This is a genomic window from Pantoea sp. OXWO6B1, from assembly GCF_001641135.1.
Taxonomy (GTDB): Bacteria; Pseudomonadota; Gammaproteobacteria; order Enterobacterales; family Enterobacteriaceae; genus Pantoea; species Pantoea allii.
In genome coordinates this window covers 311,071-368,166 of the sequence record NZ_LWLR01000001.1, presented here as the reverse complement: position 1 = coordinate 368,166, position 57,096 = coordinate 311,071, and the positions used below count along the sequence as shown (strand labels likewise).

Sequence of the window (57,096 nt, the reverse complement as noted above, 5' to 3'; positions counted from 1 at the left end):
CCATCGCGGGGATCATCCACCGCAAGGTGATATCCCTCAGGTTGACTGGCACCGGCTTGATATGACGCAAACCGAGGCGGTTAAGCATTTTGCTGTTGGACTGAGCGGACCGCCTTTTGACGCCATTCTGATTAATGCCGGTATTTATGGCCCGGCCCATCAAAAGCTGTCGGAAAGCGACGACGCTGAACTGGCCCAGCTGTTTATGACCAATGCCGTGGCACCGATTCGGAGTGCGGAAATTCTGCTGCCGTTACTGAACCAACAAAACGGCGTACTCGCACTCACCTCCTCTCAACTTGCCAGCCTGAATGAGAATCGCAGCGCAGACGCGCCGCTTTATTCTGCCAGTAAAGCGGCCCTGAATATGCTCACTCGCTCGCTGGTCAGAACGGTGGATGCCCAGAACGGGACGTTAATCACCTTGCATCCCGGCTGGGTCAAAACAGATATGGGCGGCGATGCAGCACCACTGACGCCTGAAGAGAGTGCCAACGGCATCTTTACCCAGTTGACCACCCACCGTGGACATGGCGGCCATCACTATCTTGACTATGCAGGTAAAACGCTGCAGTGGTGATAGCACATCGCTCAGGCGTGACCGGCGGGCTGGCGCATGTCAGCCCGTTGTTATGCGAAATTTTGCAACATTTACGTCCCGGCATTACACTGCCTCTTTGATTCCATTGATTGAAGGTGCTTATGTCTCAGCCCTACCAGCGTGAACCGCTACCGCTGCCCGGCGGTCACAAGAAAGTTCTGTTGCACTCCTGCTGCGCGCCCTGTTCGGGAGAAGTTATGGAGGCCATGCTGGCATCCGGCATCGAGTACACCATTTACTTTTACAATCCGAATATTCATCCGCTTAAAGAGTACGAGCTGCGCAAAGAAGAAAACATTCGCTTTGCCGAAAAGTTTGGTGTGCCCTTTGTGGATGCGGACTACGATCGTGACGACTGGTTTAAACGCGCCAAAGGCATGGAGTGGGAACCCGAGCGAGGTGAGCGCTGTACCATGTGCTTCGATATGCGTTTTGAGCGCACGGCGCTGTACGCCCACGAAAATGGCTTCCCGGTGATAACCAGTTCCCTGGGGATTTCCCGCTGGAAGAACATGCAGCAAATTAATGACTGTGGCGTACGCGCTGCCGCCCACTATCCCGATCTGACCTACTGGGAATTTAACTGGCGTAAAGGCGGGGGATCGGCGCGCATGATTGAAATCAGTAAACGTGAGAGTTTTTATCAGCAAGAATATTGCGGATGTGTTTACTCCTTGCGTGATACAAATCGTCATCGTGTCGCCAGTGGCCGCGAGCGGATTCAGATTGGCGTACAGTACTATCAACCTGACGACAACGCGCGTTGACGGTTTTTGTTAAAGCAGGCGGGCTATATTGTCGAAACCGCGGGTTTCCTTTATTCCGCCAGATCCTTTCTTTTTTGCGCTGTTTTCCGCCCGACTACATAAGCTGCAAGGATGCGTATTCGCATCCTGATTGCTGTCGTCCAATAGCTGTCTTTTACGACATACGCTCGGCGTACAGCCCATCATCTGCTTAAATGAACGTGTAAATGACTGCTGGCTTTCGAAATGGTATTTCACCGCCAGACTGATGATGGGCGCGCGGCTGTATTTTAAATCATTAATACAGGCAATTAATTTCTTTCTGCGAATATAACGCGCCAGAGTTTCATTGTTGTAACGGGAAAATAATTTTTGCAGATACCATTTTGAATAACCGGCTTTTTCGGCAATATCATCGATGCTTAAACGCTGATCCAAGTTTTTATTAATCCATTCGGTAACAGAAATAATCACGCTCTCATTGTATTTATTCTCATTCATAACACCCCCTTAAATTTTGAAGGTGATTGTAAATTATCCTATGTTTCTCAAAACATTACGAACGTAAAGATTCTTAAGGAAGTGAATGGTTATTTCCTGCCATGTGGAGCTATAGGTAGAATAATTATATTAGGTAGCCGCATGTGTGCTTTTTGTTTCTGAGATGAGGAAGGGCGAGGCGTAATGTTATTGTATTATGAGCGTTGTGAGGGTGGTTAATTTATTGCCTTGCAGGACGGGAAGAACCCCTTCTGCGCTGGCGCAAGCACCGCCGCAGAAGGCCCGTCATTTAGCCTCTAGAGCAGCTTGTTTTCAGCCAGCTCAAGCGCAAAATAGCTGAAAATCAGATCTGCGCCAGCACGCTTAATCGCCCCCAGACTTTCCAGCACGACGTTGCGTTCATCAATGGCACCCGCCTGAGCGGCGAATTTGATCATCGCGTACTCACCGCTGACCTGATAGGCCGCCAGCGGCAGTTCAGTGCGATCACGAATATCGCGCAGAATATCCAGATAGGCACCCGCCGGTTTAACCATCAGCGAATCGGCACCTTCCGCGGCGTCAATCAGTGACTCGCGAATAGCCTCACGACGGTTCATCGGGTTCATCTGATAGGTTTTACGATCGCCTTTCAGCGCCGTGCCGGCTGCTTCACGGAAAGGGCCATAGAAAGATGACGCAAACTTGGTGGAATAGGACATGATTGCCGTTTGGGTAAAGCCTGCGGCATCCAGCGCCTGACGAATCGCTTTTACCTGACCATCCATTGCGGCAGAGGGCGCGATAAAATCTGCCCCCGCTGCGGCCGCGACAACGGCCTGTTTGCCCAGGTTGATCAGAGTGGCATCGTTATCGACGCCGTGATCACAGAGCACGCCACAGTGACCATGGCTGGTGTACTCACAAAAGCAGGTATCCGACATCACGATCATTTCAGGCACGGTGTCTTTGCAAATTTTCGACATGCGCGCCACCAGGCCGTTTTCGTTCCACGCATCGCTGCCGGTCGCATCGGTATGATGGGAAATCCCGAAGGTCATCACCGAGCGGATACCCGCCTTAGCAATACGTTCAATTTCATAGGCCAGACGTTTTTCCGGAATACGTCTTACGCCAGGCATCGCCTGAATGTCTTTATAGTCATCAATACCTTCCTCAACAAAAATGGGCAGCGCCAAATCGTTCAGGTTAAGGCTGGACTCCTGGAACATTGCTCGCAGTGACGCGCTGGCGCGCAATCTTCTGGGACGTTGGGTAAGGGAAAAATCAGACATTGTTACTCACCTGGCCAAATTAAATAAGACGGCTAGTCTACTCCGATTAGGGGCAGGCGATGAAGGTTTGTGTGCGGTGTGCCGAGACAGTGAATGTGTCTCCCGCCACAGGGGCGGGAGACGAGGAGGTTACTCGTTGATATCCGGGTGCTGCTGCACCAGGTTTTTACGCTTCGCTTCCAGTCGGGCGATTTCTTCGTCGATATCTTCGATTTTCTGCTCGATGTTATCGTGATGCTCCTGAAGAATTTCGCGCGCTTCTTCCATGTCAGAGGCGGCAGGTGTGGCACCTTTCAGGGGCTTGTTCGCCGTTTCTTTCATATAAAGACCGGTAATCAGGCCAATCACCGCGACCACCATCAGATAGTAGGCCGGCATGTAGAGGTTATTGGTGGTCTCAACCAGCCAGGCTACCGCGGTTGGTGTCAGACCGGCAACCAGTACCGAAATGTTAAAGGCGCTGGCCAGTGCACTGTAGCGGATATGGGTGGGGAACATGGCAGGCAGTGATGAGGCCATCACGCCGGTAAAGGCGTTAAGGATAACGGCCAGCAGCAGCAGTCCGGCGAAAATCAATCCCAGCACGCCACTGTTGATCATCATGAACGCGGGAATAGCGAAGATCATCAGGGCGATGCTGCCGATAATCACAAACGGACGGCGGCCAAAGCGGTCACTCAGCAGCCCCATGACCGGCTGGACAAACAGCATTCCTATCATGATGGCGATGATAATCAGAACGCCGTGATCTTCGGAGTAATGCAGGTTGTGCGACAGGTAGCTTGGCATGTAGGTCAGCAGCATGTAATAGGTCACGTTGGTTGCAATAACCAGACCGATACAGGCTAACAGGCTACGCCAGTGTTTGGTGGCGATCTCTTTGAAAGAGACTTTCGGGCCGTCACGCAGACCTTCGCGGTCGCCTTGCTCCAGCTTATCCACGTGCTGCTGGAACGTGGGGGTTTCTTCCAGGGCATGGCGCAAATACAGGCCAATAATCCCTAGCGGCAGCGCCAGGAAGAACGGAAGACGCCATCCCCATTCAAGGAAGTTTTGTTCACCGATAATGGTCGAGATCAACACGACAACGCCGGCACCCAGCACGAAGCCGGCGATCGAACCGAAGTCCAGCCAGCTTCCCATAAAGCCGCGCTTGCGGTCAGGCGAATACTCGGCGACGAAGATAGACGCGCCGGTGTATTCCCCGCCGACCGAGAAGCCCTGGGCCATTTTAGCCAGCAGCAGCAGAATCGGTGCCCAGATGCCAATGGAGGCATAGGAGGGAATCAGGCCGATACAGAAGGTACTGATCGACATAATGACGATGGTAATCGACAGTATTTTCTGACGACCGTACTTGTCACCCAGCATGCCGAAGAACAGGCCGCCTAAAGGACGAATCAGGAATGGAACGGAGAAGGTTGCCAGGGCGGCAATCATTTGAATCCCTGGCGAGACATCCGGGAAAAACACTTTACCCAAGGCATAAGCCACAAAGCCATAAACACCAAAATCGAACCACTCCATGGCGTTACCCAAAGAGGCGGCGGTAATGGCTTTACGTAAACGGGAATCATCAATGATGGTGACATCATCTATCCCAATTGGTTTTACACGCTTCCTACGCAATTTCATAGAATTACCCTGTAATGGAACATGAAAGTCCTCAACGGCGCGAACCGAAAATAGCGTTCAGACCGCTTCGTTGAGGAAATTTAAGCATAGCCGTAAAACAGCATTCTCTGTCGACTCACCAATACAACCAATACTGCCGTCATCTGGTTTATCGGCGGAAGAGTATAACGTTTTTGTGTGATATTTGTCATGTTTGAACTGAAAACGAGCAGTTTCACCTGCGGTTTGTAGCAGGAAACGACGCGAAAAAAAGTCAGGCTTCCCGCGCGTTTGCCTGGTAAATAAGCGCTTCGATGTTGAACGACAGTCACCGCCTGGCTTAAGTTATCAATAAATTTTAAGCATTTGTCGGGGTGGGGTTTGAAACTTGCCTAATGGAGCGCCTTCGGCAATACTCTTTCACCTTGATTTGGAGGAAGAATGTCAAGGAAAGCATCCATCACTTGCCAAAGCCCCTGGGTGGCGCAGATCGATAGTGTAGAAAGAAAATTAATGGATTCTTCTGAGGTGGGTCGCGCTCCCCGGCAGACTGACTCTGCCACTCACGTGCCGCTCCATTCAGGATGGCTAAGCTGCCGGGCTAAATACTGGTTTGATCGACTGTCGCAGTTGAGCGAGACGCTGCAAACGTCGACGGTCACGGGCAAGCAGTGCTCGGACTATGAGGTGTGCCAGCAGCTGTTACAGCAGTCGATGCCAACGCTGCAACGCCTGAATCAGCGTGCCGGGCGTGCGTCTGATGCTGCCTCTTGCGACCAACAGGAAGACGCGGTGGCGGTGGCATTGCGGGCGGCGAGTAAACAACGGGCGTCGCAGCGAAAATAAGCCAGTCAACGCCGTCGCCATCAGTCTGATTCTGCGTGTAGCGCCTGCGGCTCAGGGGTTATCCACCTCAACAGGCAGATGACCATACTGCGCCATCCACGCAATCGTCGCCGTATTATCCATGGGTCGGGCATAAAAATAGCCCTGGACGAAGTTGACGCCATGCTGCTGCAAATAGCGGAACTGCAATGCCGTTTCCACGCCTTCTCCCAGGACCTGCAGCTTCAGTTTATGACTCAGGCTGATAATGGCATCCAGCACCGGCGTTTCCTCCTCCAGCGACTCGATTGCGTTAATAAAACCCTGGTCGATTTTAAGATAGTCCAGTGCAAAGGTTTGCAGGTAGCTAAGTGAGCAATGACCTGTGCCAAAGTCATCAATCGCCACTTTCATCCCGGCCTGGCGCAACTGAGCCAGCTTAGTGGCGACCACGTTCCCTTCTTTAATCAGGCTGCGCTCCGTCAGTTCCAGAGTAATGTTAAACTCCGTTTTCGCCATCCTTTTAGCAAAGTTCAGCATGTCATTGACGAAGTCTGGGTGCTGCAGATGTTCGGCTGCCACATTAATCGCCAGATGAAAGCCTGGATTGGGCTTCCAGTGTTGCGTGTCCTCAACAATCAGATCCATCAGATGGTGCGTCACCGGGATAATCATCCCTTCCGCTTCGGCGGCGGTAATAAATGTGTCAGGGCGCACGCTGTCACCATTGGGCAGCGTCCAGCGCAGCAGTGCCTCTGCACCGGAGCAGCGTTGCAGTGTGCAGCTGTAGGTTGGTTGGTAATGCACGCTGAATTGCCGGGAGCGGATAGCGCGACGCATTTCATCTCCCCATGAAAAGCGCCTGCGTAACCAGGATGTCGTCAGAATCATAAACAGAACGGAAAAAATCGCCGCCATTGGCATAAACACGAAAAGCAACTGTGCCCACGTCTTGACCCGCTCGGCGCTTGGCGCAATCAGGGTGACACTAATGGGATAACGAGAGGAAGCCGCCTTGTATATCTGTGGTAAAAGCCAGTGGTTGCCTGGCATTTCGCTATTGCCTGACACTATTGGCGTGCCGTTATTAAAACGCATGGTGATTCTGTACTCATGGGTGCTGCCCAGGGCACTCATAAAATCAATCAGGTACTGTCCTTCCACCATCACCCAAAGTGCTTTGTCCGCAGAAATCTGGCGCACGAATATCACCGCAGGCCGATCCGGCACGCTGTAAGAACCGGTGAGGGATAAACTCCACCGGTCTTTGCCCGTCACCGGCGGCGTAGTACCAATCATGGCTTCAAGGGTCGCGGGTTTGTTGCCATAGGCGGAAGAGCAGCTGACCATATCGCTTTCCAGCCTGCCGATACCGCGAAAATAGGGATGAAGGGTGCCATTGATGCGCAGCGTATTCTCGACCTGATCGCATGATTGATCGTCATATTGACGAAGCGAAGCGATCATACTCCAGGCGTTATCGCTGATTTTTTCAGCCTGAGACAGCAAGGTCGCTGCCGTATTCACTTGTTGTTCTTTAACGGTCTTTCTGGCATCGATAGCAGTAAATAGCAAACCCAAAAGCAGGGGCAGAAGCCCTGCAAGGACGATGAGCGATCTGGCGTGATCGCGCTTTCTTTTTATTAGCGGCACCGTAAAAACCTCTGAATCGTTATGATGTTTTGCGAGGTGCTAAGGGTCACTGCAACATAGCACGCCAGTTCACGCCGCTGGTGAACGGTCGGAAATCCCTTATCATCCGATAAGGTCAATTATCGACCTTGTGGGCATTTAATTGACACAAAATTCATACTATTGGTGAAAGTTCAGCGATTAGTTTGATGGCTGCAGCAAAACGGTGATCACGTAAGGCGGAAGAACGGACGGCGACTGACCTGTAAACGGTCGCTGTGGGGCGGCAACACAGAGCGAAACCCAAACCCGGCGGGGTAAAATGCGCACTGTCTTTTTACGGCGGGAGGGCGGTTGCTGTCGGATAATCGGGTAAATAACGGGCGCGGATAAGGCGATAACCGTGAAATAAAAACGAGGTCAGACGGATGTGTGCCCCGACAGCCTGAACAGCGCGGGGCAACGACCTGTTAATCCTGAAAATAAATCTGCTTCAGTGCCACTTCCACGCCGCGCAGCTCTGCCAGCCCTTTAAGCCGCCCAATCGCGGAGTAGCCCGGGTTGGTGCGCTTGTGCAGATCGTCCAGCATCTGATGACCGTGATCGGGACGCATCGGAATGGCACGTTGCTCGCCCGACCGGCGACGACGCTGCTCCTCGGCAAGGATCACCTTGATGACGCCAACCATATCCACATCACCGGTCAGATGGCCCGCCTCGTGAAAGCTGTTGGGGTTCGCTTCTCGCTTTGTCGCCCGCAGGTGCACGAAGTTAATGCGATCGGCACAGGCTTCTGCCATTGCGACAAGGGCATTATCTTCACGGACGCCGTAGGAACCGGTACAGAAACAGAATCCGTTGTGCAGACTGTCTACCGTTTCTTTCAGCCACTGCATATCTTCTTGGGTAGAGACGATGCGCGGCAGGCCAAGGATTGGACGCGGTGGATCGTCAGGATGGACGGCCAGCTTAATGCCGACCTCTTCCGCTACGGGGACGATGGCCCGCAAAAAGGTGGCCATGTGTTCGCGCAGTTTGGCTTTGTCGATACCGTCATACTGGGCCAACTGAGCCTGAAACTGCTCAAGCGTGTAACCCTCTTCCGCGCCGGGTAAGCCAGCGATGATATTGCGCACCAGCGTGGCTTTTTCTTCTTCGCTCATCGCAGCAAACCGTTCTGCGGCAACTTTTTGCTCGGCGGGGCTGTAATCTTTTTCTGCACCGGGGCGTTGTAGCAAGTGCAGTTCAAAGGCGGCAAACGCATCGGCATCAAAGCGTAACGCTTTCGCACCGTCCGGCAGTGACCAGGCCAGATCGGTACGCGTCCAGTCCAGCACCGGCATAAAGTTGTAGCAGACGGTATCAATCCCGCACGCGGCCAGATTGCGAATCGACTGCTGATAGTTGGCGATATAGTGCTGATAATCGCCGCGTTGCGTCTTAATGGTTTCATGAACGGGAATGCTTTCAACGACAGACCAGGTGAGACCTTTTTCTGCCAGCAGCGCCTGACGTGCTTTGATTTCGGCGACAGGCCATACTTCGCCGTTCGGGATGTGGTGAAGTGCTGTGACAATCCCGGTTGCACCTGCCTGGCGAGCATCGTCGAGTGACACAGGGTCGTTTGGGCCGTACCAGCGCCATGTATGTTCCATTATTACTCCTTGGTGAACGTGTGGCCCAGTGGTCAGGCCGCTGGACCAAGAGTAAGATAGCGCGTAAATTAAGGCCGTGATCCGGATCGCAGCATAGTAAATACGTATCATCCAAAGCCTAAAAGCGTGTCGACAACAGGAGAGGGTTATGGCGCTACCGGTCTTAAAAACTGAGCGGCTTTATCGGCAGATTGCCAATGCCATTATTGACGGCATTAATCGTGGCGATTTCGTGCCGGGCGGGGCGCTGCCGCCGGAGCGGGAACTGGCTAAACAGCTTGGCGTCAGCCGGTCGTCGGTGCGCGAAGCGCTGATTGCGCTTGAGATGACGGGCTACGTCAACATTTACACCGGCACCGGGGTTTTTGTCGCTCAGACCTTACCCCAGCCCTCACCCGGCAAAGAAACAGAGAGTTTCAGCCTGCAGGACCTGCTACAGGCGCGCGAAGCCTATGAAAGTATGCTGGCCGGGCTGGCGGCGCGAAACGGCAGTGAAGCCCAGCGTCAGCAACTGCTGTCCCTCAGCGCAGCGCTGCAGGCATTTAATGAAAACGACGCGGCTTTTATTGAGCAGGACAAGGGGTTTCATCTGCTGATTAGCGAGATGAGCGGCAACGATCTGCTGCGGGAGATGATGGAAAATTTGTGGAACAAACGCGACAGCGCGCATGTCCGCCGACTGGAAAGTCACTATGCAGACAATACCTTTGCGGAGGAAATGAATGCCGACCATCAGCGTATCGCTGAGGCGATTGTTGCCGGGGATGAGCAGGCTGCACAGGCGGCGATGAGGCATCATCTGCAACATGTGCAGCAGCGTTTACTTGGTTAACAGTCGCGAAGGTTTGGGCCGGCCGGTGCCCAACATGATAGCCAGACGGCTGCCGCCCGGCGTGGTTTCCATCAGAATCTTGGTGATGCTGGTCAGGGGAACCGATAGCAACATCCCTACCGGGCCCAGCAGCCAGCCCCAGAATATCAACGACAAAAACACCACCAGCGTTGATAAACCCAGGCCGCGCCCCATAATGCGCGGCTCCAGCATATTGCCAAATACCATATGAATGGCAGTGAACAGCGCCGCCACCATCGCCGCGTCAAAGACGCTGTTGAGCAGCAGCGCCTGCAGGAAAGGCGGAATACCGGCGATAATCGGCCCGATATTGGGAATAAAGTTAAGAATAAAGGCCACAACGCCCCACAGTAACGCAAACTTCACGTCCAGCAGGTAGAGCGTCAGCCACACCGCTATCCCGGTGATCAGGCTGATCAACGTCTTCAGTGCCAGGTAGTGCGTCACACCTTTGAGTGCCTTGTGTAATCCGGCAATGCGAATTTTGGGGTTCACAAAGGAGTTACGCATTTTATAAGGCAAATGGTGCACCTCAAACAGCATGAAGACCACGGTGAGGACCAGTAAAACGGTATTGGTCATGGCACCGGAAAACCCACTCAGCGCCACGCTGGCCAGGTTCATGACGGTGTTAGGGTCAAAGCGTTGAACCAGGGAGTTAGTCGAGATATTAAGATGGATGCTGGCCGCCAGATGCTGAACCACCACCATTTTCTTTTCCAGGATGGTGCGCAGTTGAGGATAAAGATCGGAAAACTCACTCATGGAGCTGGCCAGCACGGCTCCCAGCAGCAGAATGATGATAAAAATCACCGTAATCACCAACCCGATCGCCATCCCGCGTCGCAGCCCGCGCCGCATCAGTATCGTCACGAGCGGATTCAGTACGATGGCAAAAAAGGCCGCCAGAAGTAGCGGCACCAGAATGTCTGAGGCGGCTCGTATCCCCGCAAGAATAATCACCAGCATCGCCAGTTTAATTAAGATGTTTTGTCCAATTTTTTCCTGCTGCAACGCGTTCATTCTTTATCTCTACGCATAAATAACTGATGAAAGTGTAGCTGAAGGAAAAGTAACCGTCTGATTCATTGAGGGAAACGGTAGATCAGGCGCTGCGGCTGGCTGGCTACGGGCACGCTAACCTGGCTTCACGCTTGCGCATAAAAGCGCGCTATCGGCGCTGAGTGAGGCACACCGCGTTATGACACTGACCTCTGCGCGCACAGCGACGCACCCACGACAACGCTGCCGTGGGTGCGCGATGCGGCGTTAAAGCGACTGCGCGGATTCACCCTGTTTTACCTCTTCACGCACAGCGGTTTCGCCACCCGGAATAAGAAGGTTCAGGACAATGGCCACAAGGCCGCCGCTGGTGGCTGCTGAACCAAACAGGTTCTCAATCATGGGCGGCAGATGGGAAAGCGATGCAGGAACGGATTCAATCCCCAGGCCGAAACTAAAAGCCAGCCCGACAATAAGCATCTCCCTGCGCGTCAGCGCGGTCTGGCTGAGGATGCGGATGCCTGCCGTGACCACACAGCCGAACATCACCATCGTTGCGCCACCCAGCACCGGCGTGGGGATCTGTCGCAGCGCCTCGCTAAAGGGGGGAAACAGCCCCAGCAGGATAAGCATCACACCGACATAGCGACCGACAAAACGACTTGCTACGCCGGTCATCTGGATCACGCCGTTATTTTGCGCAAATGTGGTATTGGGAAAGGCACTGAGCATCGCTGCAATCATACAGCTCAGCCCGTCAGCCAGAATGCCCCCTTTGAGACGGGCGCTGAAGGTCCGATCGGTAATCGACTTGCCGGAGATCAGGCTATTCGCGGTAAGGTCGCCCACTGCCTCAATAATACAGACCAGCGAGACCAGCACCACGGGGATGAAAATGGTGCTACTGAAGTGGAAGCCAAACGGAAACAGGGACGGTAAACGGAAGGTGCTGTCACCCAGACCCTGAATATGAAATTTGCCACTCAGCGCGGCGGCGATACAGCCCGTGACGATGCCCACTACGATGGAGGACAGTCGCAGCCAACGGTTGCTGGCGCAACTTAGCAGCACTATCACCCCCAGGGTTAACGCACCGAGTGCAAGGTTGCTGAGGCTGGCGAAATCCGGTGCCTTTTCACCGCCGCACCAGTTTATGACGCTGACCTTAATCAGGCTGATACCAATGAGCGCAATAACGCTGCCCGTCACCACCGGAGTAAAGACCCGCTTTAAGGTGTCGATAAAGCGGCTGACGATAACCGGAACCAGCGCCGCCACAAAGTTGACGCCAAACAGCATCGCCATAATGTCCTCTGGCTTGCCGCCTTGCGCTTTGACCCACAGGCCACCGGAGATGGCCACACCGAGAAAGGCGAAGCTGGTGCCCTGCATGCATATCATGCCCGCACCCACGCCCCAAACGCGGTTTGACTGCAGGAAGGTGCCGATGCCGGAGGCAAGCAACGACATGCTGATCAAATACGGCAGCCACGCGTCCAGACCCAGCGCCGTGCCGATCAGCAACGGGGGCGTAATGATGCCGACCAGGCCGGCCAGCACATGCTGTGATGCGCTAAAAAAAGCCTGAAGTGGCGGAATACGTTGGTCCAGACCGTAAAGCAGGCCGCTGTTTTTTTCGTCAGACACGGTTATCTCATCTCAGTGCGGGGAAGTTGTTCGATGTTGCATAAAGCAGGCCAGCTTTTTGACTTATCATGTCTGAATGCTTTTAACGTTAGTAAATCAACAGGATAGGGTGGTTCTGTCTGGTGCATTACGCCCGGATGCACATGAAACAGATGATTCCTGACTGGGCATGTAAGAAATTATGGGTTCATGAAATCGCCATTAAGACGTTTTTTTGCACCATGGAAGTGCGTCACGAGGCGATCCATAAGGAGCGCGATGGCATGCTGCACGCTTATCTCCTCACACCGATAAGGAAGAAATACGGCGCTAAAAGAAACTTTTATTTCGAATTGGTTAGATTTGAAATTTTAAAAGAGTGTTTTTTCGCTTCAGTCTGTCTGACCGCAACCGGCATCTTCGCTGAGAGATCGATAAAAAGCGTGACAGGTGGGCGTTTCGTTATCTGCAGCGTCGGCAGAGGTGACGCTGCGGCGAGCCAAAGAACAGCCTTTGCTGGCGGCTCATCGGGGATAAAATGAAGAAATGCGATCTGCTCCACTAAAAAGTAATTTTCCAAAAACATTTATTTGAAAAATTTGTTTCATTGTAATAGCTTCATAGCATGCTTTTGGCTTCATCTGCCCAGCCAGCATGCCACTTCTTGTGCTTTGCCTGCTGGAACCGTACACACCAAAGAGGCAACATCATGACTATCGTAGGAAATTTTATTGGCGGTAAAACCACGTTCAGTGCCAGCAACGAAACCATTCCTGTGTTCGATCCGGCGACCGGCAAGGTTATCCGTGAACTGACCCAAAGCAGCGCAGATGAAGTGGCCCAGGCGATTGACGTGGCACATGCTGCCTTTCCTGCCTGGTCAAAAACCTCACCGCTGCGTCGCGCCCGGGTGATGTTCAACTTTAAAGCCTTAATGGAACAACATCGTGATGAACTGGCGGCATTGATCGTGTCTGAGCACGGTAAAGTCTGGTCCGATGCGTTAGGCGAACTGACGCGCGGCATCGAGGTGATTGAGTTCGCCTGCGGCATTCCCCACCTGCTTAAAGGTGAGAACTCACCCAATGTGGGAGGCGGGGTAGACAGCTACTCGCTCATGCAGCCTGTGGGTGTGGTCGCCGGAATTACACCTTTCAATTTCCCTGCCATGGTGCCGCTGTGGATGTTCCCTATTGCGCTGGCCTGCGGTAACACGTTCATTCTTAAGCCACCGGCACTGGACCCGTCAGCCGCGGTACGCATGGCGGAGCTGCTGAAGGAAGCGGGCTTGCCGGACGGCGTTTTCAACGTTGTCCACAGTTCGAATGACAACGCAGAACAGCTCTACAAAGATTCCCGTATCGCGGCCGTCAGCTTTGTCGGCTCGTCGGGTGTGGCTGAGCACATTTATAAAACGGCCAGTGCGCATGGTAAACGCGTACAGGCATTTGGCGCGGCAAAAAACCACGCCATTGTGATGCCAGATGCGGATCTGGATGCCACGGTGAATGCCATCATGGGCGGTGCATTTGGCTCTGCGGGTGAGCGCTGTATGGCCCTGCCGGTGGTGGTGGCGGTAGGTGATGACACGGCGGATAAACTGATTTCGCGCCTGACGCCGCTGATTAAAGCATTACGCATCGGTCCCGGCATCAACAAGGGCAGCGACGAAAATGAAATGGGTCCTGTCGTCTCTGCCGCCCATCAGAAAAAAGTGCTGGGCTATATCGATAGTGGCGAGCAGGAAGGGGCAACGTTGGTCGTCGATGGGCGTAACCAAAAAGTCGCGGGTTTTGAGGACGGTTACTACGTCGGCGGCACGCTATTCGATAATGTCACGCCAGAGATGGTGATTTGGCGCGAAGAGATTTTTGGCCCGGTGCTGAGCATCATGCGCGCGGCGGATTACGACAGTGCGCTGAAACTGGTTAACAGTCACGAATTTGGTAACGGTAGCGCCATTTTTACCAGTAATGGCCACACTGCGCGTGAGTTTGTGCAGGATGTCGAAGCTGGCATGGTCGGCGTCAACGTGCCGGTTCCGGTGCCGATGGCGTTCCACAGTTTTGGTGGCTGGAAGCGGTCGGTATTCGGGGCGCTTAACGTCCACGGGCCAGATGGCGTGCGTTTTTATACGCGCATGAAAACGGCTACCGTACGTTGGCCGAGCGGTCAGCAAACGGTTTCTGAATTTAGTATGCCAACGTTAGGTTAAGTGGATGGGCCAGTTAGCCTGATCGTGGGCGCTGGCTAACAGCATGTTTACTCTGAAGGACGGCGGATAAGGAGACGGCGGATGTCATTACTCTCGAAGGTAAAACAGCCTGATAACCAGGGGCGCATACAGCAGGTGACGCCGGAAAGTGCGGGCTGGCGCTATGTAGGTTTCGAGTCTTACCTGTTGAAAAAAGGGCAAACGCTCAACCTCACTAGCGGCGATACTGAACTTTGTCTGGTGCTGGTCGCAGGCCTGGCTTCCGTCACCACGCGCCATGCGACCTTTCCGGGGCTTGGCAAGCGGATGTCGCCGTTTGAACGTATACCGCCTTATTCCGTGTACGTCCCGCATGATGATGCCGTGACGGTAACGGCTGACAGCGATCTGGAACTGGCCGTGTGTCAGGCTCCGGGCCAGGGCGACAAACTGCCCGCCCGCTTGATTGCGCCAGAAGATGTCGGCGTTGAACGGCGTGGCAAAGGACACAACCAGCGCCTGGTGCATAACATTCTGCCGGACAGTGAACCGGCAAACAGCTTGCTGGTGGTAGAGGTGTTTACCGACGAGGGCAACACCAGTTCCTATCCGAGTCACAAACACGATCAGGAAAACAGCGAGAACGAAACCTATCTCGAAGAAACCTATTACCACCGCTTTGAACCCGAACAGGGCTTTGCTATGCAGCGGGTTTACACGGACGATCGTTCGCTGGATGCGTGCATGGCCGTTTACAACCGGGATGTGGTCACGGTGCCGCGCGGTTACCATCCCGTGGCGACGATAGCGGGTTACAACAACTACTATCTTAATGTGATGGCAGGGCCGGTTCGCTTGTGGAAATTCAGTTGGGAAAGCGATCACGCCTGGATTAACAGCGATCACTATCCGGCGGGTTAATCACTGCGGATAGCAACGGGCAGCCTGCGGGCTGCCTTTTTTGTGACGCAAAAGGCTGTACGCGCGATGGCAGGATGCGCCCGGCTTTATTCAGGTGGGGTCAGTCGGTACAGCTATAGCAGGCAAGCCACGCCGTCGCAGACGGCGGCCTGTCAGGAGATTTGACCGGTCTGGGCGTTAGCCAATGCCAGGGACACTGCCAGCGTCTGCGCCAGGCACAGCGAGGCAACCTGAGAACGGAAGCCGTCGACCTGGGCTTCGCGTACCACAAAGCAGACGTCGCTAAACGCTGCAAGCGGGCTAACCTGGCTGTCGGTAATCGCAATTAAGCTGGCCCCCCGTTTCGCCCCCAGTTCCACCACTTCTACGGCTTCCCTGGCATAAGGTGAACAGCTGATGGCTATCACCACATCTTTCGGGGTCACAAGATTAAGCTGTTCAGTAAACATGCCGCCCAGTCCGTCAATCAGAAAAGCACGGCGTTCCAGATGGCGCAGGGCATAAACCAAATAGGAGGCGACGCTAAACGAACGGCGCAGGCCGATAACGTAAACGTTCTCGGCCTGATTCAGGAGTTCTACGGTTTTGTTTAACTGCTCAGGACTCACCTGCATCGCCAACTGCTGAAGTGCCTGACTGTTAACCATGGTGAACACATTCAGGATTTCGGCTGGGCTTTCGGGTGAGTTGGCGGCATCATCGGCCGCCGTCTGACGGAATAGCCGTGCACGCTCAGTATAGTTAACGGTTTCTTCCATCAGGTGCTGACGAAAAACTTGTTTCATTTCGTTGAACCCGCTAAAGCCAAACGCATTGGCAAAGCGAATCAGAGTAGAGGGCGGTACATCCGCCTGCTGTGCAATGGAGGCCACGGTATCAAAAGCAATACTGTTACTGTTATCAAGAATATAGCGAGCCACCTGCTTCAGCCGTTTGCTCAGCGTTTCATAACGGCGGCGAATTTCGTCCTGCAGCTGTGAAAGTTGGGAAGGATTATTGCTCATGAAGTCTGCTCATTTGTGTAACGCGTGGCTGGATAATGGACGATATGATATCAGATGGTTGGAAAATTTCATTTGTTTGTTTTATAGGCGGAATTTATTTCATTAGTTTATGAAATGACTCACAGATTCGTCGTCACTGGCGAAAGCGGCGGTTTCAGCTCTACCGACGTGAAAAGGCTGCGCCCGGAGACAACATTGGGCGCAGCCTGATAACCGTATAACGCGTTGCTCAGGCACCGATACCGGCTTACAGCCCGGTGTTCTCGCGAATATACTTTCTGGCTTTAACCGCGTACTCAAACGGATTGGCCAGCGCGGGGTCCTGCTCGGCCTCAACGACCATCCAGCCTTTATAGCCGTAGTCATCAAGAATTTTGAAAACCGGTTTGAAATCAATAACACCATCGCCCGGTACGGTAAACGTGCCCTTTTTTACCCCATCCAGAAATGACAGATGCTTGTCCCGTACTTCAGCAACAATCTCATCCCGCACATCTTTCAGATGAACGTGAAAAATGCGCGGCAGGTAGGTTTTCAGCACCGTCAGCATGACGTACTGTGAACCTTCGGAGTAGTAGATGTGGCCGGTGTCATAGAGCAAGCCCACCTCGTCATGGGTTAACGCCATAAAACGATCGATTTCGGCGGGCGTCTGAATGGCCGTACCCATATGATGATGCAGGCAGACACGCATACCTTTGGCGGCCGCGAGCGCGGCCAGCTCGTTATAACCTTCCGCCGTGCGCTGCCACTCATCGTCATTAAAGACAGGCTTATGGTCCAGCACCGCAAGCGTTGTGCCCTGAATACTTTTACTCTGTTCGGAACAGCCGATGACGCGGGCACCCATGTCATAGAGAAAATTCATGTGGGCCGTGAATCCCTCAAGGGTTTCAGCTTTATCACCCTGAGCAAAGAAAGTGCTGAACCAGGCGTTGCAGATCTGAATGCCGCGAATGTCGAGCATCGGTTTCAAAATGGCAGGATCGCGTGGGTATTTGCTGCCAACTTCACTGCCGGTAAAGCCTGCCAGCGCCATTTCACTCACGGTTTGCTGAAAGGTGTTTTCGCTGCCCAGCTCCGGCATATCGTCATTTGTCCAGCCAATGGGCGCTATCGCCAGCTTAACGTTATCGTTGTTCATCGGTTACCTGCTTATGGCGATAGGGATTAGTTGTAAAATGCCGGACGGGCGGGCATTTCAATAGGTTCAATGGCACCGCTCTTTTGTGCTTTGATACAGGCATCCGCAGCCACCGAGGCAGCAAAGCCATCCCAGGCAGAAGGACCGGTTAACTGGCCCGCTTTCACGTCATTGATAAACGCCTGCAGCTCGACGTCGTAAGCCTCAATAAAGCGGTCTTTCCAGTCGACTAAAATCGTGTTGGACAGTTTGGCCTGCTTACGCAGCTGCACCGATGAAGGCTCTGGCAGTCTGGCGATACCTTCCTCACCGACAACCTCACACTGGATATCGTAGCCATAGGCACAGTTCACAAAGATTTCTACGTCAATGCGCACGCCTTTCTGCGTTTCAAACAGGACGATTTGTGGATCTTTCAGATGCGAATGGGCTTTGGCGGTGACGCGTGGAAAAACCACCTGCACGCTTTTGTAATCGTCACTTGTCAGCCAGCGCAGGACGTCGAGTTCATGAATTAAGGTATTGGTGATGGCCATTTCGGTATTGTAATTTTCCGGCACCGTCGGGTTACGGTGCGCGCAATGCAGCATCAGCGGCTCGCCGATTTCACCGTCAGTAATCACTTTCTTCAGCGCACGGTAACCGGCATCGTAAGGTCGCATAAACCCGACCTGAACCAGCCGCGTGCCGTGTTGGATTTCTGCGTCTACCACCCGACGACAGCCTTCTGCGCTCATCGCCAGCGGCTTCTCACAAAACACCGGCTTACCGGCCGCAATGGCCGCCAGGGTAAATTCTTCATGGGTCGGGTCCCATGAGGTCACCAGCACCGCATCGACATTGGGTGAGTGAATCACGTCAAAGCCATCCTGGTGTACTTCTGCATCAATATTCAGTCGTTGCAGCGCAGCCTTAGCCCCTTCAACGTTGATATCGGATACCGCCACTACCTTTGCCCCTTGTAAGACATTGTTGCAGCGGCGAATGTGTTCCTGACCAATCGCACCTGTTCCAATCACACCAAGTTTCAACGTCATAATTACACCTGTAGGGTTAAATCGGAGATAAGACACATGAGCCGTTAAACGGCCCGGAAATCACGCTTTTTTGGCCTGCGCCAGATGCGTATGCCACATGCCGTGCTCGTTCTTGCCCGGCGGTTTATGCCCATCCGCTGCAACGGGTGAGGCGGAACGGAGAACGCGATCTGGAAAACTGAAATATCAGTGGATTATAAACAAATGCATTTTTCATAAAACACCATTACAGAAGAAATATTTCATTTTGCGAGTGGGATCAAATTTACATTCCTGAATCATCTGTGGCGAATCAGATAACAGGGGTAACTGGAATGTTTAGTAATAGTTACATATTTTTATGGCGTTTCATTTCATCCCCGCTGTCGCGTCACGAAAGCGAGCGCAAAGCCGCTCGCCTTGTGGCACGGGCATCGCGAGATAAGTTGCCTGGCTGTACGATCGGTCGTCAGGGAATAATAGATTTTTAACTGGTTCACATAATCGCATTGTAAGTTTCATTTTGAATTGAATTTGGAATATTTGTTCCTCATACTGCATTTATCGTTAACCAGACACCTTCAGACCTCGATCCCCAACCTGTCCGCAGTGTCTGCTCATCACAGAAGGAAACCAGAAGTATGAGTACACAACAGAAGCGTCTTGATGTGATTTGTATTGGACGCATCGCCGTCGACTTCTATGGTCAGCAAATTGGCGCACGGCTGGAGGACACTACGTCCTTCGCCAAATATCTTGGTGGTTCGTCGGGTAATGTCGCTTACGGCACGGCCATTCAGGGGTTGCGATCGGCCATGCTGGCGCGCGTTGGCGATGAGCATAATGGCCGGTTTTTACGTGAGAGCCTGCAACGTGTGGGCTGCAATACGGATGCGTTGATAACCGATAAAAAGCGCCTGACCGCACTGGTCATTCTCGGCATTAAAGATGAAGAGACCTTTCCCCTGATCTTTTATCGCGATAACTGCGCCGATATGGGGCTGGTGCCAGAGGACATTGATGAGGCCTTTATTGCTTCTTCACGCTCAGTGGCGGTCACCGGCACTCACTTATCGCATCCTCAAACGCGTGCCGCCGTGCTGAAAGCGTTGGATTTTGCCCGCAAAAACGGTCTGCGCACGGCGCTGGATATCGACTATCGCCCGGTGCTGTGGGGATTAACCTCGCTGGGTGATGGTGAAACACGTTTCATTGCCTCGTCCGAGGTGACGGCGCAACTGCAGGAGGTCGTCCATTACTTCGATCTTATCGTCGGCACCGAAGAAGAGTTTCATATTGCGGGCGGCAGCACTGACACGCTGACGGCACTCAGACAGGTGCGCGAGGTCAGCCGTGCCACGCTGGTCTGCAAACGGGGCGCAATGGGATGCGTTGTCTTTGAAAACGAGATTCCGGAAAGCTGGGATCAGGTTAAGCTGCACAGCGGCGTACGCGTCGAGGTGTTAAATGTGTTGGGGGCCGGAGACGCGTTTATGTCGGGTCTGCTGCGTGGCTGGCTAAACGATGAGGGCTGGGAGCAGGCCTGTCGTTATGCCAACGCCTGTGGTGCGTTGGTGGTTTCACGCCACGGTTGCGCCCCGGCGATGCCAACCCGAGAGGAACTGGACGATTTCCTGAGCCGTGAAAAGGCAGTAAAACGCCCGGATCTGGATAGCCAACTGACCCACCTGCACCGGGTAACGTCCCGGCAGCAAGCCTGGCCTGAGCTCAATATTTTCGCCTTTGACCATCGCAAGCAACTGGTCGATATGGCCCTGGCCGCGGGCGCTGACGTTAGCCGCATTTCGCAGCTCAAGCTTCTGCTGTTGCAGGCCGCAGAGCAGGCGGTAAAGCAGGCGGGCATAGAGACGAAAAGCGGGATTCTGGCCGATACAACCTTTGGTCAAAGGGCGCTTAACGCCATTACCGGCAAGAACAGATGGATCGGGCGGCCAATAGAGTTACCGGGATCGCGCCCCCTGCGTCTTGAACACGGCAATATCGGCACCCAGCTTATTAGCTGGCCGTTAGAGCACGTGGTGAAATGTCTGGTGTTCTATCATCCTCACGACAGTGCAGAACTGCGGGAAGAGCAGGATGCCCTGTTACTGGATGTCTGGAGAAGCTGCAACAAAAGCGGGCACGAACTGCTGCTTGAGGTGATTCTGCCAGACAGCCAGCCGGATCATAATGAAGCCTTTTATCTGATGCTGATGAGCCACTTTTATGGCCTGGGGATTAAGCCGGACTGGTGGAAATTACCCCCTCTGTCGACGGCAAGCTGGCAGGCCATTGGCACCCTGATTGAGGAGCAGGACCCTCACTGTCGCGGCATCCTGTTACTTGGGCTGGATGCGCCAGAAGAGAAGCTGAAAGCCGGTTTTGCCGAGGCTGCGCAAGCGCCATGGGTAAAAGGTTTCGCGGTGGGACGCACTATCTTTGCTCAGCCTTCACGCCAGTGGTTGCAGGATGAGATCGGTGACGACGCGCTGGTGACGGCGGTAAAAGAGAATTATCTGCGTTTGATTGAATACTGGCGCATGGCACGCGAGCAGGTGCGATAGCCAAAGCAGGCAGGATGATGAGCGCACCGTGCGGAGTGATATCTTCCGCACGGTGCGTGGCTTAGCGTTCAGGAACAGGCAATAACGCGCAGGGCGGGCAAGCGCCCGTCCGCGATTATTTCAGTGCAATGCTCTTCACTACCGTTTCAGCATCACTTTGTGCCTGCTGCTGATTCTGGCCCGGCAGTGTAATCTGCATGGTCATCAGCTTACCGTCCACCTTGGCCAGTACGACCGAAGACCATGAAGTCTGGTTGTTAGCTGAAATCACCGTATCCAGCTGCTGTGCGGGTTCGCCGCCCAGCGTCACCGCTTTGTTCGAGACAACCTGTAGCTGCGGATCGCGGTTACGCTGCTGCTGTTCCATACGTTGAGATAAAACATCCAGACCTTCGTTGGTGGGATCACCCGCAATCACGATAATTGCCCGCGCGCCGCTCTCATCAGCATAAACGTGCATGTTGGTACTTTGTGAACCCAGCTTGCCGCTCTTGTCGGACATGCCCGGTGGTAAGGAGAAGCTTAACTTGCCATCCATCAGCGTCACGGTTTGTGCCGACTGACTGGCAGATGCGCCGTTGTCGTTTGCCGCTTCATCTTTCTTTTGGTCACAGGCCGCGAGGCCGAGGACCAGCAAACCAATTCCCGCATATTTCACTAAATTACGCATCAGAATCCCTTTTTAAATTTCCGCTCAGGCGTTTATACAACAGGAATCAGGTTGCAAACGCAACCTGAGTATTGTCAGAAGATTTTAGCGGATTGTCAGGAAAGGCTGAATGGCCGGTTAGCCGAAATGTATCTGTGGCTGAGCCTGGCGTTCGGCCAGACGTTTCAGCGCCGCATTCAGCAACACGCCGTAGGCGGGCAGGAAGAACACCATGCAGATCAGCACCTTGAAGCTGTAATCCACCAGGGCGATTTCCACCCAGTGCTGCGCCATAAACGGGTCGGAGCTTTTGTAAAAGGCGATAAAAAAGAACGCCAGCGTATCGCTGATATTTCCTAAAAACATGGCGCAGCCCGGCGCTACCCACCACTGCGGCAAACGGCGCAGGCGATTAAATACGTGCACATCCAAAATCTGGCCCAGCGCATAAGCCATAAAGCTGGCACAGGCGATACGGGCGACAAACAGATTCACCTGTTGCAGTGCCTGCCAGCCTTGCCACTCGCCCTGATAAAACAGGCTGGAAATGGTATAGGAGATAAACAGGGCAGGAACCATCACCGCCAGAATAATTCGTCGTGCAAGCGGCGCACCAAAAATGCGAACGGTCAGATCGGTTGCCAGGAAAATAAACGGGAAGCTAAACGCGCCCCAGGTGGTATGGAAGCCGAACAGGGAAACGGGCAACTGCACCAGATAATTACTGGAGGTAATCACCAACAGGTGAAACAGGGACAGCCAAAGAAGCGCGTAGGTGCGCTGACGCGGTGTAAATGCGAGCATAATAAGCCTTTTTAATGGTGGGGTGAGGGAACCCATTGCCGTGCGTAGAGGATTCAGCGCCCGGCGGTTTCATGAACAAAAAACGGCCGCATCTTACCCTGTTGTGCTATTAATGCAATGGCTAATTTTAACGCAATCGTTACCGCCTTGCGTCAGAGGGTCGACGCGCTAGAATAGGCGCCCGCCAACCTGAATTGAGATCGTCATGAGTGATGTATTTTCTTCCGCCGACCATCAACTGGATGCCAAAGGCCTGCGCTGTCCCGAACCGGTCATGATGGTGCGCAAAACCGTACGCGGCATGCAGGAGGGGGAAACGCTGCTGATCGTCGCTGACGATCCGGCAACCACGCGGGATATTCCCGGTTTTTGCCGTTTTATGGAACATCGCCTGCTGGCCGCGCAAACGGAAACGCTGCCCTATCAGTTTTTGATCAAGAAAGGGATGGGTGAATAACGGCGGCGTTTGCCGCCGTCAGAGTGTTAATCCCGCGAGCGCAACAGCCGCAACGCGTTCGCCGTGACCAGCGCGGTGGCACCTGAATCAGCCAGTACCGCCAGCCACAATCCGGTCAGACCGAGCAGCGTCGTGACCAGAAACAGTGCCTTAAGCCCCAGTGCAATACCAATATTCTGGCGAATAATGCCCCGGGTACGACGTGCCAGCCTGATCATCGGGGCCAGGTGGCTAAGCTGATTGCGCGTTAAAGCCGCATCGGCCGCTTCCAGCGCGACATCGGTGCCGTTGCCCATCGCAATGCCCAGCGTTGCCGCCTTCATGGCGGGCGCATCATTGATGCCGTCACCCACCATCGCGACGACCTGCTGCTGACTGAGCTGGCGAACCTTCTCAACTTTGTCGGCAGGTAACAAGCCCGCGTGCCATGCGATATCCAGTTGCTGCGCTACCACGGCTGCCGCGCGTGGGTTATCCCCTGTCAGCATAATACTGTTGATGCCAAGCGCTTTTAACGCCTGCAAAGCGGCAGGGGTTTCACTGCGCAGGCGATCGCGCAATGCCAGCGCACCCAGCGCTTTGCCCTCACGCAGCAGGATAACGAGCGTGTCGCCTTGCGCTTCCTGCTCACTAATCAGGCGTTGTTGCTGCGGGTCCAGAAGGCTGACGTGCGCCGGTGCCAGCAGTTCAACGCGCTGGCCTTCAATCTCGGCCCTGATACCGCTTCCGGCCATCGCCTGTTGGTGAGTGGCTGACGGGATAGTCAAGCCTCGGGCCTGTGCGGCGGCCACGATGGCCGTCGCCAGCGGATGCGTTGAACCCTGCTCCACGGCTGCGCCCAGCAGCAGTATTTGTTCTTCAGTGAGATCGCCGAACGGCAAAATTTGGGTTAGCTGCGGTTTACCTTCTGTCAGCGTACCGGTTTTGTCGAACGCAATCGTCTGCACCGTACTCAGGCGCTCCAGTGCCGCGCCACCTTTGATGAGTGCGCCACGACGTGCCGCCGCCGCCAGGCCGGAGGTAATAGCGGCGGGCGTTGAGATCACCAACGCACAGGGACAACCAATCAGGAGTAACGTCAGGCCTTTATAGATCCATGGCAGCCAGGGGCCCGCGCCGAACAGGGGCGGTAACACCATGACCAGCAGGGCCAACAGCATAATCGCTGGCGTGTAAAGTCGACTGAAATGGTCAATAAAACGTTCCACCGGCGCGCGATGGGTTTCCGCTTCCTCAATCAGTTGCAAGATGCGGTCAATGGCACTCTCGCCGGGTTTTGACACCACGTCCAGTTCCACCAGGCGATCCACGCTGGTGGCGCCTGCCAGCACCTTTTCGCCCCGCGAGCGCAGAACCGGCAACGACTCCCCGGTTAAGGCGCTTTCATCGAAACTGGCGCTTTCAGCGACTAAACATCCATCTACCGGCAGACGACCACCGGCGGCAATCTCAATCCGGTCGCCGGGCTGCAGCGCCGCCAGTGGAACCTCAGTGCGAATGCCATTTTGCAGGCGCACGGCTGATTCGGGGCGCAGCGCCATCAGCTGGCTCACACCACTGCGTGCGCGGGTTGCCGCATAGGCTTCCAGTCGTTCACCCAGTTGAAACAGCAGCAGGACCATGGCCGCTTCCGCATGAGCGCCAATCAACAGCGCCCCTGCCGATGCCAGGGTCATCAGGGTTTCAATAGTAAAGGCGGAACCCGTTCGCAGGCGTTGCCATGCCTTACGCGCTACCGGAATCAGACCAACCAGCGTGGTCAGAATAAATAATCGATCGCCCCACACAGCACTGACCTGGCTGAGCGCCGTACTGGCTAGCATCAACCCGGCAAGCAGTATCAGGGGGAAACAGGTTTGCCATGGGGATGGCACCGGGGCGGAAACCAATGTTGAGGAGAGCTGGAAGCCGGCTTTTCTGACGGCGTCTTCTATTGCAGACTGAACCGGCGCACGGGCGTCAACGACCAGTTTTTCGCTGGTGAACAGCACGCGGGCCTGAGTAACGTCAGGCAGTTGGCGAACGGCGGTTTCGATGGAGCGGGCGCAACTGGGGCAGTCCATACCGCTGACCAGCCAACTGAACTGAAAGGCATCAGAGGATCGTCGTCGGTCACCTTCGTCATCGGCTTCGCTGCCGGATGAGCCAGCACACGGGCAGTCACTACCACCACCGTTACCGTCAGCGGTTTCGGGCGTCGCAGCAATAATAGAGAGAGTGCCGGAACGGACAGGGCGAATCGCACAAAGCGGTTTCGCGGCACGGTGTGTGCCGCAGGGCTTACCGCAGCCACAAGCATGATGTTGATGCATATAACCTCCGGAAGTCGTGGGCAACATGCCCACGGCTTATCTTACACCCGACGGTTTCATCCATCTCCAGATTTATTGTGACGGTTTCTTAGGCGATCCACAGGGAACGGACAATCATAAAGTGACCGGCAAAATAGCAGGCGGCGACGATGGCGCTGTCCGCGCTAAAGCGGCGGCGGTAATGGCTGATAAACCACACAATATTGGCCAGCAGAAGCAGAGCAGAACCGACAAGAATCGAGAAGCTGTAATCGCTCGGGCGGAAAAAATACTGCTCTGTTGCCATCCAGTTCATGACCAGCGTCATACCGATAAGCGTACAGACCGGCCAGCGTAGCGTTTCCAGCTTACTCCACAGCACACCAATCACGGCAACCCCGATAATCAAAAAGGTCAGCGGAATAGGCCAGTAGAAACTCATGGTCATGTTGGCGGCAAAGCACAGCGTATAGAGCAGATGCGACAGGAAAAACGCCCCCAGCGCATAGAGCGTTTGCTGCCGTGGCAGCAGCGTCAACGTGTCGCCGATCAGGGTGGCGACCAGTCCGGCCACAATCAGATAGTCAGAGGTGCTACGCGTCGGCGCTTGCCAGGCCAGCCCGACTAACAGCAGTAAGGTGACCGGTTTGAATAACCAGCGTTGCCATTGCGGCCCCCGGTAAGAGGCATCCACATACAGCCAGCCGGAGAAAAGTACAGCGAGAAAGGACCAGAGCATTGCTTCTCCCTTTTTACCAAAAATGGTGACAGTTCCTGAAAAACTCCTATCAGTCTAGGTTACGCCAGCACGATGTGACAATCGGTGAAGTCTGGTTGTATGCTTTAGCACGTCACCTGCACCCTCTGTAACCTGATAAAGCTGGGATAGTATGAAACCACCGCTCCTTTTTATTATTGTACTGGCTGTTATTGCGGTTTTAGCGACCCGCCAGTTCATCAGGCAGCGGCGTGAGGCCGCCGTTAACGATGCTTCGCCGGTACGTACGCTGGCGGTCGAAGTGAAAACCAAACGTGAGTTTTCGGTTTCCAGCCGCCGGTCGCGTGAGCGTGAAGTCATCGCCGGAGACGAAATGCGCTATGAAGCCTGGTTTCATCCGCTGAACGGCGAAAGCGATATCAAAATGCGGGTGAGCGAGGGCGACTACCATTTGATGGACAAGGGCACGGAAGGGGAGCTTACCCTGCAGGGCACGCGTTTTATTCGTTTTACGCCCACCCAGCGTTAACGGCGGGTCTGGTGCCCGCCGTGACGATGTTACTGATATTACTTGCGTGGGAAATTTTTTTTCTGCCACGCAACCAGTTCGAAAACGCCAAACAAAAAGACCTTTATCTGGGTGACACGATCGATCGGCGGTGCATCTTTGCCTTGTGTGGTGCGCAGCAAAACCAACTGCAAACCATGCATCAGAATCATAAATATCAGGGCCACATTGATAAACCAGGTCAATGGCTTTGGATAAGGATGAATCAGGTTAAACAGTAAAAAACCCCACACGCACAGCATCAGCAGGCGTCCTAAATTAAGTAACATCGTGTGTCTCCTGTTGGCGCTGATATAAGCGATAGGCCACCTGGCCGGCAATTTTTTCGCGGTAAAGATTCCAGTGCGCCGGAACCGGCGGTGCGCCGCGCTCGACTTCACTTTCAACGTAGATGAGTGCATCAGCAGTCAGCCAGCCGTTATTCTCCAGCAGTTGCAGCGTTTGTTCCAGCAGGCCCTGGCGAAAGGGGGGATCGATAAACACGATATGAAAGGGTTTACCGTCCTGAGCCAGCCAGGTGAGGGTGTTTGTCTGCACAACCTTGCCGTTAGCAGCCTGTAGCGTCTGTAAATTTTTTGACAGCTGCTGCGCCACCGGGCGTTCCAGCTCCAGTAAGGTTGCCGATGCGGCAAAACGCGACAAGGCTTCCAGCCCCAGCGCGCCGCTACCGGCAAAGCAGTCCAGGCAGTCGGCCTGTTGAATAGAGGGCGCCAGCCAGTTAAACAGGGTTTCGCGCACTCTGTCGGTAGTCGGCCGGAGCCCGGCGCTGTCCGGCACCGGCAATTTGCGGCCGCGCCACTGTCCGCCAATGATGCGGATTTGGCCTGCACCACCAGTCTTACGGAGAGGTTTTATCATTTTGCTCACAAATCTTCATAATTTGTTGCGTAGTTTAACGGGCGAAACGATGAGAAGAAACGTTAAAAAAGGGTGCTGTGGTGAGCTGGCTGGAAAGTGTTAGACTACAGCGTTGCTGCTGTTATGCATAATTCTGCGGTTTGACGCTCATCTGGCGTTTATCACCCATTACTGTTTTTAACCCTGGGTACATTGTGCTACCGGGATGAAGCCATCGAGGAGTGTGGTTACACAATGGCAAAAGAGAAAAAACGAGGCTTTTTTTCCTGGCTGGGATTTGGCAAAGAAGAAGAGAAACAACCCTCAACGGAAGAGCAGACATCACAGACTGCACAATCGGAAGTCCAGCAGCCAGAACAGGAAGCCCCGGCAATAAGTCAGGCGAAAACCCATGCGGAAGAGACCGTTGCAACCCCTGAACACGTCGTTGAACCGCAACGCCCCCTCGCTCCCGGCGCCACAGTAGAGCCCACGCCCCCTGCGTCAGACGCTGAACGTGCGTTGACTCAGCAGGAGGGCGGGATTGCACCGGCGAAAACCACTGAGCTTGCGCCCGTTCCCGCAGAAGATGATGCACCGCTGAGCGACGATGAACTGGCCGCGCTGGCGCTGGCCGATGCGGATATCGTTGAGGTCGCGCCTCACGAGCCTGAAACTGTGGCGTCAGAACCTGCCCCTGTGGCAGACGACGCACCGCTGAGCGATGACGAACTGACCGCGCTGGCGCTGGCCGATGCGGATATCGTGGAGGTTACGCCTCACGAGCCTGAAACTGTGGCGTCAGAACCTGCCCCTGTTGCAGACGACGCACCGCTGAGCGATGACGAACTGACCGCGCTGGCGCTGGCCGATGCGGATATCGTGGAGGTTGCGCCTCACGAACCTGAAACTGTGGCGTCAGAACCTGCCCCTGTGGCAGACGACGCACCGCTGAGCGACGATGAACTGACCGCGCTGGCTTTAGCGGGCGCGGATGCCGTTGAGGAAGCGCCTCACCATGCGGGTCAGGCAGAACCTACCGATACCGTCAGCGATCTTCCCCTTGCCGCCGCGCCGCTAGTGACGCAGGAGCAGGATCGTCCGACGAAAGAAGGCTTCTTTGCCCGCCTGAAACGTAGCCTGGTGAAAACCCGCCAGAACCTGGGCTCGGGTTTTATCGGCCTGTTTCGTGGCAAGAAGATCGATGATGAGCTTTTCGAAGAGCTGGAAGAGCAACTGCTGATTGCGGATGTGGGGGTTGAAACGACGCGCCGCATTATTACCAGCCTGACGCAGCAGGCCGATCGTAAACAGCTTCGCGATGCAGAGGCGCTTTATGGCCTGCTGAAAAGCGAGATGGCCGGGATTCTGGCGAAAGTCGAAGCACCGCTCAACCTTGAAGGTAAAACTCCGTTCGTCATTTTGATGGTCGGTGTAAACGGTGTGGGTAAAACCACCACCATCGGTAAGCTGGCTCGTCAGTATCAGGCTGAAGGGAAGTCGGTCATGCTGGCGGCGGGCGATACCTTCCGTGCGGCAGCCGTTGAACAGCTTCAGGTATGGGGCCAGCGCAACAACATTCCTGTGGTGGCGCAGCACACCGGCGCGGATTCTGCCTCGGTGATTTTCGACGCCATTCAGGCTGCCAAATCCCGTGGCGTTGACGTCTTAATCGCCGACACCGCGGGGCGTTTGCAAAACAAATCGCACCTGATGGAAGAGCTGAAGAAAATCACACGCGTGATGAAAAAGCTGGATGAGCAGGCGCCGCATGAAGTCATGCTGACAATTGATGCCAGCACCGGGCAGAATGCCATCAGCCAGGCCAAACTGTTCAATGAAGCCGTCGGTCTGACCGGCATTACCCTGACGAAACTGGATGGCACGGCCAAAGGTGGCGTGATTTTCTCGGTGGCGGATCAGTTTGGCATACCTATCCGTTATATCGGTGTTGGAGAAGGCATCGAAGATTTACGGCCCTTCAAGGCCGAGGATTTTATTGAGGCACTGTTTGCCCGAGAGGACTAATTAGGATGATTCGCTTTGAAGAGGTCAGTAAGGCATATCTCGGCGGACGTCAGGCGCTGCAGGGAGTAGATTTTCATCTGCGTCCTGGTGAAATGGCGTTTCTGACCGGCCATTCTGGCGCAGGGAAAAGTACCTTGCTGAAGCTGATTTGTGGCATTGAACGTCCCAGCGCCGGACAAATCTGGTTTAGCGGGCATGATATTTCACGTCTGCGTAACAGCGAGGTGCCGTTTCTGCGCCGTCAGATTGGGATGATCTTTCAGGATCACCACCTGCTGATGGATCGTTCCGTGTACGACAACGTGGCGATTCCGTTGATCATATCCGGGGCCAGCGGTGAGGATATCCGGCGTCGTGTTTCTGCGGCCTTAGACAAAGTGGGCCTGCTCGACAAAGCGAAAAGTTATCCTATTCAACTTTCTGGTGGTGAACAGCAGCGCGTCGGCATTGCGCGTGCCGTCGTGAATAAACCTGCGGTACTGCTGGCGGATGAACCGACGGGTAACCTTGATGAGGCCCTGTCTGAAGACATTCTGCGGCTGTTTGAAGAGTTTAACCGCGTTGGGGTGACGGTCTTGATGGCGACACATGATGTGGCGCTTATCGGCCGCCGAAATTATCGGGTGATGACGCTGAACAAAGGACGCCTGCACGGAGGCCACGATGGTCAATAAACGCAATAAACGCGCGACAGCGCCGAAGGCGAAGCAACCGTCGAAAAGCAAAGCGTTACGCGGCGGCATGCAGGAGCAGTGGCGCTATGCGCTGCGCGGTACGTTGTCTGACATGTGGCGTCAGCCACTGGCGACGTTGCTGACGGTGATGGTTATCGCCATTTCTCTGACGCTGCCCAGCGTGTGTTATATGGTGTGGAAAAACGTCAGCCAGGCCGCCACGCAATGGTATCCGGCTCCGCAGCTTACGGTTTATCTCTCTAAAACCCTGGACGACACCGCGGCGGAAAATGTGACGGCCCAGCTAAAGCAGGTCGATGGCGTGGAGCACGTCAACTATCTGACGCGTGAAGAGGCCCTGAACGAATTCCGTAACTGGTCAGGCTTTGGTGGCGCGATGGATATGCTGGAGCAGAATCCTCTGCCGGCCGTTGTCATTATTACGCCTAAGCTCAACTTCCAGAATTCCGACACCCTGCAAACCCTGCGCGACAGGGTGGCAAAAGTGCAGGGCGTAGACGAAGTGCGCATGGATGACAGTTGGTTCGCCCGTCTTGCGGCCCTGACCGGGCTGGTGGGACAAATTGCCTCCATGATCGGTATCTTAATGATCGTGGCGGTGTTCCTGGTGATTGGCAACAGCGTCAGGCTGAGCATTTTTGCCCGGCGCGATACGATCAACGTACAGAAGCTGATCGGGGCCACCGATGGGTTTATCCTGCGTCCGTTCCTGTATGGCGGGGCGTTATTAGGTTTCACCGGGGCGGTATTATCGCTGATTCTGTCTGAAGTGTTGGTCCTGCGTCTGCAGTCCGTCGTGGCGCATGTTGCGTCGGTGTTTGGCACGACATTCTCTCTGGAAGGGTTTTCCTGGGATGAGGCGCTACTGCTGCTGCTGATTGCGGCCATCATCGGATGGATTGCGGCCTGGCTGGCGACGGTACAACATTTACGCCGATTTACGCCCCAGTAAACTGCTGCAACATTTTTTTGTTATAATCATCCTCTGCTGCCGACAATGGGTGCAGAGGATGTTGCCCCGCTGTCATCTGTGTGTAAAATATACACTGCTATAATTGAACTTGTGGATAACTTTGTTTTCCAAGTAGCACAGATTGCTTTTGGTTTTCCTGCGACGTTGACATAATGTGACGTGCGCTTAAGGAAAGATGCGGCAATTCCACTGATTTTGTGAGGGTTTGAATGACCAAAGAAATGCAAACTTTAGCTATTGCTCCTCTGGGCAACCTGGAATCTTATGTTCGGGCTGCCAATACCTGGCCGATGTTGTCGGCAGAAGAGGAAAAGGCGTTGGCTGAACGGCTGCATTACCAGGGCGATCTGGATGCGGCAAAGACGCTGATCCTGTCTCACCTACGCTTTGTTGTTCATATCGCTCGTAACTACTCAGGCTACGGCCTGCCTCAGGCTGACCTGATTCAGGAAGGTAACATCGGCTTGATGAAAGCCGTTCGTCGCTTTAATCCTGAAGTTGGCGTCCGTCTGGTGTCCTTTGCCGTTCACTGGATCAAAGCGGAAATTCACGAATACGTGCTGCGTAACTGGCGTATCGTGAAAGTGGCGACCACCAAGGCACAGCGTAAGCTGTTCTTTAACCTGCGTAAAACCAAGCAGCGTCTGGGCTGGTTTAATCAGGATGAAGTGGAAATGGTCGCGCGTGAGCTGGGCGTAAGCAGCAAAGATGTGCGAGAAATGGAATCGCGCATGGCGGCTCAGGATATGACCTTTGATATGTCCGCTGACGATGAAAGCGGCGAAGGCAAATCCATGGCCCCGGTGCTGTATCTCCAGGATAAAACCTCTGATTTTGCCGACGGCATTGAAGAGGATAACTGGGAATCCCATGCGGCCGATAAGCTGACATACGCAATGGAAGGCCTGGACGAGCGCAGCCAGCATATTATCCGTGCCCGCTGGCTGGATGAGGACAACAAAACGACCCTGCAGGAACTGGCCGATCGTTACGGCGTTTCCGCAGAGCGCGTCCGACAGCTTGAAAAGAACGCGATGAAAAAACTCCGAATGGCGATCGAAGCCTGACGAGACAGGGCGACCTCAGGTCGCCCTTTTTACTGCCTGCGCGTTATTTCACCCAGCCGTCAACCTGCGCACGAAAACCACACGCCTGCATAAACGCCGCCCGGATGCGTTGATCGTCACTGCCGTCATCGGCAATCCACCAGTCGTTCAGCGATGGATTCTGCTGCATCGTTTCTTCCAGGAGATACTGACCGACACCACGCCGTTTGGTGGCCTCTCTTACCGTCAGATGATGCACCTTGCCATGAATCCCTGAAATTTCTAACTGCAATGCCGCCAGCAAACGATCGTTGAAGCGCGCGGCGTAAAGACGATGGCTTTCATTTAACGACGCCTCCAACTGCGCGATATCCCTTTCAGGCCAGATCTTCCCCAGGTCTGTCCGGTCCTGCTGCGTCAGCGAGGTCAGACGCATAATGGTGAGCTTCATAACAAACACCTGTATGTGTAAAAAGCCGATAATGTAGTCAATTCCCGTAACCGGAACCCCGACACATTTTAAGCAATAAAACAGGTCAAAACCGCGACCGAGTGCCAGGATAATAGTGATAAACAGGTATTCCGATTTTAAAGACAGCATAACGCGCTGGCCTGGTAAGCAAAAGCTGTGCATTGCCTCCAGATGATTATGCTGCTTAACAGTGCGAATCATGAATATGTCAGTTGCTTTACAGAATATACTTCCTGTTTAATAGTCTGAAATATAAAGCCTTATTACTAATAAAAGCCAGAAAAGCGTGCTAACTCATTATTGTTAAATCAGTTTTCCACTTTATCTGGCAGAAAATAACACCACTCACAACAAACACGACATAACTGATGGGGTAGTTCGCATGAAAATGACAGGTCGCGCGTTACTGGCAGGATGCGTTGCATTGGCGATGAGCCATGCGGCAATGGCGAAAGATATTAAAATAGCTATCGTAGGTGCCGCTACTGGCCCGGTCGCGCAGTATGGTGATATGGAATTTACCGGCGCTGCACAGGCGATTAAAGATATTAATGCCAAAGGTGGCGTAAACGGCGACAAACTGGTCGGTGTGGAATATGACGATGCCTGTGACCCAAAACAAGCGGTTGCAGTGGCCAACAAGGTGATTAACGACGGCATTAAATATGTCATCGGACACCTGTGTTCTTCCTCAACGCAGCCTGCTTCAGACATCTACAATGATGAAGGCGTGCTGATGATTACCCCGGCCGCCACGGCACCTGAACTGACCGCACGGGGTTATGCAGACGTGATGCGCACCACCGGTCTGGATTCTGATCAGGGCCCAACCGCAGCGAACTACATCCTGGACGTGATTAAACCAAAACGTATCGCTGTTGTGCATGACAAACAGCAGTACGGACAGGGCCTGGCGGAATCCGTCCAGAAAACCCTGAAAGCCAAAGGTGGCAACGTGGTGATGTTTGAAGGGATCACCGCAGGCGATAAAGATTTCTCTACCCTGGTTGCCCGTCTGAAGAAAGAAAACGTGGATTTCGTTTATTACGGCGGTTACTACCCGGAGCTGGGCCAGATTCTGCGCCAGGCTAAAGCCGCAGGCCTGAAGGCCGGCTTTATGGGACCAGAAGGCGTGGGCAATGCCTCGCTGTCTAACATCGCGGGCGATGCGTCTGAAGGGCTGTACGTCACATTACCAAAACGTTACGACCAGCTGCCACAGAACAAGGCGATTGTTGAAGCCATTAAAGCCAACACCGCGTCTAACCGTAAAGATCCTACCGGACCTTTCGTCTGGACCACCTATGCGGCTATCCAGTCTCTGGTCACCGGCATTGAGCGCAGCAAGAGCGATGAACCCGATGCGATTGCGAAGAACCTGAAAACCGGCGCACCTGTTCCAACGGTCATGGGCGACCTGAGCTGGGATCAGAAAGGCGATCTGAAGGGCTTTGAATTTGGTGTCTTCAAATGGCACAAAGACGGTTCGTCTACCGCTGTTAAATAAGGCAATGACTCTTCCCCGTGACCGGTGATCGGGGAAGCAGGCGAAGGCCATGCGCATGCTGTCGGGCCGCCTTCGCCTTGCTAACCCTCTTCTGCTGGCAGGAGAGGGGTTTTCTGGTTCCTGAGTAGGTCCTCACTATGTCCGAGCAGTTTCTCTATTTCATTCAGCAGATGTTCAACGGGGTAACCCTCGGGAGCACCTACGCGCTGATCGCCATTGGCTACACCATGGTTTACGGCATTATTGGCATGATCAACTTCGCCCACGGCGAGGTCTATATGATCGGCAGCTATGTCTCTTTTATCGTGATTGCCGCCCTGATGATGATGGGCATTGATACCACATGGCTGATGATTGCCGCCGGTTTTGTGATGGCGGTGATTATTTCCAGCGCCTATGGCTGGAGCATTGAGCGGGTGGCTTACCGGCCGGTCCGCTCCTCCAAGCGCCTCATTGCCCTGATCTCCGCCATCGGGATGTCTATCTTCCTGCAAAACTATGTCAGCCTGACCCAGGGCTCACGCGATCTTGCGCTGCCGAGTCTCATTACCGGCCAGTGGACGCTGGGAGAAAGCAATGGTTTTGCGGCCACGCTGTCGACCATGCAGGTGGTGATCTGGGTGGTGACGTTCCTGACCATGCTGGCGCTGACCTTGTTTATTCGCTATTCCCGCATGGGCCGCGCCTGCCGGGCCTGTGCTGAAGACCTGAAAATGGCCAGTCTGCTGGGGATTAACACGGACCGCGTGATATCGCTCACCTTCGTGATTGGTGCGGCGATGGCGGCAGTGGCCGGTGTGCTGTTAGGCCAGTTTTATGGCTCGATCAACCCGTTTATCGGCTTTATGGCAGGCATGAAAGCCTTTACCGCAGCGGTACTGGGCGGCATTGGTAGTATTCCCGGCGCGATGATCGGCGGTCTGGTGCTGGGCATTGCTGAAGCCCTGACCTCGGCTTATCTCTCAACCGAATATAAAGATGTGGTGTCGTTTGCCTTACTGATTGTGGTGCTGCTGGTGATGCCGACCGGTATTCTGGGCCGTCCGGAGGTAGAGAAAGTATGAAACGCCTTGGTCTGGTCAATGCACTGATCTCTACGGTCATGCTGCTGGTTCTGGCCGCGTTCTTTATGGGAATGCGCCTCGATCTGAATGGTACGAAGCTGCAGGTGGTGAATGCCGGTAGCGTGCGCTGGAACTGGATATTTATCGGTTGTGCGGTGGTGTTCCTGTTCCAGCTGCTGCGCCCGCTGTTTCAGGGCAAGCTGAAACGCAGCGGCGGCCTGGTGCTGCCCGGTTTTGATGGTTCCACGCCAAAGCAAAAGCTCGTCATGGCATTGATGATCGCCGCCGCCGTTATCTGGCCGTTCCTGGTCTCGCGCGGCAGCGTTGATATCGCGACGCTGACGCTCATCTACATCATGCTGGGCCTGGGGTTGAACGTGGTGGTTGGGCTGTCAGGGCTGCTGGTTCTGGGTTACGGCGGGTTCTACGCGATAGGCGCTTATACCTTTGCCCTGCTCAATCATTACTATGGTTTCGGTTTCTGGCAGAGCCTGCCGCTGGCTGGTTTAGTGGCTGCCGCGTTTGGTCTGCTGCTGGGGTTCCCGGTGTTGCGGTTGCGTGGTGATTATCTGGCGATTGTGACGCTCGGCTTCGGCGAAATCGTCCGTATCCTGCTGCTGAATAACACCGCGATTACCGGTGGGCCGAACGGTATTGCCCAGATTCCCAAACCCACGTTCTTCGGCCTGGAGTTTGGCCGCCGCGTCAGTGAAGGTGGATGGGGCACGTTTCACGACGTCTTTGGCATGAAATACGATCCCAGTGACAGGGTGATTTTCCTGTATCTGGTGGCATTACTGTTGGTGGTGCTGACGCTGTTTGTGATTAACCGCCTGCTGCGTATGCCGCTCGGCCGGGCCTGGGAAGCATTGCGTGAAGATGAGATTGCCTGTCGCTCGCTGGGCTTAAGCCCGACCCGTATTAAACTCACGGCCTTTACCATCAGTGCTGCCTTTGCGGGGTTTGCCGGTACGCTGTTTGCTGCCCGTCAGGGATTTGTCAGCCCGGAATCTTTTACCTTCGTCGAATCTGCTTTTGTTTTAGCCATCGTCGTGCTGGGCGGGATGGGATCGCAGTTCGCCGTTATTCTGGCCGCCATTTTGCTGGTGGTTTCACGTGAACTGATGCGCGATCTCAATGAGTACAGCATGCTGGTATTGGGTGGATTGATGGTGCTGATGATGATCTGGCGTCCACAGGGCTTACTGCCCATGAAGCGTCCGCACCTGAAACTCAGGCAGGGTAAACAAGGAGAGCAGGCATGAGTCAGCCTTTGTTAGCCGTTGAAGGCCTGATGATGCGCTTCGGCGGTCTGTTAGCCGTGAACAACGTAAAGCTGGAACTGCGGCCCCAGGAAATCGTGTCGCTTATCGGGCCAAACGGCGCGGGTAAAACCACCGTCTTCAACTGTCTGACCGGCTTCTACAAGCCCACTGGCGGCAGCATTACGCTGCGTGACAAGAATCTGGCCGGTTTATCCGGGCAGAAGATCGCCCGCATGGGGATTGTGCGTACGTTCCAGCACGTACGTCTGTTCCGCGAAATGACGGTGATTGAAAATCTGCTGGTCGCGCAGCATCAGCATCTGAAAAGCGGCGTCTTTTCAGGTCTGATTAAAACGCCTGCTTTTCGCCGCAGTGAAGGCGACGCGCTGGATCGTGCTGCCACCTGGCTTGAGCGCGTCGGCTTGCTGGACATGGCCAATCGTCAGGCCGGTAATCTGGCCTATGGTCAGCAGCGCCGACTGGAGATTGCCCGCTGCATGGTGACGCGCCCGGAGATTTTAATGCTGGATGAGCCGGCTGCCGGGCTTAACCCGCGAGAGACGCACGAGCTGGATGAGTTGATTGCCGAGCTACGTGGTGAGCATAAGGTTTCCGTGTTGTTGATTGAACACGATATGAAGCTGGTCATGGGGATTTCCGATCGTATCTATGTGGTGAATCAGGGAACGCCGCTGGCTAACGGCACACCGGAAGAGATTCGTAATAACCCGGATGTGATCCGTGCCTATTTAGGAGAGGCGTAATATGGCCATGTTAACCATTGATAACGTCAGTGCGCATTACGGAAAAATCCAGGCCCTGCACGGCGTTAGCCTGCATATTGACCAGGGTGAAATTGTGACCCTGATTGGTGCAAACGGGGCGGGCAAAACCACGCTGCTGGGTACGCTATGCGGTGAACCGCGTGCGACCAGCGGCACCATCACCTTTGACGGTAAAGCCATCACCGACTGGCAAACGGCGCGGATTATGCGCGAAGCCATTGCCATCGTGCCCGAAGGACGCCGCGTGTTTTCACGCATGACCGTGGAAGAGAATCTGGCAATGGGCGGTTTTTTTGCCAGCCGCCAGCAGTATCTGCAACGCATCGAACGGGTGTATACGCTGTTTCCGCGTCTGGCTGAGCGTAAAATTCAGCGGGCAGGCACCATGTCGGGTGGCGAACAGCAGATGCTGGCGATTGGCCGGGCACTGATGAGTCAACCGCGCCTGTTGTTACTGGATGAGCCTTCCCTGGGCCTGGCGCCGATTATTATTCAGCAAATATTCGATACGATTGAGCAGTTACGCAGCGAAGGCATGACGATTTTCCTGGTAGAGCAGAATGCTAACCAGGCTCTGAAGCTGGCCGATCGGGGTTACGTGCTGGAAAACGGTCACGTGGTGCTGGAGGACAGCGGCGAGGCGTTACTTTCCAATGAGGCCGTGCGCAGCGCATATCTGGGCGCATAGGTGGCAGGCCTGGCTCTCAGGCCAGGCGCATGTCGGGCAGCGCTCACTCTCGTTATCGCTTTTTTGGGTTTCGAGGGTGGGGCGCTGTCACACTTCAGTTATCTGGCTCACCTTTCCTGCCCTCGTCGTATCGTCCTCATGCATTAATCCCGCTTATCCCTGTCATCTTCTGACATTCCGCTGTCATTTTTCCGTCATCTGACTGTTATTTTTCCGTCATTTCAGCGTGTCATGTTACTTCGCGAGCAAAAAATGCGTGATAACGCGCGTACCTACCTGAACAGGAAAATTCTATGTCCGTTGTTACTTTTCGTCGTAGCCTGATGAGCGCACTGCTCGGTCTGGCGATCAGTGGTAATGCAATGGCCGCTACTGAGATCCCTTTCTGGCACTCAATGGAAGGCGAGTTAGGCAAAGAGGTTGACTCACTGGCGCAACGTTTTAACCAGGAACACCCGGATTACAAAATCGTCCCGGTGTACAAAGGGAACTACGAACAAAGTCTGGCGGCAGGTATCGCTGCGGTCCGCACAGGAAAAGCCCCGGCTCTGTTACAGGTTTATGAAGTGGGTACCGCCACGATGATGGCCTCCAAAGCCATCGTGCCGGTGTACCAGGTGTTCAAAGATGCTGGCATCCCAATGGATGAGAAGCAGTTTGTCCCTGCGGTCGCTGGCTACTACAGCAACGCACAAGGTCAGCTGATCTCTCAGCCCTTCAACAGCTCCACGCCGGTGCTGTACTACAACAAAGATGCGTTTAAAAAAGCAGGTTTGAATCCGGACCAGGCCCCCAAAACCTGGCAGGAACTGGCTAAGGATGCGGCTGCACTGCGTAAATCCGGCATGAGTTGCGGTTATGCCAGCGGCTGGCAGGGCTGGATTCAGATTGAAAACTTCAGCGCCTGGAACGGCCTGCCGGTTGCCACCAAAAATAACGGTTTCGACGGCACCGATGCGGTACTGGAGTTCAACAAACCGGCTCAGGTTCGTCATATCCAGCTACTGGAAGATATGAACAAGAAAGGGGACTTCACCTATTTTGGTCGTAAAGACGAATCGACCGCCAAGTTCTATAACGGTGACTGCGGCATGACCACGGCCTCATCGGGCTCGCTGGCGGATATTCGCCATTACGCCAAATTTAACTACGGCGTCGGCATGATGCCTTACGATGCGGATATCCCGAATGCACCGCAGAACGCCATTATCGGCGGCGCCAGCTTGTGGGTCATGAAGGGCAAAGATGCCAATACCTACAAAGGCGCAGCGGAATTTATGAAATTCCTCACCGAGCCAAAAATTGCGGCGGAATGGCATCAGAAAACCGGCTACCTGCCGATTACCACTGCCGCTTATGAGCTGACGAAGAAAGAAGGCTTCTACGAGAAAAACCCAGGTGCCGATATTGCGATTCGCCAGATGATGAACAAGCCGCCATTGCCTTATACCAAAGGCATGCGTCTGGGGAATATGCCGCAGATCCGTACCATTCTGGATGAAGAGCTGGAAGGCGTCTGGACCGGCAAGCAGTCGCCGCAGGCCGCGCTGGATAGTGCAGTGAAGCGTGGTAACGAACTGCTGCGTCGTTTCGAGCAACAGAATAAGTAATCCGTTCTGCAGGGCCAGCTGCGGCTGGCCTTTTTTCCTTAAAAGTCAGAGAACGCTATGTCTCCCTCTCGCCCGGTGTTTCGCAATCGACTGTTACCCTATTTTCTGGTGCTGCCGCAGCTCTTGATCACCGCTATTTTCTTTGTCTGGCCGGCCGGTGAAGCCCTGTGGTATTCCCTGCAAAATCTTGATCCCTTCGGTATCTCCAGTACCTTTGTCGGGCTGGACAACTTCAAACGGCTGTTTGCCGACGGTCTTTATCTGGATACCTTCTGGACCACCATCAAGTTTAGCGGCATGGTGGCTTTCTTTGGCATGGTGTCATCGTTACTGCTGGCCGCGCTGGTGGACTACGTGGTGCGCCTGCGTAAGCTCTATCAGATGCTGCTGTTGCTGCCCTACGCGGTGGCGCCGGTTATTGCTGCCGTGTTGTGGATGTTCCTGTTCAGCCCCGGTCTGGGTTTATTAAGCTATCTGCTTAACCACATGGGTTATAACTGGAACTTTGCTCAGAACAGCGGACAGGCCATGTTTCTGGTGGTGCTGGCCTCGGTGTGGCAACAGATGAGCTACAACTTCCTGTTCTTTTTCGCCGCATTACAGTCGATACCGAAGTCACTGGTTGAAGCCGCCGCCATTGATGGTGCAGGCCCGGTGCGTCGCTTCTTCTCGATTTCGCTGCCGTTGATCACGCCCGTGAGTTTCTTTCTGCTGGTGGTCAACCTGATTTATGCCTTCTTCGATACCTTCCCGGTCATTGATGCCGCGACAGGCGGTGGCCCGGTACAGGCGACGACGACGCTTATCTATAAAATTTATCGGGAAGGTTTTACCGGCCTGGATCTCTCCTCTTCAGCGGCACAGTCCGTGGTGTTAATGCTGCTGGTTATTGGCCTGACGGTCATTCAGTTCCGCTTCGTTGAGCGTAAGGTGCAATACCAATGATTGAAAATCGTCGCGGGCTGGACATTTTCAGCCATGTGGTGCTGGTGCTCGGCATCCTGACCATCCTGTTTCCGCTCTATGTCGCCTTTGTGGCGGCAACCCTGGATAACGACGCCGTGTATAACGTCCCGATGACGCTGATTCCCGGCACGCACCTGTGGGAAAACATTTCGCACATCTGGACGCGCGGCGTGAACGGCAACGGCCCGGCCTTTAGTGTGATGCTGATGAACAGCGTCATCATGGCGCTGGGGATCACCATTGGCAAAATCCTGGTGTCGATTCTGTCGGCCTTTGCGCTGGTGTGGTTTCGTTTTCCGCTGCGCTCCCTGTTCTTCTGGATGATCTTTATCACCCTGATGCTGCCGGTCGAAGTGCGTATTTTCCCGACAGTGCAGGTTATTGCCGATCTCAACCTGCTGGACAGCTACAGCGGGCTGACTCTGCCACTGATGGCCTCGGCCACCGCTACCTTTCTGTTTCGGCAGTTTTTTATGTCGCTGCCGGATGAGTTAATCGAAGCGGCGCGCATTGACGGTGCCAGCGCGATGCGTTTTTTCTGGGACATTGTGCTGCCCCTGTCGAAAACCAACCTGGCGGCGCTGTTCGTTATCACCTTTATCTACGGCTGGAACCAGTATCTCTGGCCGCTGTTAATTATCGATAACGCAAACCTGGGCACCGCCGTGGCCGGGATCAAAAGCATGATCTCCACCAGTGGTTCGCCGACCCAGTGGAACGAAGTGATGGCGGCAATGTTATTAACCCTGATTCCACCGGTGGTGGTGGTATTTGTTATGCAGCGCGCCTTTGTGCGTGGTCTGGTTGAGAGCGAGAAATAGAGATGGCAGGCGTAACCCTTCAGGCGGTGACCAAGTCTTACGACGGTAAAAATCAGATCATCCAACCGCTCAACGTCACGATTAATGACGGTGAGTTTATGGTTATGGTTGGCCCCTCCGGCTGCGGCAAATCCACGCTGTTGCGTATGGTCGCCGGACTCGAACGGGTAACCTCTGGTGATATCTATATAGCCGATAAACGCGTGACCCATGAAGAGCCGAAAGATCGCGGCATTGCCATGGTGTTCCAAAACTATGCGCTCTATCCCCATATGTCCGTTGAAGAGAACATGGCCTATGGCCTGAAAATTCGCGGCATGAGCAAAGAACAGGTTCGTCAACGGGTGCTGGAAGCCGCGCGGAGCCTGGAGCTGGATCATCTGCTGACGCGCCGTCCACGCGAGTTATCCGGTGGGCAGCGCCAACGCGTTGCCATGGGACGCGCCATTGTGCGTGAGCCAGCCGTCTTTCTGTTTGATGAGCCACTCTCTAACCTTGATGCCCGCCTGCGTGTTCAGATGCGCCTGGAGCTTCAGCAGTTGCATCGTCGTTTGCAGACCACGAGCTTATACGTGACGCACGATCAGGTAGAGGCGATGACGCTGGCCCAGCGCGTTATGGTCATGAATAAAGGGATTCTTGAGCAGATCGGCACACCGGTTGAGGTCTATGAACGACCAGCAAGCCAGTTTGTGGCTTCATTTATGGGTTCACCGGCCATGAATCTGATCCATGGCAATATCAGCCAGGATGGCTCACGCTTTACGGTTGATGCCTCTCACGGCATCGCTGTTGGCGAGGGGAAAGCGAAGTGGGCCAATCGTCCTGTGGTACTGGGCGTCCGACCCGAACATATTCAGATCACCAGCCAGGAGCAGGGCGGCATTCCGTTCCGGGTGGAAACCCTGGAAATGTTGGGCGCGGATAATCTGGCACACGGCCGCATCGGTGAGGCGCGTTTAGTGGTACGCTTGCCACACAGCGAGCGCCCTGAAGCAGGCAGTACCTTATGGTTACATCTGCCTGTAGGGTCGCTACATTTCTTCGATTCAACGCACGGGAAACGTCTGGAATGAGCAAAAAACTGTGGCCTTATCCGTCGATCGTCGCCCATCGTGGCGGTGGCAAACTCGCCCCGGAAAATACCCTTGCGGCGATTGATGTGGGGGCAAAATATGGCCATCTGATGATTGAATTTGACGCCAAATTGTCGGCCGATGCGCACATCTTCCTGCTGCATGACGATACGTTAGATCGCACCAGTAACGGCTGGGGCGTTGCCGGTGAGCTGCCATGGGACAAGCTGTCGCAACTCGATGCTGGCAGCTGGTTTAGTGACGTCTTCCAGGGCGAAAAACTGGCCCGGCTGGATGAGGTGGCAGAACGCTGCCGTCAGCATGGCATGATGGCAAACATCGAAATTAAACCCACAACAGGAACGGACGCGGAAACCGGGCGCGCTATCGCTCAGGCAGCGGCAACGCTGTGGCAGGGGCAAACCTTGCCGCTGCTTTCTTCTTTTTCGTATGCGGCGCTGGAAGCCGCTATGCAGGCTGAGCCTCAGCTACCGCGTGGGCTGTTATCTCACAGTTGGGATACGGCATGGAAAGAGAAAACTGGCGCGCTGGATTGCACCTCAATTCATCTGAATCACAAGGTTTTAACCGAAGCGCGGGTGGCAGAGCTAAAAGAGGCCGATCTGCGTATTCTGGTTTACACCGTCAACAGCCCTGACCGGGCCAGAACGCTGCTGAAATGGGGCGTCGATGCCATCTGTACCGACAGCATCGACCTGATTGGCCCCGATTTTAGTTAATACGAATTCTGTTGAGTCTGTTGATTCTGCTGCTGGCCCGGCTGCGATTTAATTACGCGCTGCTGGGCACTGTCCCGCTGTTCCTGCAATTTCCGCTGTAAATCCTGGTTCTGACGCTGCTGGTCCTGCTGCAGTTTATTCTGCTGTTGCTGCGACTGATTGAGCATCTGCGTTTGCATTCGCTGCTGGCTGGGGTTATAGCCAGGTTGATTAGGATTGTTGGTGTTATTCAACATGTTTGCCATGCCGGTTAACGGCAACAGGGCGGCGAAAACCATAAGCCACTTTTTCATTTTTATCCTCCAGTAAACGACCGGATGCTGTGTGCGCATGCCCGAATCGGGTCACGGGGTCGTGCAGATAAGTTTATGCACGACTTCAAATTACTGCTCCAGGAGTGCGCTGAATTTGCGTTACTTCTTGATATTCGACTGTGTTTGTAGTCAGTTACATAAAGAATAAAGAAATGTAAATAAAAGTGGAGAGTGGAAACAACATGATGATGCAAGGCAAACTTCGCCAGCTGGGCTGGTCATTATTGATGAGTTTTACTGTTGTGACCGGGGCGGGTGCCGCGCCGGTTCAGGCACCGCCAGTCTCTTATGGTATCGACAGCGATACGTTTCATCCGGTTAAGGCGCATAACGGTATGGTGGCCTCAGTGGATGCGCTGGCAACCCAGGTTGGCGTTGATATCCTGCGCCAGGGCGGTAACGCGGTGGATGCCGCCGTTGCGGTAGGTTTTGCGCTAGCGGTGACGCATCCGCAGGCGGGCAACCTGGGCGGTGGGGGCTTTATGCTGCTGCGCACGGCATCAGGACAGACCACGGCCATCGATTTCCGTGAAATGGCCCCGGCGGCGGCTTCACGCGACATGTTCCTGGATAAGCAGGGAAATGCCGATAGCAAGCTTTCACTCACTTCACATCTGGCCTCAGGTACGCCCGGCACCGTGGCGGGTTTTGCTTTAGCCGTCAACAAATATGGCACGCTGCCGCTCAGCAAGCTGCTGGCTCCCGCCATTAAACTGGCGCGTGACGGTTTTGTCGTCAACGATGCGCTGGCTGATGATCTGAAAACCTACGGAAAGGAAGTGCTGATCACGCATCCCAACAGCAAAGCCATTTTCTATAAGCCAGATGGCACGCCGTGGATAAAGGGCGACCGTCTGGTACAAAAAAATCTGGCCCACAGCTTACAGTTGATTGCTCAGCAAGGCCCGGATGCCTTCTATAAAGGGAAAATTGCCGATCAAATCGCTGCCGAAATGGCCCAGCATGGTGGGTTAATCAATAAAGCCGATTTAGCAGCCTATCACGCGGTTGAACGCAAGCCTGTCAGCGGCACCTATCGTGGCTATGAGGTGTTCTCCATGCCACCGCCTTCATCGGGCGGTATTCATATTGTGCAGATCCTCAATATCCTGGAAAATTTTGACCTGGGCAAAATGGGCTTCGGCAGTGCGGACGCGATGCAGGTTATGGCGGAAGCGGAGAAATATGCCTACGCGGACCGTTCAGAATATCTCGGCGACCCGGATTTCGTTAAGGTGCCGTGGCAGGCGCTGACCAGTAAAGCCTATGCGAAGTCCCTGGCGCAGCAGATTGATATTGCCAAAGCCCGCCCGTCCAGCGACATCAAGCCGGGTAAACTGGCTCCGTATGAAAGCAACCAAACCACCCATTTTTCGGTTGTGGACAAAAGTGGCAATGCGGTCGCTGTCACCTATACGCTTAACACCTACTTCGGCAGCGGTATCGTCGCCGGTAACAGCGGCATTCTGATGAATAACCAGATGGATGATTTCTCAGCCAAGCCGGGTACGCCAAATGTTTATGGGTTAGTCGGTGGCGAAGCCAATGCCGTGCAGGCCAAGAAACGTCCGCTCTCTTCGATGTCACCGACTATCGTGGCGAAAGACGGGAAAACCTGGCTGGTAACGGGCAGCCCTGGCGGTAGCCGCATTATCACGACGGTATTACAGATGGTGGTAAACAGCATTGATTACGGTATGAACGTGGCAGAGGCAACCAATGCTCCACGCTTCCATCACCAGTGGCTGCCCGATCAACTGCGGGTTGAGAAGGGGTTCAGCCCGGATACCTTGCGGTTGCTGGAAGCCAAAGGTCAGCATGTGAAAGTTCTGCCGTCGATGGGCAGTACACAAAGTATTATGATTGGACCTGACGGAACGCTCTACGGGGCTTCTGATCCGCGCTCTGTAGACGATCTGAGTGCAGGATATTGATTTAAAAGGGCAACCTTGGGGTTGCCCGTCACGCTATACTTTCAGTCTCGCCATATAATGTGTATCAATCATGGCACCGTCGCGCATGGCATAGCCTTGCGCGGTGCCTTCAATCCGGAAACCGAACGCGTGATAGAGCGCTATCGCTTTGTCATTGTCGGTAAATACCGAGAGTTCAATACGCGTAATCTGTAGCCAGTTGTCGCACAGATCGATCATGGCCGCCATCAGAGCTTTGCCAATGCCCCGACGATGAAACGCCGGATCGACGCCCATTCCTAGGGTGGCACAGTGCCGACGCCGCGCAGCCGTCATGGCCTCAAGCGTCAGTTGCCCAACAACCTGCTCATCGAGACACGCCACGAGCATATGTACGCCCGCGCGCGGATGGCTAAGTTTTTGCTCCCACAGCGTGGGCGATGGATAGGGCAAGTGCAGCGTCGCCGCCTGGGTCTCCGGCTGACTATAGAGGCGCGTTAATGCGGGCGCATCCGTGGGAATGGCATGACGGATGGTCACTGGGCTCATGGCTATTTTCCTTGTGGGTGGCGCGATAAACCCTTTAAACATCAAGGAATTCACGTTGGACGTCAATGAAAATAATGCGCAAAAAGACTTTACAGACGCGAATGATAATGATTATTATTGCTATGCGTTCTCCGGTGTCAGCGACACTTTAGAAAGCACGACATTGCTCACATTGCTTCCAGTATTATTTAGCCAGCCACGTGCTGGCTTTTTTTTGCCCACTCTCCGCGACACCTTCTTCAGCGCCTTTCAACAACCCTTCATTCAATGTTCATAATTTTTGAACAGAGAGGTGAAGTTTTTCAGCTATCAATCTTTTCCACCTGATACCACACTATAAAAAACATTGAGGAGATTTGAACATGATCTATTTACGTAAAGCTGAAGAACGTGGTCACGCGAATCATGGCTGGCTGGACAGCTGGCATACTTTTTCATTTGCCAACTATCACGACGCGAATTTTATGGGCTTCTCGGCGTTGCGCGTCATTAACGAAGACGTGATCGACCCGGGCCAGGGCTTTGGTACGCATCCCCATAAAGATATGGAAATTTTGACCTATGTGTTGTCGGGTACGGTTGAACATCAGGACAGCATGGGGAATAAAGAGCAGATTCCGGCGGGCGAATTTCAGATTATGAGTGCCGGTACGGGCGTGCGTCATTCAGAATATAACGCCAGCAAAACCGAACCCCTGCACCTTTATCAAATCTGGATTATTCCAGAGCGCACCGGTATTGAGCCGCGCTACGCTCAGCGTCGCTTCCCGGACGTACAGGGCCGTCAGTTTATTCTGACGCCGGACGCGCGTGACGGCTCGCTCAAAGTCTGGCAGGACATGACATTGTCGCGCTGGGTGTTTGCTGCGGGTGATAGCGACAGCGTGACTCTTGATGCGGGCCGCCGTATCTGGGTCCAGGTCGTGAAGGGCGAGGTGAAAGTGAATGGTCAGCCAGCTTCAAACAGCGATGCCTTTGCCGTCTGGGATGAAAGCCGTCTTGTGCTTGAGGCCGACAGCGACGCAGAAGTTCTGCTGTTTGATCTGCCGCCGGTGTAAGGCTGTGTGGGGCGGGCATATCTCGCCCCACTGGCAATCTGGCCGTAAAAAAGTGATAGACTCGTCGTAATTTGCTTTCAGGTCTACCCAGGCGCTTACGATGAAGAAGAAAAGACCGGTTTTACAGGACGTTGCCGATCGTATCGGTATCACCAAAATGACTGTCAGTCGTTATCTGCGCAATCCCGATCAAGTGTCTGTTGCGCTGGGGGAAAAGATTGCCGTGGCGCTGGATGAACTGGGTTACATCCCGAATCGTGCCCCTGATATGCTTTCGAATGCGACCAGCCGGGCCATTGGCGTGTTACTGCCTTCCCTGACCAATCAGGTTTTCGCCGACGTACTGCGTGGCATTGAAGCCGTTACCGATGAAGCCGGTTACCAGACGCTGGTGGCGCACTTTGGCTATAACCCGGAAAAAGAGGAGCGCCAGCTCCGTTCGCTGCTGGGCTGGAACATCGACGGCGTTATTCTCACGGAGCGTACCCATACGCCGGGAACGTTGCGCATGCTGGAAGTGGCCGGTATTCCGGTTATTGAAATGATGGACAGCGTCACCCCCTGTCTTGATATGGCGGTGGGCTTTGACAATGTCGAAGCGGCCCGGCAAATGACGCTGGCGATTTTAAACAAAGGTCATCGGCACACCGTTTATCTGGGCGCGCGCCTGGATGAGCGTACGCTGCAAAAGCAACGTGGTTATGAAGCCGCAATGCGTGAAGCCGGCTTAACGCCGCGCAGCGTGATGATGGAAGAAGCCTCTTCTTTTAGTGCGGGTGGCGATCTCCTGCGTGAAGCGCAGCGCCGTTATCCCCAAACAGACAGCCTGTTCTGCACCAATGATGATTTGGCGGTTGGCGCGATGTTTGAGTGCCAGCGACAGGGCCTTAAGGTGCCTTCTCAGATGGCGATTGCTGGCTTCCACGGCCATGATATTAGTCAGGTTGTGACGCCACAGCTGGCGACCGTATTAACGCCACGTGACCGAATGGGACGTGAGTCTGCCGCGTTGTTACTGGCGCGTATCGCCGGTGAACACAGCGTCACCCAACCGCTGGATATCGGATTTGAGATTCTGGAAGGTGGCAGTATCTGATTAACACGATTTTATGAGTCAGCTCACACTTTAACGCTTTGTGAAGTAAAAAGGTTGCCAGCGTGTAATACCGCCAGGACAATGTCATCCATCATTGTTATCGGTAACATGGCAAGCTGAACTTGCCGGAGTGAAAAAATGACAACGCAATCCACGCCACATCACGTCTTTATTCTGATGGGTGTTTCAGGCAGCGGTAAATCCGTTGTCGCCAACCAGGTTTCCCACCAGTTAAATACCGCTTTTCTGGATGGTGATTTCCTCCATCCGCGCGCCAATATTCTGAAGATGGCAGAAGGTCATCCGCTGAATGATGATGACCGTTTGCCATGGTTACAGGCGCTGAACGATGCGGCTTTCGCCATGCAGCGGACTCAGGCCATCTCGATCATCGTCTGTTCTGCATTGAAAAAGCATTACCGCGATATTCTGCGCCAGGGCAATGACAACCTGCGTTTTGTCTATCTGAAAGGGGATTTCGATACCATCGAATCCCGCCTGAAAGCGCGCAAAGGCCACTTCTTTAAGCCGCAAATGCTGGTAACACAGTTTGCCACCCTGGAAGAGCCGGGCAGTGACGAGACAGATGTGCTGGTCGTGGATATCGCGAACCCGCTGGACGAGGTTGTGGCGGCTACGGTTGCGACTATCAAGGACGCTATCAATCAAGGCTAGGCCATGAATACCGCGACACTTATTTTGACCGCAGCAGGCTCTGTCCTGCTGCTGCTTTTTCTGGTGATGAAAGCCCGTATGCATGCCTTTCTCGCCCTGATGGTGGTATCGGTCGGGGCCGGGCTGTTATCCGGTATGCCACTGGAGAAAATTGCAGAAACCATGCAGAAAGGGATGGGCGGTACGCTGGGCTTTCTGGCTATCGTGGTGGCGCTGGGCGCGATGTTTGGCAAAATCCTGCATGAAACCGGGGCCGTTGACCAGATTGCCATTCGCATGCTGAAAACCTTTGGCGAAAACCGCGCTCACTTTGCCATGGGCATCGCCGGGTTAATCTGCGCCTTACCGCTCTTCTTTGAAGTCGCCGTGGTGCTGCTCATCAGCATCGCTTTCGCCGTTGCGCGACGCACGGGCGACAATCTGGTGAAGCTGGTGATTCCGCTGTTTGCCGGTGTGGCGGCCGCCGCGGCCTTTCTGCTGCCGGGACCGGCGCCCATGCTGTTAGCCTCGCAAATGCATGCAGATTTCGGCTGGATGATTTTAATCGGCCTGTGTGCCGCCCTGCCTGGGATGCTGATTGCAGGACCGCTGTTTGGTAATTTTATTGCTAAGCGCGTGTCGTTCAGCGCGCCACCTGAAGATCATCAGCCCGATATTGATGAAAACAAGCTACCCTCTTTTGGTTTCAGCCTGGCCTTAATCCTGTTTCCTTTGGTGCTGGTTGGACTCAAAACCATTGGCGCGCGCTTCACCCGCGAAGGCTCCACGCTTTACCAGTGGCTGGAGTTCATCGGACATCCTTTCATCGCCATTCTGCTGGCCTGCCTGGTTGCCATTTACGGCCTGGCTTATCGTCAGGGCATGGACAAAGAGAAAGTGATGCAGATATGCGGCAGCGCCCTGCAGCCTGCGGGCATTATTTTGCTGGTGATTGGTGCGGGCGGCGTCTTTAAACAGGTGCTGGTCGATTCTGGCGTCGGGCCGGTGCTGGGGAATGCCCTGACCGGTGCTGGTCTGCCCGTTGCGCTGGCCTGTTTTATTCTGTCAGGCGCGGTGCGTGTGATTCAGGGATCGGCAACGGTTGCCTGTCTGACGACGGTAGGGTTAATCATGCCTGTGATTGAGCCGCTGCATTATAACGGCGCGCAGCTGGCAGCCTTATCCATTTGTATTGGTGGCGGTTCCATTATTATCAGCCACGTTAACGATGCAGGCTTCTGGCTGTTTGGGCGATTTACCGGGGCGACAGAAGGGGAAACCTTAAAGACATGGACGCTCATGGAAACCATTTTGGGCACCGTCGGTGCCGTCGTGGGCATGATCGCCTTCACGCTGCTTTCCTGATGCGTTTCAACCGGGCAGGGCTGCCCGGTTGAAACCGGTCATCGCTATAACTTCAGATACACGCGAATCCCATCTAAAAACATCTGCGTTGCCAGCATGATCAGAATCAATCCCATCAGGCGCTCCAGCGCGTTTACGCCTTTATCTCCCAGCAGGCGAAGAAACAGCCCCGATAACAGCAGAATCATGACCGTCACGCCCCAGGCAATCAGCAGTGCCCCCACCAGATGCGACATTTGATGGGGATACTGATGCGACAGCAGCATCAGGGTTGCCAACAGGGAGGGGCCGGCGACCAGGGGAATCGCCAGCGGCACCAGAAAAGGTTCCTCTCCGGCAGGCAAGCCTGTGCTGCTGCTTTCAGGGGACGGGAAAATCATTTTGATGGCGATTAAAAACAGGATAACGCCACCGGAAATAGACACGGTTTCGGTGCGCAGGTTTAGAAAGGCCAGGATTCGCTCGCCGGTAAACAAAAACAGCAACATGATAATGAGCGCAATCAACATTTCGCGAATGAGCACAACTCGCCGACGTTTCGGTTCCAGATGCTTTAAAACCGACATAAAAATCGGCAAATTGCCTAATGGATCCATTATTAACAACAATAATATTGTTGCCGAGATCATTTCAGTCATTCGTTTTAGGTCTTCTCGTTATAGATAAAGTCAGGTTATTAGCACTGTTGCTGAAAAAGTTGGCCTGATTACATTAATTCACTTGCCAGAAAAGCTGCATTTTGTAGAGTTAATCAACACAGGCAATGCTGATTATTACGCAGAGTGGCGTGAGAGTACCACGACACTTTTCCCTTCGATAAGAAAGTCAGGTGTAGATCATCCTGAAACGGACATGACATGAAGAATGTAGGTTTAGTTGGTTGGCGCGGAATGGTTGGCTCAGTGCTGATGTCCCGCATGAGCGAAGAGCGTGATTTTGATGTGATCAATCCGGTCTTCTTCTCCACTTCACAGCACGGTGAGGCGGCCCCGGCATTTGCCGGTAAACAGCAGGGGACATTGCAGGACGCTTTTGATATTGAGGCGTTGAAGGCGCTGGATATCATTATTACCTGCCAGGGCGGCGACTATACCTCTGAGGTCTATCCAAAGCTGCGTTCCAGCGGCTGGAACGGTTACTGGATTGATGCGGCCTCCACATTACGCATGAAAGACGATGCCATCATTATTCTGGACCCGGTTAACCACCAGGTTATCCGTCAGGGCATCGACAGCGGCGTGAAGACCTTTGTGGGCGGCAACTGCACCGTCAGCCTGATGTTAATGTCGCTGGGCGGCCTGTTTGCGCAGGATCTGGTGGAGTGGGCGTCCGTGGCAACGTATCAGGCGGCCTCTGGCGGCGGTGCGCGTCATATGCGCGAACTGTTAACGCAAATGGGTATGTTGCACGATCACGTCGCCACCTCTCTGCAAAATCCGGCTTCAGCGATTCTGGATATCGAGCGTAGCGTAACGGATTTCACCCGCTCCGGCACATTGCCGACGGATAACTTCGGCGTGCCGTTAGCGGGCAGCCTGATTCCCTGGATCGATAAGCAACTCGAAAACGGTCAGAGCCGCGAAGAGTGGAAAGGCCAGGCTGAAACCAACAAGATTCTGGCAACCCAACGCGTGATTCCTGTCGACGGGCTGTGCGTCCGCGTGGGTGCGCTGCGCTGCCATAGCCAGGCCTTTACGCTGAAGCTTAAAAAGGATCTGCCGCTGGCGGAAATCGAGCAACTGCTGGCCGCCCATAATGAATGGGTGAAAGTGGTGCCTAATGACCGTGAGATCACGATGCGTGAACTCACGCCTGCCGCCGTTACCGGCACGTTGAGCACGCCGGTCGGTCGTCTGCGCAAACTGAATATGGGGCCAGAATACCTTTCTGCCTTTACCGTGGGCGACCAGTTGCTTTGGGGCGCGGCTGAGCCACTGCGTCGTATGTTGCGCCTGCTGATCGACTAAATCTGAATTACCTATAAGACCGGGCTTTCCCGGTCTTTTTCCCACAAATCACTGCAAACCCTTCTATCGTTACGATCACGAAGTGATCCGCTTCCCCTTTTTGCCTGTTTAGAAATAAATTTTTGCTTTTCTGCACTGATAACGTCCGCCATCAAGCTATCCTTTAACAAAGGCGTAACGTGAGTTAAGGATTTTGTTTTATCAACGACAGGGTTGGCGTAGTGGGTAAAGAGACGTTGACAAGACATGATGTGGTGCCGTTTTTAGCAACGTGCATCGGTCACGCGAGGCGACAAAAAGCGTCTCTCGCTGGCAGAACACCAACTACTGTGACTGTTTTACTCTGCGCTGAAACTGACGGGTGAAATGCTTATGAGGCAGAAGGCCTCAGCACGGCAGACTGGCGGGCAGTGAAACGTTCCTCTCTCAGTCTGGCCTCTCCTGGCAAAAATGATGCGGTAAACGTGCTGATTTATCCTTGCAGGAGAAAAACGCCGTATTTTATTAAAGAATGTGAAACGCAGATCCGCTATACATAAATATCCTTTAATGGTGTACCCGATTCGCGCAGAAACGACGGTGAAGAGTTTTCAACCTCAAACCGGACGGAATGCAAGCAGCACAAGTGGGCAAATCACGTTTAAGGTAGCCGGCATCCGCCTGAGACGTCGCGTGAATATCATTTAAGGTCTGGGTCGTTGCCGGACAAGTGTCTGGCGCAACTTCGGGCCTTGCATCAAGCAGACAGGCTTAATGCGAACTGGTTGTGATTCAAGGAGGCGCGTGGTGACAGGCGTTTCGTTCTGGCACCCACGCCGCTGTACTCATGGCTCAATGAAGAGCAGCGCACGAGACTCGCGATAAATCTGCATCGTGGTCTTTTCGCCTGCCAACTATCACAGGAAGAAAGTCATGTCAGAGCTACCCGATCGCCAGGCGATCAATGCCCTTTTTGCGGGTAATTATTCCGACCCCTTTTCACTACTAGGGATGCACAAAACAGACAACGGACTCGAAGTGCGGGCGCTGCTTCCTGAAGCACTTGAAGTCTGGGTCATTGAAACCTCAACAGGGCGCAAACTTGTCCAACTGAAGTGCGATGATTCCCGTGGCTTTTTCAGTGGCGTGGTGCCTCGCCGTAAAAATCCTTTTCGCTATCAACTGGCGGTTAACTGGCATGGCCAGCAAAATCTGATTGATGATGCTTATCGTTTTGGCCCGTTGTTACAAGAGATGGATTTGTGGTTATTGGGGGAAGGCACTCACCTGCGACCTTATGAAACCTTAGGTGCGCACGGCGATGTGATCGATGGTGTCATTGGTACGCGTTTTTCTGTCTGGGCACCCAACGCACGCCGCGTCTCCGTTGTCGGTGATTTCAACTTTTGGGATGGCCGCCGCCATCCGATGCGTCTGCGTCAGGAGATGGGCGTCTGGGAGCTGTTTGTTCCCGGTGCCATTAACGGGCAACTCTATAAATTTGAAATCATCGATGCGCATGGCCAGTTACGCATCAAGGCCGATCCCTTAGCGTTTGAAGCCCAAATGCGTCCTCAAACCGCCTCAATGATTTGCGGCCTGCCAGAAAAGGTGGAGATGCCGGCCTCGCGCAGAGCGGCGAATGCGTTTGATAAACCCATCTCCATTTATGAAGTTCATTTGGGATCATGGCGTCGTCATACCGACGATAACTTCTGGCTCAGCTACAAAGAGCTGGCTGAGCAGCTCGTGCCCTACGTCAAAGAGATGGGGTTTACCCACATCGAACTGCTCCCCATCAACGAACATCCGTTTGACGGCAGCTGGGGCTATCAGCCGCTGGGTATGTATGCGCCAACACGACGTTTCGGCACCCGTGATGATTTCCGCTACTTTATCGAAAGTGCCCATGCGGCGGGGTTGAATGTGCTACTGGACTGGGTGCCGGGCCATTTCCCCAGCGATGACTTTGGCCTGGCGAAGTTTGATGGCACCGAACTGTATGAGCACAGCGATCCGCGCGAAGGTTATCATCAGGACTGGAATACGCTGATTTACAACTTTGGCCGCCGTGAAGTCAGTAACTTCCTGGCGGGCAACGCGCTTTACTGGATGGAACGTTTTGGTATTGATGGCCTGCGTGTCGATGCGGTGGCCTCAATGATTTACCGCGATTACAGCCGCGCCGAGGGTGAGTGGATTCCCAATCAGTACGGCGGTCGGGAAAATCTCGAAGCCATCAATTTCCTGCGCTATACCAACCGCACGCTGGGGCATGTCGCACCTGGCTCCGTAACCATGGCTGAGGAGTCGACGGACTATCCTGGCGTCTCACGGCCCCCGGAAGGTGGCGGTCTGGGGTTCTGGTATAAGTGGAACCTGGGTTGGATGCATGACACGCTCGACTACATGAAGCTCGACCCAATACATCGCCGCTATCATCATAATCTGATGAGCTTCGGCATCATGTATAACTACAGCGAAAACTTCGTATTACCGCTGTCGCACGATGAAGTGGTGCACGGTAAACGATCTATCCTTGACCGCATGCCAGGCGATGCCTGGCAGAAATTTGCCAACCTGCGTGCCTATTACGGGTGGATGTGGGCTTTCCCAGGTAAAAAACTGCTGTTTATGGGCAATGAGTTCGCCCAGGGCAGAGAGTGGAATCACGATGTCAGTCTTGACTGGCACCTGCTGGAAGGCGAGGACAACTGGCATCACGGCGTGCAGCGTCTGGTACGCGACCTGAACCACACCTATCAATATTACACGCCGCTCCATCAGCTTGATTTTGATCCGTCAGGATTTGAATGGTTGGTGGTGGACGATGCTGAACATTCGGTCTTTGCTTTTGTTCGTCGTGACCGCGACGGCAACGAAGTGATCGTTGTCAGCAACTTTACGCCTGTGCCGCGCCCTGCTTATCGCTTTGGCGTTAATCAGGCTGGCAGCTGGCGCGAGGTGCTCAATACCGACCAACATGAGTACCACGGCAGTGACGTGCGTAATCACCTGGTGCACACCGATCAACAGGAAAGCCACGGTCGCCCGCAGTCACTGAGCCTGAATTTACCACCGCTCTCTACAGTATGGTTCGTGCGGGAGGGGGAATGACATTAGGTGCCGGACATCCCCAACCGCTGGGTGCGAGCTATGACGGGAAGGGCGTCAACTTTACGCTGTTCTCCCACCATGCTGAGCGCGTTGAACTGTGCCTGTTCGATGAGAACGGCATTGAGCAGCGCGTTGAACTCACTGACCGGAGCGGCGATATCTGGCACGGCTATCTTCCCGGACTCAAACCCGGACAGCGTTATGGCTACCGGGTACACGGGCCTTGGGCGCCCCAGCAGGGACACTTTTTTAATCCTGCCAAACTGTTAGTCGATCCCTGTGCCAGAGCGGTGCAGGGCGATGTGCCCGATGACCCGCGTTTTCACTGTGGCTACACTGAACCTGACAGTCGCGACAACGCCGCACTGGCACCGAAATGTGTGGTGGTGACGGATGATTTCGACTGGCAAGGCGATGTGCCGCCACGCACGTCATGGGGCCGCAGTGTCATTTACGAAGCGCACGTACGCGGTCTGACGCAGCAGCATCCCGGCATTCCAACAGCGTTGCGCGGCACCTATGCGGCGCTTGGCCATCCGGTGATGGTGGATTATCTGCTTAAGATGGGCATTACCGCCATTGAGCTACTGCCCATCGCCCACTTCGCCAGCGAACCCCGCCTGCTGCGTTTGGGGCTGACCAACTACTGGGGCTATAACCCTTTTGCGCTCTGGGCTGTCGATCCCCGTTATGCGTCTGGTCAGAACGGCTTGTCTCCGCTGCAGGAGTTCCAACAGGCGGTCAAACGCCTGCACGCTGCCGGTATTGAGGTGCTGCTGGATGTGGTGTTTAACCATACGGCAGAACTGGATGACACCGGGCCAACCCTTTCCTTTCGCGGCATTGATAACGCCAGCTATTACTGGCTGGACGATCAAGGCGCTTATCAGAACTGGACCGGCTGCGGCAATACCTTGAATCTCAGTCATCCGCAGGTCATGAACTGGATACTGGAGGCGCTGCGTTACTGGGTACGCACCTGCCACGTTGATGGTTTTCGTTTTGACCTTGCTCCCGTACTGGGACGCGAACCTGACTATCACCGTGACGCTGCCTTATTTGAGGCCATTCGCGCCTGCCCAATCCTGTCAACGGTCAAACTGATCGCGGAACCCTGGGATATCGGCCCTGGTGGTTATCAGGTGGGAAATTTCCCTTCGCCTTTTGCAGAGTGGAACGATCAGTTCCGTGATACAGCCCGGCGTGCCTGGTTGCATGGCGATGTCACTAACGGTGATTTTGCCTGCCGGTTTGCCGCTTCAAGCGATCTTTTCCAGCATGACGATCGCAAGCCGCACGCGACCATCAATCTGATCACCGCCCATGATGGTTTTACGCTGCGCGACCTGGTGAGCTTCAATGGCAAACATAATGAAGCTAACGGTGAAGAAAACCGTGACGGGCACGGTAACAACTATAGTCACAATCATGGTACAGAAGGTCTGGAGAGCAGTGCTGAGGTGGCACAACGCCGTAGGCGCAGCATGGAAGGGCTGCTGACGACGTTGCTGCTTTCACAGGGAACGCCCATGTTGCTGGCAGGGGACGAACGCGGTCAAAGTCAGCACGGTAATAACAATGCCTATTGCCAGGATAACCCGCTGAGCTGGCTCAACTGGGATGAAGAAGAAAGAGGACTGGTCGATTTTACTGCATCGCTGATTCAACTGCGTAAGCGCATCCCGGCACTTACCTCGGATCGCTGGTGGCAGAACGATGACGGCAACGTTCAGTGGCTGGACGACCAGGGTAAACCTATAGAAGAAGATGGCTGGAAGCAGCGCGTGCGCAGGTTGCAAATTCTGCTCTCAGGCCACTGGTTAATAACAATAAATGCGACAGATTCGATATG

54 protein-coding genes (2 of these 54 cut by a window edge) are annotated in these 57,096 nt (G+C 54.2%); 33 read left to right on the top strand and 21 right to left on the bottom strand.

Features of this window, described 5'->3' with window-relative positions; genetic code table 11:
* Positions 1-580, top strand: partial view of an SDR family oxidoreductase gene (locus A6A26_RS04080; RefSeq protein ID WP_063877583.1) — the 3' portion only. Its footprint begins 101 nt before the window's first position; 580 of the gene's 681 nt are visible here — the last part of the coding sequence; the start codon falls outside the window, past its left edge; the stop codon is at positions 578-580.
* A 122-nt stretch (positions 581-702) separates the two neighbouring features.
* Entirely contained in the window at positions 703-1,368 is a 666-nt protein-coding gene (locus A6A26_RS04075) for an epoxyqueuosine reductase QueH (RefSeq protein ID WP_063877582.1), read from the top strand.
* A 9-nt stretch (positions 1,369-1,377) separates the two neighbouring features.
* On the opposite strand, the gene A6A26_RS04070 is transcribed toward A6A26_RS04075, so the two are convergent.
* From A6A26_RS04070 to proP, 3 genes are all read right to left on the bottom strand, one after another.
* Positions 1,378-1,848 carry a helix-turn-helix domain-containing protein gene (locus tag A6A26_RS04070; protein ID WP_063877581.1) on the bottom strand — a complete coding sequence of 157 codons (471 nt, stop codon included), beginning with the start codon at positions 1,846-1,848 and terminating at the stop codon, positions 1,378-1,380.
* Positions 1,849-2,144: 296 nt separating this feature from the next.
* Complete coding sequence (gene hemB, locus A6A26_RS04065; protein WP_063877580.1) at positions 2,145-3,122, bottom strand: porphobilinogen synthase; 978 nt, start codon at positions 3,120-3,122, stop codon at positions 2,145-2,147.
* Positions 3,123-3,251: 129 nt separating this feature from the next.
* Positions 3,252-4,757 (bottom strand): glycine betaine/L-proline transporter ProP, encoded by a 1,506-nt coding sequence (proP, locus tag A6A26_RS04060; RefSeq protein WP_063877579.1) that lies wholly within the window; start codon positions 4,755-4,757, stop codon positions 3,252-3,254.
* 492 nt (positions 4,758-5,249) lie between these two features.
* Between proP and A6A26_RS04055 the strand changes: the two genes are divergently transcribed.
* On the top strand, positions 5,250-5,582 hold the full coding sequence (locus tag A6A26_RS04055) for a hypothetical protein (RefSeq protein WP_063877578.1): 333 nt from the start codon (positions 5,250-5,252) through the stop codon (positions 5,580-5,582).
* A gap of 51 nt (positions 5,583-5,633) precedes the next feature.
* On the opposite strand, the gene A6A26_RS04050 is transcribed toward A6A26_RS04055, so the two are convergent.
* A complete protein-coding gene (locus A6A26_RS04050) occupies positions 5,634-7,214 on the bottom strand; it encodes an EAL domain-containing protein (protein ID WP_063877577.1) in 1,581 nt (526 codons plus the stop codon).
* Positions 7,215-7,663: 449 nt separating this feature from the next.
* A complete protein-coding gene (gene uxuA / locus A6A26_RS04045) occupies positions 7,664-8,848 on the bottom strand; it encodes a mannonate dehydratase (protein ID WP_063877576.1) in 1,185 nt (394 codons plus the stop codon).
* Positions 8,849-8,996: 148 nt separating this feature from the next.
* Between uxuA and A6A26_RS04040 the strand changes: the two genes are divergently transcribed.
* Positions 8,997-9,680, top strand: a complete 684-nt coding sequence (locus tag A6A26_RS04040; RefSeq protein WP_063877575.1) for a FadR/GntR family transcriptional regulator — start codon at positions 8,997-8,999, stop codon at positions 9,678-9,680.
* On the opposite strand, the gene A6A26_RS04035 is transcribed toward A6A26_RS04040, so the two are convergent.
* Positions 9,669-10,724, bottom strand: coding sequence for an AI-2E family transporter (locus tag A6A26_RS04035; protein WP_063877574.1), 1,056 nt, complete (start codon positions 10,722-10,724; stop codon positions 9,669-9,671). The genes A6A26_RS04040 and A6A26_RS04035 overlap by 12 nt on opposite strands.
* A 246-nt stretch (positions 10,725-10,970) precedes the next feature.
* Entirely contained in the window at positions 10,971-12,350 is a 1,380-nt protein-coding gene (locus A6A26_RS04030) for a nucleobase:cation symporter-2 family protein (protein ID WP_063877573.1), read from the bottom strand.
* A gap of 143 nt (positions 12,351-12,493) precedes the next feature.
* Here A6A26_RS04030 and A6A26_RS04025 point away from each other — a divergent pair, with 143 nt between their 5' ends.
* The 3 genes from A6A26_RS04025 to iolB all read left to right on the top strand — a co-directional run bounded on the left by A6A26_RS04025 (position 12,494) and on the right by iolB (position 15,444).
* The gene (locus A6A26_RS04025; RefSeq protein ID WP_156506642.1) at positions 12,494-12,871 is read left to right on the top strand and encodes a hypothetical protein; all 378 of its coding nucleotides are present in this window, start codon (positions 12,494-12,496) and stop codon (positions 12,869-12,871) included.
* Between the two features lie 167 nt (positions 12,872-13,038).
* Complete coding sequence (locus tag A6A26_RS04020) at positions 13,039-14,544, top strand: CoA-acylating methylmalonate-semialdehyde dehydrogenase (protein ID WP_063877571.1); 1,506 nt, start codon at positions 13,039-13,041, stop codon at positions 14,542-14,544.
* 81 nt (positions 14,545-14,625) lie between these two features.
* Positions 14,626-15,444: a 5-deoxy-glucuronate isomerase gene (gene iolB / locus A6A26_RS04015; protein ID WP_063877570.1), complete on the top strand. Its 819-nt coding sequence runs from the start codon at positions 14,626-14,628 to the stop codon at positions 15,442-15,444.
* A 152-nt stretch (positions 15,445-15,596) separates the two neighbouring features.
* Here the strand turns inward: iolB and A6A26_RS04010 are convergent, their stop codons facing one another.
* From A6A26_RS04010 to A6A26_RS04000, 3 genes are all read right to left on the bottom strand, one after another.
* Positions 15,597-16,448 carry a MurR/RpiR family transcriptional regulator gene (locus tag A6A26_RS04010; RefSeq protein ID WP_063877569.1) on the bottom strand — a complete coding sequence of 284 codons (852 nt, stop codon included), beginning with the start codon at positions 16,446-16,448 and terminating at the stop codon, positions 15,597-15,599.
* A gap of 247 nt (positions 16,449-16,695) precedes the next feature.
* Positions 16,696-17,592 (bottom strand): myo-inosose-2 dehydratase, encoded by an 897-nt coding sequence (iolE, locus tag A6A26_RS04005; RefSeq protein WP_063877568.1) that lies wholly within the window; start codon positions 17,590-17,592, stop codon positions 16,696-16,698.
* Between the two features lie 26 nt (positions 17,593-17,618).
* A complete protein-coding gene (locus A6A26_RS04000; protein ID WP_063877567.1) occupies positions 17,619-18,629 on the bottom strand; it encodes a bifunctional inositol 2-dehydrogenase/D-chiro-inositol 1-dehydrogenase in 1,011 nt (336 codons plus the stop codon).
* Between the two features lie 620 nt (positions 18,630-19,249).
* Between A6A26_RS04000 and iolC the strand changes: the two genes are divergently transcribed.
* Complete coding sequence (gene iolC, locus A6A26_RS03990) at positions 19,250-21,172, top strand: bifunctional 5-dehydro-2-deoxygluconokinase/5-dehydro-2-deoxyphosphogluconate aldolase (RefSeq protein ID WP_063877565.1); 1,923 nt, start codon at positions 19,250-19,252, stop codon at positions 21,170-21,172.
* A gap of 115 nt (positions 21,173-21,287) precedes the next feature.
* Here iolC and A6A26_RS03985 read toward each other — a convergent pair whose 3' ends face one another.
* Together A6A26_RS03985 and A6A26_RS03980 are read right to left on the bottom strand one after the other, a co-directional pair.
* Complete coding sequence (locus tag A6A26_RS03985; protein ID WP_063877564.1) at positions 21,288-21,842, bottom strand: DcrB family lipoprotein; 555 nt, start codon at positions 21,840-21,842, stop codon at positions 21,288-21,290.
* A gap of 117 nt (positions 21,843-21,959) precedes the next feature.
* Complete coding sequence (locus A6A26_RS03980; protein ID WP_063877563.1) at positions 21,960-22,625, bottom strand: 7-cyano-7-deazaguanine/7-aminomethyl-7-deazaguanine transporter; 666 nt, start codon at positions 22,623-22,625, stop codon at positions 21,960-21,962.
* 205 nt (positions 22,626-22,830) lie between these two features.
* On the opposite strand from A6A26_RS03980, the gene tusA reads away from it, so the two are divergent.
* The gene (tusA, locus tag A6A26_RS03975) at positions 22,831-23,082 is read left to right on the top strand and encodes a sulfurtransferase TusA (protein ID WP_063877562.1); all 252 of its coding nucleotides are present in this window, start codon (positions 22,831-22,833) and stop codon (positions 23,080-23,082) included.
* Positions 23,083-23,108: 26 nt separating this feature from the next.
* Here tusA and A6A26_RS03970 read toward each other — a convergent pair whose 3' ends face one another.
* The gene (locus A6A26_RS03970) at positions 23,109-25,394 is read right to left on the bottom strand and encodes a zinc/cadmium/mercury/lead-transporting ATPase (protein WP_063877561.1); all 2,286 of its coding nucleotides are present in this window, start codon (positions 25,392-25,394) and stop codon (positions 23,109-23,111) included.
* An 88-nt stretch (positions 25,395-25,482) separates the two neighbouring features.
* Complete coding sequence (locus A6A26_RS03965) at positions 25,483-26,112, bottom strand: lysoplasmalogenase (protein WP_063877560.1); 630 nt, start codon at positions 26,110-26,112, stop codon at positions 25,483-25,485.
* 151 nt (positions 26,113-26,263) lie between these two features.
* On the opposite strand from A6A26_RS03965, the gene A6A26_RS03960 reads away from it, so the two are divergent.
* On the top strand, positions 26,264-26,620 hold the full coding sequence (locus tag A6A26_RS03960) for a DUF2500 domain-containing protein (RefSeq protein WP_063877559.1): 357 nt from the start codon (positions 26,264-26,266) through the stop codon (positions 26,618-26,620).
* A gap of 38 nt (positions 26,621-26,658) precedes the next feature.
* On the opposite strand, the gene A6A26_RS03955 is transcribed toward A6A26_RS03960, so the two are convergent.
* The gene (locus A6A26_RS03955; RefSeq protein WP_013027564.1) at positions 26,659-26,928 is read right to left on the bottom strand and encodes a DUF1145 family protein; all 270 of its coding nucleotides are present in this window, start codon (positions 26,926-26,928) and stop codon (positions 26,659-26,661) included.
* Entirely contained in the window at positions 26,918-27,517 is a 600-nt protein-coding gene (gene rsmD, locus A6A26_RS03950; protein WP_063881051.1) for a 16S rRNA (guanine(966)-N(2))-methyltransferase, read from the bottom strand. Before rsmD ends, A6A26_RS03955 begins: the two co-directional genes overlap by 11 nt.
* A gap of 234 nt (positions 27,518-27,751) precedes the next feature.
* Between rsmD and ftsY the strand changes: the two genes are divergently transcribed.
* The 4 genes from ftsY (at position 27,752) to rpoH (ending at position 32,259) form a co-directional block, all read left to right on the top strand.
* On the top strand, positions 27,752-29,524 hold the full coding sequence (gene ftsY, locus A6A26_RS03945) for a signal recognition particle-docking protein FtsY (RefSeq protein WP_063877558.1): 1,773 nt from the start codon (positions 27,752-27,754) through the stop codon (positions 29,522-29,524).
* 5 nt (positions 29,525-29,529) lie between these two features.
* Positions 29,530-30,198 (top strand): cell division ATP-binding protein FtsE, encoded by a 669-nt coding sequence (ftsE, locus tag A6A26_RS03940; protein ID WP_063877557.1) that lies wholly within the window; start codon positions 29,530-29,532, stop codon positions 30,196-30,198.
* Positions 30,188-31,171, top strand: coding sequence for a permease-like cell division protein FtsX (gene ftsX, locus A6A26_RS03935; RefSeq protein ID WP_063877556.1), 984 nt, complete (start codon positions 30,188-30,190; stop codon positions 31,169-31,171). The genes ftsE and ftsX overlap by 11 nt, the downstream gene beginning before the upstream one ends.
* A gap of 230 nt (positions 31,172-31,401) precedes the next feature.
* A complete protein-coding gene (gene rpoH / locus A6A26_RS03930) occupies positions 31,402-32,259 on the top strand; it encodes an RNA polymerase sigma factor RpoH (protein WP_013027559.1) in 858 nt (285 codons plus the stop codon).
* 43 nt (positions 32,260-32,302) lie between these two features.
* Here the strand turns inward: rpoH and panM are convergent, their stop codons facing one another.
* Positions 32,303-32,689 carry an aspartate 1-decarboxylase autocleavage activator PanM gene (gene panM, locus A6A26_RS03925; RefSeq protein ID WP_063881050.1) on the bottom strand — a complete coding sequence of 129 codons (387 nt, stop codon included), beginning with the start codon at positions 32,687-32,689 and terminating at the stop codon, positions 32,303-32,305.
* Positions 32,690-33,092: 403 nt separating this feature from the next.
* On the opposite strand from panM, the gene A6A26_RS03920 reads away from it, so the two are divergent.
* From A6A26_RS03920 to ugpQ, 10 genes are all read left to right on the top strand, one after another.
* Positions 33,093-34,217, top strand: coding sequence for a branched-chain amino acid ABC transporter substrate-binding protein (locus A6A26_RS03920; protein ID WP_063877555.1), 1,125 nt, complete (start codon positions 33,093-33,095; stop codon positions 34,215-34,217).
* A gap of 137 nt (positions 34,218-34,354) precedes the next feature.
* Positions 34,355-35,281, top strand: a complete 927-nt coding sequence (gene livH, locus A6A26_RS03915) for a high-affinity branched-chain amino acid ABC transporter permease LivH (RefSeq protein WP_063877554.1) — start codon at positions 34,355-34,357, stop codon at positions 35,279-35,281.
* A complete protein-coding gene (locus A6A26_RS03910; RefSeq protein WP_063877553.1) occupies positions 35,278-36,546 on the top strand; it encodes a high-affinity branched-chain amino acid ABC transporter permease LivM in 1,269 nt (422 codons plus the stop codon). The genes livH and A6A26_RS03910 overlap by 4 nt, the downstream gene beginning before the upstream one ends.
* Positions 36,543-37,310, top strand: a complete 768-nt coding sequence (gene livG / locus A6A26_RS03905; protein ID WP_063877552.1) for a high-affinity branched-chain amino acid ABC transporter ATP-binding protein LivG — start codon at positions 36,543-36,545, stop codon at positions 37,308-37,310. The genes A6A26_RS03910 and livG overlap by 4 nt, the downstream gene beginning before the upstream one ends.
* A gap of 1 nt (position 37,311) precedes the next feature.
* Positions 37,312-38,019, top strand: coding sequence for a high-affinity branched-chain amino acid ABC transporter ATP-binding protein LivF (gene livF / locus A6A26_RS03900; RefSeq protein WP_063877551.1), 708 nt, complete (start codon positions 37,312-37,314; stop codon positions 38,017-38,019).
* A 293-nt stretch (positions 38,020-38,312) separates the two neighbouring features.
* The gene (gene ugpB, locus A6A26_RS03895) at positions 38,313-39,629 is read left to right on the top strand and encodes a sn-glycerol-3-phosphate ABC transporter substrate-binding protein UgpB (RefSeq protein ID WP_063877550.1); all 1,317 of its coding nucleotides are present in this window, start codon (positions 38,313-38,315) and stop codon (positions 39,627-39,629) included.
* 57 nt (positions 39,630-39,686) lie between these two features.
* The gene (ugpA, locus tag A6A26_RS03890) at positions 39,687-40,574 is read left to right on the top strand and encodes a sn-glycerol-3-phosphate ABC transporter permease UgpA (RefSeq protein WP_063877549.1); all 888 of its coding nucleotides are present in this window, start codon (positions 39,687-39,689) and stop codon (positions 40,572-40,574) included.
* Positions 40,571-41,416, top strand: coding sequence for a sn-glycerol-3-phosphate ABC transporter permease UgpE (ugpE, locus tag A6A26_RS03885; RefSeq protein WP_063877548.1), 846 nt, complete (start codon positions 40,571-40,573; stop codon positions 41,414-41,416). Before ugpA ends, ugpE begins: the two co-directional genes overlap by 4 nt.
* Before the next feature lie 2 nt (positions 41,417-41,418).
* Entirely contained in the window at positions 41,419-42,492 is a 1,074-nt protein-coding gene (locus A6A26_RS03880; protein ID WP_063877547.1) for a sn-glycerol-3-phosphate import ATP-binding protein UgpC, read from the top strand.
* The gene (gene ugpQ, locus A6A26_RS03875) at positions 42,489-43,232 is read left to right on the top strand and encodes a glycerophosphodiester phosphodiesterase (protein ID WP_063877546.1); all 744 of its coding nucleotides are present in this window, start codon (positions 42,489-42,491) and stop codon (positions 43,230-43,232) included. The genes A6A26_RS03880 and ugpQ overlap by 4 nt, the downstream gene beginning before the upstream one ends.
* Here the strand turns inward: ugpQ and A6A26_RS03870 are convergent.
* On the bottom strand, positions 43,229-43,525 hold the full coding sequence (locus tag A6A26_RS03870) for a DUF2756 domain-containing protein (RefSeq protein ID WP_063877545.1): 297 nt from the start codon (positions 43,523-43,525) through the stop codon (positions 43,229-43,231). The two genes, ugpQ and A6A26_RS03870, sit on opposite strands and share 4 nt — an antisense overlap.
* A gap of 203 nt (positions 43,526-43,728) precedes the next feature.
* On the opposite strand from A6A26_RS03870, the gene ggt reads away from it, so the two are divergent.
* A complete protein-coding gene (ggt, locus tag A6A26_RS03865; protein WP_063877544.1) occupies positions 43,729-45,480 on the top strand; it encodes a gamma-glutamyltransferase in 1,752 nt (583 codons plus the stop codon).
* 33 nt (positions 45,481-45,513) lie between these two features.
* Here ggt and A6A26_RS03860 read toward each other — a convergent pair whose 3' ends face one another.
* Positions 45,514-46,008 (bottom strand): GNAT family N-acetyltransferase, encoded by a 495-nt coding sequence (locus tag A6A26_RS03860; protein ID WP_063877543.1) that lies wholly within the window; start codon positions 46,006-46,008, stop codon positions 45,514-45,516.
* Between A6A26_RS03860 and A6A26_RS25360 the strand changes: the two genes are divergently transcribed.
* The 5 genes from A6A26_RS25360 (at position 46,007) to gntU (ending at position 50,181) form a co-directional block, all read left to right on the top strand.
* Positions 46,007-46,285 carry a hypothetical protein gene (locus A6A26_RS25360; RefSeq protein ID WP_128604220.1) on the top strand — a complete coding sequence of 93 codons (279 nt, stop codon included), beginning with the start codon at positions 46,007-46,009 and terminating at the stop codon, positions 46,283-46,285. The genes A6A26_RS03860 and A6A26_RS25360 overlap by 2 nt on opposite strands.
* Before the next feature lie 85 nt (positions 46,286-46,370).
* Positions 46,371-47,066 carry a pirin family protein gene (locus A6A26_RS03850; RefSeq protein ID WP_063877541.1) on the top strand — a complete coding sequence of 232 codons (696 nt, stop codon included), beginning with the start codon at positions 46,371-46,373 and terminating at the stop codon, positions 47,064-47,066.
* A gap of 100 nt (positions 47,067-47,166) precedes the next feature.
* Positions 47,167-48,162: a gluconate operon transcriptional repressor GntR gene (gene gntR, locus A6A26_RS03845; RefSeq protein WP_063877540.1), complete on the top strand. Its 996-nt coding sequence runs from the start codon at positions 47,167-47,169 to the stop codon at positions 48,160-48,162.
* A gap of 138 nt (positions 48,163-48,300) precedes the next feature.
* Positions 48,301-48,837: a gluconokinase gene (gntK, locus tag A6A26_RS03840; RefSeq protein ID WP_063877539.1), complete on the top strand. Its 537-nt coding sequence runs from the start codon at positions 48,301-48,303 to the stop codon at positions 48,835-48,837.
* A 3-nt stretch (positions 48,838-48,840) separates the two neighbouring features.
* A complete protein-coding gene (gene gntU, locus A6A26_RS03835) occupies positions 48,841-50,181 on the top strand; it encodes a gluconate transporter (protein WP_063877538.1) in 1,341 nt (446 codons plus the stop codon).
* A 44-nt stretch (positions 50,182-50,225) separates the two neighbouring features.
* Here the strand turns inward: gntU and A6A26_RS03830 are convergent, their stop codons facing one another.
* Positions 50,226-50,819 (bottom strand): YhgN family NAAT transporter, encoded by a 594-nt coding sequence (locus A6A26_RS03830; RefSeq protein ID WP_063877537.1) that lies wholly within the window; start codon positions 50,817-50,819, stop codon positions 50,226-50,228.
* 219 nt (positions 50,820-51,038) lie between these two features.
* On the opposite strand from A6A26_RS03830, the gene asd reads away from it, so the two are divergent.
* Entirely contained in the window at positions 51,039-52,148 is a 1,110-nt protein-coding gene (gene asd / locus A6A26_RS03825; RefSeq protein WP_063877536.1) for an aspartate-semialdehyde dehydrogenase, read from the top strand.
* An 11-nt stretch (positions 52,149-52,159) separates the two neighbouring features.
* Here asd and A6A26_RS25705 read toward each other — a convergent pair whose 3' ends face one another.
* A complete protein-coding gene (locus A6A26_RS25705) occupies positions 52,160-52,396 on the bottom strand; it encodes a hypothetical protein (protein ID WP_172823882.1) in 237 nt (78 codons plus the stop codon).
* A gap of 664 nt (positions 52,397-53,060) precedes the next feature.
* On the opposite strand from A6A26_RS25705, the gene glgB reads away from it, so the two are divergent.
* Together glgB and glgX are read left to right on the top strand one after the other, a co-directional pair.
* A complete protein-coding gene (gene glgB, locus A6A26_RS03820; protein WP_063877535.1) occupies positions 53,061-55,244 on the top strand; it encodes a 1,4-alpha-glucan branching enzyme in 2,184 nt (727 codons plus the stop codon).
* Positions 55,241-57,096, top strand: the 5' portion of a protein-coding gene (gene glgX / locus A6A26_RS03815) for a glycogen debranching protein GlgX (protein WP_063877534.1). It continues 124 nt past the right edge of the window; the window shows 1,856 of its 1,980 coding nt (coding positions 1-1,856); its start codon is at positions 55,241-55,243; its stop codon lies off the right edge, out of view. Before glgB ends, glgX begins: the two co-directional genes overlap by 4 nt.

Coding starts and splice junctions, on each gene's coding strand:
- A6A26_RS04075 (WP_063877582.1), top strand. CDS start 703: ATGTCTCAGCCCTACCAGCGTGAACCGCTACCGCTGCCCGGCGGTCAC.
- A6A26_RS04070 (WP_063877581.1), bottom strand. CDS start 1,848: ATGAATGAGAATAAATACAATGAGAGCGTGATTATTTCTGTTACCGAA.
- hemB (WP_063877580.1), bottom strand. CDS start 3,122: ATGTCTGATTTTTCCCTTACCCAACGTCCCAGAAGATTGCGCGCCAGC.
- proP (WP_063877579.1), bottom strand. CDS start 4,757: ATGAAATTGCGTAGGAAGCGTGTAAAACCAATTGGGATAGATGATGTC.
- A6A26_RS04055 (WP_063877578.1), top strand. CDS start 5,250: ATGGATTCTTCTGAGGTGGGTCGCGCTCCCCGGCAGACTGACTCTGCC.
- uxuA (WP_063877576.1), bottom strand. CDS start 8,848: ATGGAACATACATGGCGCTGGTACGGCCCAAACGACCCTGTGTCACTC.
- A6A26_RS04040 (WP_063877575.1), top strand. CDS start 8,997: ATGGCGCTACCGGTCTTAAAAACTGAGCGGCTTTATCGGCAGATTGCC.
- A6A26_RS04035 (WP_063877574.1), bottom strand. CDS start 10,724: ATGAACGCGTTGCAGCAGGAAAAAATTGGACAAAACATCTTAATTAAA.
- A6A26_RS04025 (WP_156506642.1), top strand. CDS start 12,494: ATGAAACAGATGATTCCTGACTGGGCATGTAAGAAATTATGGGTTCAT.
- A6A26_RS04020 (WP_063877571.1), top strand. CDS start 13,039: ATGACTATCGTAGGAAATTTTATTGGCGGTAAAACCACGTTCAGTGCC.
- iolB (WP_063877570.1), top strand. CDS start 14,626: ATGTCATTACTCTCGAAGGTAAAACAGCCTGATAACCAGGGGCGCATA.
- A6A26_RS04010 (WP_063877569.1), bottom strand. CDS start 16,448: ATGAGCAATAATCCTTCCCAACTTTCACAGCTGCAGGACGAAATTCGC.
- iolE (WP_063877568.1), bottom strand. CDS start 17,592: ATGAACAACGATAACGTTAAGCTGGCGATAGCGCCCATTGGCTGGACA.
- A6A26_RS04000 (WP_063877567.1), bottom strand. CDS start 18,629: ATGACGTTGAAACTTGGTGTGATTGGAACAGGTGCGATTGGTCAGGAA.
- iolC (WP_063877565.1), top strand. CDS start 19,250: ATGAGTACACAACAGAAGCGTCTTGATGTGATTTGTATTGGACGCATC.
- A6A26_RS03985 (WP_063877564.1), bottom strand. CDS start 21,842: ATGCGTAATTTAGTGAAATATGCGGGAATTGGTTTGCTGGTCCTCGGC.
- A6A26_RS03980 (WP_063877563.1), bottom strand. CDS start 22,625: ATGCTCGCATTTACACCGCGTCAGCGCACCTACGCGCTTCTTTGGCTG.
- tusA (WP_063877562.1), top strand. CDS start 22,831: ATGAGTGATGTATTTTCTTCCGCCGACCATCAACTGGATGCCAAAGGC.
- A6A26_RS03970 (WP_063877561.1), bottom strand. CDS start 25,394: ATGCATCAACATCATGCTTGTGGCTGCGGTAAGCCCTGCGGCACACAC.
- A6A26_RS03965 (WP_063877560.1), bottom strand. CDS start 26,112: ATGCTCTGGTCCTTTCTCGCTGTACTTTTCTCCGGCTGGCTGTATGTG.
- A6A26_RS03960 (WP_063877559.1), top strand. CDS start 26,264: ATGAAACCACCGCTCCTTTTTATTATTGTACTGGCTGTTATTGCGGTT.
- A6A26_RS03955 (WP_013027564.1), bottom strand. CDS start 26,928: ATGTTACTTAATTTAGGACGCCTGCTGATGCTGTGCGTGTGGGGTTTT.
- rsmD (WP_063881051.1), bottom strand. CDS start 27,517: ATGATAAAACCTCTCCGTAAGACTGGTGGTGCAGGCCAAATCCGCATC.
- ftsY (WP_063877558.1), top strand. CDS start 27,752: ATGGCAAAAGAGAAAAAACGAGGCTTTTTTTCCTGGCTGGGATTTGGC.
- ftsE (WP_063877557.1), top strand. CDS start 29,530: ATGATTCGCTTTGAAGAGGTCAGTAAGGCATATCTCGGCGGACGTCAG.
- ftsX (WP_063877556.1), top strand. CDS start 30,188: ATGGTCAATAAACGCAATAAACGCGCGACAGCGCCGAAGGCGAAGCAA.
- rpoH (WP_013027559.1), top strand. CDS start 31,402: ATGACCAAAGAAATGCAAACTTTAGCTATTGCTCCTCTGGGCAACCTG.
- panM (WP_063881050.1), bottom strand. CDS start 32,689: ATGAAGCTCACCATTATGCGTCTGACCTCGCTGACGCAGCAGGACCGG.
- A6A26_RS03920 (WP_063877555.1), top strand. CDS start 33,093: ATGAAAATGACAGGTCGCGCGTTACTGGCAGGATGCGTTGCATTGGCG.
- livH (WP_063877554.1), top strand. CDS start 34,355: ATGTCCGAGCAGTTTCTCTATTTCATTCAGCAGATGTTCAACGGGGTA.
- A6A26_RS03910 (WP_063877553.1), top strand. CDS start 35,278: ATGAAACGCCTTGGTCTGGTCAATGCACTGATCTCTACGGTCATGCTG.
- livG (WP_063877552.1), top strand. CDS start 36,543: ATGAGTCAGCCTTTGTTAGCCGTTGAAGGCCTGATGATGCGCTTCGGC.
- livF (WP_063877551.1), top strand. CDS start 37,312: ATGGCCATGTTAACCATTGATAACGTCAGTGCGCATTACGGAAAAATC.
- ugpB (WP_063877550.1), top strand. CDS start 38,313: ATGTCCGTTGTTACTTTTCGTCGTAGCCTGATGAGCGCACTGCTCGGT.
- ugpA (WP_063877549.1), top strand. CDS start 39,687: ATGTCTCCCTCTCGCCCGGTGTTTCGCAATCGACTGTTACCCTATTTT.
- ugpE (WP_063877548.1), top strand. CDS start 40,571: ATGATTGAAAATCGTCGCGGGCTGGACATTTTCAGCCATGTGGTGCTG.
- A6A26_RS03880 (WP_063877547.1), top strand. CDS start 41,419: ATGGCAGGCGTAACCCTTCAGGCGGTGACCAAGTCTTACGACGGTAAA.
- ugpQ (WP_063877546.1), top strand. CDS start 42,489: ATGAGCAAAAAACTGTGGCCTTATCCGTCGATCGTCGCCCATCGTGGC.
- A6A26_RS03870 (WP_063877545.1), bottom strand. CDS start 43,525: ATGAAAAAGTGGCTTATGGTTTTCGCCGCCCTGTTGCCGTTAACCGGC.
- ggt (WP_063877544.1), top strand. CDS start 43,729: ATGATGATGCAAGGCAAACTTCGCCAGCTGGGCTGGTCATTATTGATG.
- A6A26_RS25360 (WP_128604220.1), top strand. CDS start 46,007: ATGGCTATTTTCCTTGTGGGTGGCGCGATAAACCCTTTAAACATCAAG.
- A6A26_RS03860 (WP_063877543.1), bottom strand. CDS start 46,008: ATGAGCCCAGTGACCATCCGTCATGCCATTCCCACGGATGCGCCCGCA.
- A6A26_RS03850 (WP_063877541.1), top strand. CDS start 46,371: ATGATCTATTTACGTAAAGCTGAAGAACGTGGTCACGCGAATCATGGC.
- gntR (WP_063877540.1), top strand. CDS start 47,167: ATGAAGAAGAAAAGACCGGTTTTACAGGACGTTGCCGATCGTATCGGT.
- gntK (WP_063877539.1), top strand. CDS start 48,301: ATGACAACGCAATCCACGCCACATCACGTCTTTATTCTGATGGGTGTT.
- gntU (WP_063877538.1), top strand. CDS start 48,841: ATGAATACCGCGACACTTATTTTGACCGCAGCAGGCTCTGTCCTGCTG.
- A6A26_RS03830 (WP_063877537.1), bottom strand. CDS start 50,819: ATGACTGAAATGATCTCGGCAACAATATTATTGTTGTTAATAATGGAT.
- asd (WP_063877536.1), top strand. CDS start 51,039: ATGAAGAATGTAGGTTTAGTTGGTTGGCGCGGAATGGTTGGCTCAGTG.
- A6A26_RS25705 (WP_172823882.1), bottom strand. CDS start 52,396: ATGTCTTGTCAACGTCTCTTTACCCACTACGCCAACCCTGTCGTTGAT.
- glgB (WP_063877535.1), top strand. CDS start 53,061: ATGTCAGAGCTACCCGATCGCCAGGCGATCAATGCCCTTTTTGCGGGT.